54 protein-coding genes, 1 tRNA gene, 3 rRNA genes, 1 pseudogene and 1 riboswitch (2 of these 60 running past the window's edge) are annotated in these 57,671 nt (G+C 60.5%); of the genes and pseudogenes, 48 read left to right on the top strand and 11 right to left on the bottom strand.

Features of this window, described 5'->3' with window-relative positions; translation table 11 throughout:
• The 5 genes from QM007_RS09695 to QM007_RS09675 form a co-directional block, all read left to right on the top strand.
• On the top strand, nt 1-366 hold the end of the coding sequence (locus tag QM007_RS09695) for a hypothetical protein (protein WP_283489766.1). 870 nt of this gene lie to the left of the window's left edge; only the last 366 of its 1,236 coding nucleotides appear in the window; its start codon lies off the left edge, out of view; it ends in the stop codon at nt 364-366.
• 45 nt (nt 367-411) lie between these two features.
• Nucleotides 412-951, top strand: coding sequence for a hypothetical protein (locus tag QM007_RS09690; RefSeq protein WP_283489765.1), 540 nt, complete (start codon nt 412-414; stop codon nt 949-951).
• A 96-nt stretch (nt 952-1,047) separates the two neighbouring features.
• The gene (locus QM007_RS09685; protein ID WP_283489764.1) at nt 1,048-2,229 is read left to right on the top strand and encodes a trans-sulfuration enzyme family protein; all 1,182 of its coding nucleotides are present in this window, start codon (nt 1,048-1,050) and stop codon (nt 2,227-2,229) included.
• A gap of 12 nt (nt 2,230-2,241) precedes the next feature.
• The gene (locus QM007_RS09680) at nt 2,242-2,556 is read left to right on the top strand and encodes a DUF2516 family protein (protein WP_283489763.1); all 315 of its coding nucleotides are present in this window, start codon (nt 2,242-2,244) and stop codon (nt 2,554-2,556) included.
• A gap of 129 nt (nt 2,557-2,685) precedes the next feature.
• Entirely contained in the window at nt 2,686-3,426 is a 741-nt protein-coding gene (locus QM007_RS09675; protein WP_135013359.1) for a phosphoglyceromutase, read from the top strand.
• Between the two features lie 204 nt (nt 3,427-3,630).
• Here QM007_RS09675 and phoU read toward each other — a convergent pair whose 3' ends face one another.
• The gene (gene phoU / locus QM007_RS09670) at nt 3,631-4,287 is read right to left on the bottom strand and encodes a phosphate signaling complex protein PhoU (RefSeq protein WP_283489762.1); all 657 of its coding nucleotides are present in this window, start codon (nt 4,285-4,287) and stop codon (nt 3,631-3,633) included.
• Between the two features lie 188 nt (nt 4,288-4,475).
• Here phoU and QM007_RS09665 point away from each other — a divergent pair, with 188 nt between their 5' ends.
• Entirely contained in the window at nt 4,476-5,723 is a 1,248-nt protein-coding gene (locus QM007_RS09665; protein ID WP_283489761.1) for a sensor histidine kinase, read from the top strand.
• The gene (locus QM007_RS09660) at nt 5,724-6,404 is read left to right on the top strand and encodes a winged helix-turn-helix domain-containing protein (protein WP_135013364.1); all 681 of its coding nucleotides are present in this window, start codon (nt 5,724-5,726) and stop codon (nt 6,402-6,404) included.
• Nucleotides 6,405-6,489: 85 nt separating this feature from the next.
• On the opposite strand, the gene QM007_RS09655 is transcribed toward QM007_RS09660, so the two are convergent.
• Nucleotides 6,490-7,035 (bottom strand): hypothetical protein, encoded by a 546-nt coding sequence (locus QM007_RS09655; protein WP_283489760.1) that lies wholly within the window; start codon nt 7,033-7,035, stop codon nt 6,490-6,492.
• 259 nt (nt 7,036-7,294) lie between these two features.
• Here QM007_RS09655 and QM007_RS09650 point away from each other — a divergent pair, with 259 nt between their 5' ends.
• From QM007_RS09650 to QM007_RS09505, 30 genes are all read left to right on the top strand, one after another.
• Complete coding sequence (locus QM007_RS09650) at nt 7,295-7,780, top strand: CarD family transcriptional regulator (protein ID WP_185173529.1); 486 nt, start codon at nt 7,295-7,297, stop codon at nt 7,778-7,780.
• 23 nt (nt 7,781-7,803) lie between these two features.
• The gene (ispD, locus tag QM007_RS09645) at nt 7,804-8,580 is read left to right on the top strand and encodes a 2-C-methyl-D-erythritol 4-phosphate cytidylyltransferase (protein WP_283489759.1); all 777 of its coding nucleotides are present in this window, start codon (nt 7,804-7,806) and stop codon (nt 8,578-8,580) included.
• Nucleotides 8,577-9,056 (top strand): 2-C-methyl-D-erythritol 2,4-cyclodiphosphate synthase, encoded by a 480-nt coding sequence (gene ispF, locus QM007_RS09640; RefSeq protein WP_283489758.1) that lies wholly within the window; start codon nt 8,577-8,579, stop codon nt 9,054-9,056. Before ispD ends, ispF begins: the two co-directional genes overlap by 4 nt.
• A gap of 98 nt (nt 9,057-9,154) precedes the next feature.
• A complete protein-coding gene (locus QM007_RS09635) occupies nt 9,155-10,045 on the top strand; it encodes an alpha/beta hydrolase (RefSeq protein WP_283489757.1) in 891 nt (296 codons plus the stop codon).
• A 2-nt stretch (nt 10,046-10,047) separates the two neighbouring features.
• Complete coding sequence (gene cysS, locus QM007_RS09630; protein ID WP_283489756.1) at nt 10,048-11,472, top strand: cysteine--tRNA ligase; 1,425 nt, start codon at nt 10,048-10,050, stop codon at nt 11,470-11,472.
• A 105-nt stretch (nt 11,473-11,577) separates the two neighbouring features.
• The gene (rlmB, locus tag QM007_RS09625) at nt 11,578-12,558 is read left to right on the top strand and encodes a 23S rRNA (guanosine(2251)-2'-O)-methyltransferase RlmB (protein ID WP_283489755.1); all 981 of its coding nucleotides are present in this window, start codon (nt 11,578-11,580) and stop codon (nt 12,556-12,558) included.
• A gap of 854 nt (nt 12,559-13,412) precedes the next feature.
• Nucleotides 13,413-14,941 (top strand): 16S ribosomal RNA (locus QM007_RS09620).
• Nucleotides 14,942-15,316: 375 nt separating this feature from the next.
• Nucleotides 15,317-18,412, top strand: a 23S ribosomal RNA gene (locus QM007_RS09615).
• A 117-nt stretch (nt 18,413-18,529) separates the two neighbouring features.
• Nucleotides 18,530-18,646: ribosomal RNA gene (gene rrf, locus QM007_RS09610) — 5S ribosomal RNA — on the top strand.
• Together the 16S, 23S and 5S rRNA genes form the textbook arrangement of a ribosomal RNA operon.
• A gap of 247 nt (nt 18,647-18,893) precedes the next feature.
• Complete coding sequence (locus QM007_RS09605) at nt 18,894-19,772, top strand: DsbA family protein (protein WP_283489754.1); 879 nt, start codon at nt 18,894-18,896, stop codon at nt 19,770-19,772.
• 170 nt (nt 19,773-19,942) lie between these two features.
• Nucleotides 19,943-20,956: a nucleoside hydrolase gene (locus QM007_RS09600; protein WP_283489753.1), complete on the top strand. Its 1,014-nt coding sequence runs from the start codon at nt 19,943-19,945 to the stop codon at nt 20,954-20,956.
• A 153-nt stretch (nt 20,957-21,109) separates the two neighbouring features.
• Complete coding sequence (locus QM007_RS09595) at nt 21,110-21,865, top strand: ECF transporter S component (RefSeq protein ID WP_283489752.1); 756 nt, start codon at nt 21,110-21,112, stop codon at nt 21,863-21,865.
• A 3-nt stretch (nt 21,866-21,868) separates the two neighbouring features.
• Nucleotides 21,869-22,639 (top strand): CbiQ family ECF transporter T component, encoded by a 771-nt coding sequence (locus tag QM007_RS09590; RefSeq protein WP_283489751.1) that lies wholly within the window; start codon nt 21,869-21,871, stop codon nt 22,637-22,639.
• On the top strand, nt 22,636-23,871 hold the full coding sequence (locus QM007_RS09585; RefSeq protein WP_283489750.1) for an ATP-binding cassette domain-containing protein: 1,236 nt from the start codon (nt 22,636-22,638) through the stop codon (nt 23,869-23,871). The genes QM007_RS09590 and QM007_RS09585 overlap by 4 nt, the downstream gene beginning before the upstream one ends.
• A 41-nt stretch (nt 23,872-23,912) precedes the next feature.
• Nucleotides 23,913-23,986 (top strand) — tRNA-Thr (locus tag QM007_RS09580).
• Between the two features lie 333 nt (nt 23,987-24,319).
• Nucleotides 24,320-25,372, top strand: coding sequence for an ABC transporter substrate-binding protein (locus QM007_RS09575; protein ID WP_283489749.1), 1,053 nt, complete (start codon nt 24,320-24,322; stop codon nt 25,370-25,372).
• A 3-nt stretch (nt 25,373-25,375) separates the two neighbouring features.
• A complete protein-coding gene (locus QM007_RS09570) occupies nt 25,376-26,425 on the top strand; it encodes a FecCD family ABC transporter permease (RefSeq protein ID WP_283489748.1) in 1,050 nt (349 codons plus the stop codon).
• The gene (locus QM007_RS09565; protein ID WP_283489747.1) at nt 26,425-27,483 is read left to right on the top strand and encodes a FecCD family ABC transporter permease; all 1,059 of its coding nucleotides are present in this window, start codon (nt 26,425-26,427) and stop codon (nt 27,481-27,483) included. The genes QM007_RS09570 and QM007_RS09565 overlap by 1 nt, the downstream gene beginning before the upstream one ends.
• A 4-nt stretch (nt 27,484-27,487) precedes the next feature.
• Nucleotides 27,488-28,327: an ABC transporter ATP-binding protein gene (locus QM007_RS09560; protein ID WP_283489746.1), complete on the top strand. Its 840-nt coding sequence runs from the start codon at nt 27,488-27,490 to the stop codon at nt 28,325-28,327.
• Nucleotides 28,320-29,393, top strand: coding sequence for a siderophore-interacting protein (locus QM007_RS09555; protein ID WP_283489745.1), 1,074 nt, complete (start codon nt 28,320-28,322; stop codon nt 29,391-29,393). The genes QM007_RS09560 and QM007_RS09555 overlap by 8 nt, the downstream gene beginning before the upstream one ends.
• A 41-nt stretch (nt 29,394-29,434) precedes the next feature.
• Complete coding sequence (locus QM007_RS09550; protein ID WP_283489744.1) at nt 29,435-30,250, top strand: SGNH/GDSL hydrolase family protein; 816 nt, start codon at nt 29,435-29,437, stop codon at nt 30,248-30,250.
• Between the two features lie 547 nt (nt 30,251-30,797).
• Nucleotides 30,798-31,034, top strand: coding sequence for a 50S ribosomal protein L28 (gene rpmB, locus QM007_RS09545; protein ID WP_083090534.1), 237 nt, complete (start codon nt 30,798-30,800; stop codon nt 31,032-31,034).
• 2 nt (nt 31,035-31,036) lie between these two features.
• Nucleotides 31,037-31,207, top strand: coding sequence for a 50S ribosomal protein L33 (gene rpmG, locus QM007_RS09540; RefSeq protein WP_185173514.1), 171 nt, complete (start codon nt 31,037-31,039; stop codon nt 31,205-31,207).
• Between the two features lie 3 nt (nt 31,208-31,210).
• Nucleotides 31,211-31,516, top strand: coding sequence for a 30S ribosomal protein S14 (gene rpsN, locus QM007_RS09535; protein WP_135011231.1), 306 nt, complete (start codon nt 31,211-31,213; stop codon nt 31,514-31,516).
• A gap of 79 nt (nt 31,517-31,595) precedes the next feature.
• Nucleotides 31,596-31,883 (top strand): HU family DNA-binding protein, encoded by a 288-nt coding sequence (locus QM007_RS09530; protein WP_237197087.1) that lies wholly within the window; start codon nt 31,596-31,598, stop codon nt 31,881-31,883.
• A 133-nt stretch (nt 31,884-32,016) separates the two neighbouring features.
• Nucleotides 32,017-32,592 carry a hypothetical protein gene (locus QM007_RS09525; RefSeq protein WP_283489743.1) on the top strand — a complete coding sequence of 192 codons (576 nt, stop codon included), beginning with the start codon at nt 32,017-32,019 and terminating at the stop codon, nt 32,590-32,592.
• Nucleotides 32,593-32,636: 44 nt separating this feature from the next.
• Nucleotides 32,637-33,245 (top strand): copper resistance CopC family protein, encoded by a 609-nt coding sequence (locus tag QM007_RS09520; RefSeq protein ID WP_283489742.1) that lies wholly within the window; start codon nt 32,637-32,639, stop codon nt 33,243-33,245.
• A 34-nt stretch (nt 33,246-33,279) separates the two neighbouring features.
• Nucleotides 33,280-33,936, top strand: coding sequence for a copper chaperone PCu(A)C (locus QM007_RS09515; RefSeq protein ID WP_283489741.1), 657 nt, complete (start codon nt 33,280-33,282; stop codon nt 33,934-33,936).
• Between the two features lie 107 nt (nt 33,937-34,043).
• Nucleotides 34,044-35,396, top strand: a complete 1,353-nt coding sequence (locus QM007_RS09510) for a Dyp-type peroxidase (protein ID WP_283489740.1) — start codon at nt 34,044-34,046, stop codon at nt 35,394-35,396.
• A 30-nt stretch (nt 35,397-35,426) separates the two neighbouring features.
• Nucleotides 35,427-37,574 carry a bifunctional copper resistance protein CopD/cytochrome c oxidase assembly protein gene (locus QM007_RS09505; RefSeq protein ID WP_283489739.1) on the top strand — a complete coding sequence of 716 codons (2,148 nt, stop codon included), beginning with the start codon at nt 35,427-35,429 and terminating at the stop codon, nt 37,572-37,574.
• 97 nt (nt 37,575-37,671) lie between these two features.
• Here QM007_RS09505 and QM007_RS09500 read toward each other — a convergent pair whose 3' ends face one another.
• Nucleotides 37,672-37,881, bottom strand: coding sequence for a hypothetical protein (locus QM007_RS09500; RefSeq protein WP_283489738.1), 210 nt, complete (start codon nt 37,879-37,881; stop codon nt 37,672-37,674).
• 237 nt (nt 37,882-38,118) lie between these two features.
• Nucleotides 38,119-39,483, bottom strand: coding sequence for an amino acid permease (locus QM007_RS09495; RefSeq protein ID WP_283489737.1), 1,365 nt, complete (start codon nt 39,481-39,483; stop codon nt 38,119-38,121).
• 399 nt (nt 39,484-39,882) lie between these two features.
• On the opposite strand from QM007_RS09495, the gene QM007_RS09490 reads away from it, so the two are divergent.
• Nucleotides 39,883-41,814, top strand: a complete 1,932-nt coding sequence (locus QM007_RS09490; protein WP_283489736.1) for an NHL domain-containing thioredoxin family protein — start codon at nt 39,883-39,885, stop codon at nt 41,812-41,814.
• Nucleotides 41,815-41,828: 14 nt separating this feature from the next.
• Here the strand turns inward: QM007_RS09490 and QM007_RS09485 are convergent, their stop codons facing one another.
• The gene (locus QM007_RS09485; RefSeq protein WP_283489735.1) at nt 41,829-42,812 is read right to left on the bottom strand and encodes a lipocalin/fatty acid-binding family protein; all 984 of its coding nucleotides are present in this window, start codon (nt 42,810-42,812) and stop codon (nt 41,829-41,831) included.
• Nucleotides 42,813-42,876: 64 nt separating this feature from the next.
• Here QM007_RS09485 and QM007_RS09480 point away from each other — a divergent pair, with 64 nt between their 5' ends.
• A complete protein-coding gene (locus QM007_RS09480) occupies nt 42,877-43,572 on the top strand; it encodes a hypothetical protein (protein WP_283489734.1) in 696 nt (231 codons plus the stop codon).
• Between the two features lie 116 nt (nt 43,573-43,688).
• Here QM007_RS09480 and QM007_RS09475 read toward each other — a convergent pair whose 3' ends face one another.
• The gene (locus QM007_RS09475; RefSeq protein ID WP_283489733.1) at nt 43,689-44,768 is read right to left on the bottom strand and encodes a MauE/DoxX family redox-associated membrane protein; all 1,080 of its coding nucleotides are present in this window, start codon (nt 44,766-44,768) and stop codon (nt 43,689-43,691) included.
• Nucleotides 44,769-45,159: 391 nt separating this feature from the next.
• Between QM007_RS09475 and dcd the strand changes: the two genes are divergently transcribed.
• Together dcd and QM007_RS09465 are read left to right on the top strand one after the other, a co-directional pair.
• On the top strand, nt 45,160-45,756 hold the full coding sequence (dcd, locus tag QM007_RS09470; RefSeq protein ID WP_237197066.1) for a dCTP deaminase: 597 nt from the start codon (nt 45,160-45,162) through the stop codon (nt 45,754-45,756).
• A 9-nt stretch (nt 45,757-45,765) separates the two neighbouring features.
• Complete coding sequence (locus tag QM007_RS09465) at nt 45,766-46,968, top strand: hypothetical protein (protein WP_283489732.1); 1,203 nt, start codon at nt 45,766-45,768, stop codon at nt 46,966-46,968.
• A 12-nt stretch (nt 46,969-46,980) separates the two neighbouring features.
• Here QM007_RS09465 and QM007_RS09460 read toward each other — a convergent pair.
• Both QM007_RS09460 and QM007_RS09455 read right to left on the bottom strand, forming a co-directional pair.
• Nucleotides 46,981-48,075 (bottom strand): annotated as a pseudogene (locus QM007_RS09460) (MFS transporter).
• Between the two features lie 146 nt (nt 48,076-48,221).
• Nucleotides 48,222-48,485: a DUF4235 domain-containing protein gene (locus QM007_RS09455; protein ID WP_283489731.1), complete on the bottom strand. Its 264-nt coding sequence runs from the start codon at nt 48,483-48,485 to the stop codon at nt 48,222-48,224.
• A gap of 178 nt (nt 48,486-48,663) precedes the next feature.
• A riboswitch (TPP riboswitch) is annotated at nt 48,664-48,767 on the top strand.
• 54 nt (nt 48,768-48,821) lie between these two features.
• Here QM007_RS09455 and QM007_RS09450 point away from each other — a divergent pair.
• The 4 genes from QM007_RS09450 to QM007_RS09435 all read left to right on the top strand — a co-directional run bounded on the left by QM007_RS09450 (nt 48,822) and on the right by QM007_RS09435 (nt 52,989).
• Nucleotides 48,822-49,442, top strand: coding sequence for an ECF transporter S component (locus QM007_RS09450; RefSeq protein WP_283489730.1), 621 nt, complete (start codon nt 48,822-48,824; stop codon nt 49,440-49,442).
• Nucleotides 49,443-49,457: 15 nt separating this feature from the next.
• On the top strand, nt 49,458-51,074 hold the full coding sequence (locus QM007_RS09445; RefSeq protein ID WP_283489729.1) for an ABC transporter ATP-binding protein: 1,617 nt from the start codon (nt 49,458-49,460) through the stop codon (nt 51,072-51,074).
• Nucleotides 51,064-51,864: an energy-coupling factor transporter transmembrane component T family protein gene (locus QM007_RS09440; protein WP_283489728.1), complete on the top strand. Its 801-nt coding sequence runs from the start codon at nt 51,064-51,066 to the stop codon at nt 51,862-51,864. Before QM007_RS09445 ends, QM007_RS09440 begins: the two co-directional genes overlap by 11 nt.
• A gap of 243 nt (nt 51,865-52,107) precedes the next feature.
• On the top strand, nt 52,108-52,989 hold the full coding sequence (locus QM007_RS09435) for an aminotransferase class IV (protein WP_283489727.1): 882 nt from the start codon (nt 52,108-52,110) through the stop codon (nt 52,987-52,989).
• A gap of 13 nt (nt 52,990-53,002) precedes the next feature.
• Here the strand turns inward: QM007_RS09435 and QM007_RS09430 are convergent, their stop codons facing one another.
• Both QM007_RS09430 and QM007_RS09425 read right to left on the bottom strand, forming a co-directional pair.
• Nucleotides 53,003-54,241, bottom strand: coding sequence for a multidrug effflux MFS transporter (locus tag QM007_RS09430; protein WP_283489726.1), 1,239 nt, complete (start codon nt 54,239-54,241; stop codon nt 53,003-53,005).
• A gap of 123 nt (nt 54,242-54,364) precedes the next feature.
• A complete protein-coding gene (locus QM007_RS09425; RefSeq protein ID WP_283489725.1) occupies nt 54,365-54,955 on the bottom strand; it encodes a nucleoside/nucleotide kinase family protein in 591 nt (196 codons plus the stop codon).
• Nucleotides 54,956-55,077: 122 nt separating this feature from the next.
• Between QM007_RS09425 and QM007_RS09420 the strand changes: the two genes are divergently transcribed.
• Nucleotides 55,078-55,548, top strand: coding sequence for a hypothetical protein (locus QM007_RS09420; protein ID WP_283489724.1), 471 nt, complete (start codon nt 55,078-55,080; stop codon nt 55,546-55,548).
• A 242-nt stretch (nt 55,549-55,790) separates the two neighbouring features.
• Here the strand turns inward: QM007_RS09420 and QM007_RS09415 are convergent, their stop codons facing one another.
• Nucleotides 55,791-56,267, bottom strand: coding sequence for a low molecular weight protein-tyrosine-phosphatase (locus QM007_RS09415; protein WP_283489723.1), 477 nt, complete (start codon nt 56,265-56,267; stop codon nt 55,791-55,793).
• A gap of 321 nt (nt 56,268-56,588) precedes the next feature.
• On the opposite strand from QM007_RS09415, the gene QM007_RS09410 reads away from it, so the two are divergent.
• Nucleotides 56,589-57,014, top strand: coding sequence for a hypothetical protein (locus tag QM007_RS09410; protein WP_283489722.1), 426 nt, complete (start codon nt 56,589-56,591; stop codon nt 57,012-57,014).
• Nucleotides 57,014-57,671 carry the 5' portion of a hypothetical protein gene (locus QM007_RS09405; RefSeq protein WP_283489721.1) on the top strand. Its footprint extends 203 nt past the window's final position, so only the first 658 of its 861 coding nucleotides appear in the window; the start codon lies at nt 57,014-57,016; the stop codon falls past the right edge of the window. The genes QM007_RS09410 and QM007_RS09405 overlap by 1 nt, the downstream gene beginning before the upstream one ends.

Raw genomic sequence — 57,671 nt, 5'->3', positions numbered from 1 at the left:
TTTAAGAAACTACAGGGTATAGGGCTACCCCAGGTGAGGCGGGCAGTCATCTACCGGGGTGAGAATATTCCGGCCCTGTACGAGGGAACGGCCTACATTGCCTACCCTCCAACCCTGACAGTAGATGAAGCCCATCGAATGGTTGCCTCTATCTACACTTCACCTTTAGACCGGTGTACCGGTGCCTTGCTGGCAGAAGATAATCTTGAAGGTTTCAAACGGTATAGCGATTCCGCTGACCTTCTACAGGATCGACTCACGGACTATCTTAGCGAGGACTCCTTTACCTTAGACCGTACGCAAGAAGAAGAAATCCGGGAACTCTATGCAGCTCTGAGCATCTGCTCCCTACCCGAGGGAACCTAGATGCGCTATTTTCTCAAATCCCGGTACGTGGTGCAGGTAGTTCTAGTGCTCTTATTTGTTTCAGGGCTGCTGGGCCTATGGCAGGGAACCCTCCTCTATCTTCCTCTACCTGATTTCATTCCGACCCTGGCTCGGTCTATACCTGCTGATGCTGTACTGGTAGCCTGCGCGGTCACAGCAATCGCTCTTGCCGCCTACCCCACGACCCGCATCTGGGAACAGGTAGCGCCGCGCGGAGTCCTCACCTACTCCCACCTGTTGGCAGTTAGCCTGGGCCTCTTCGCCTGCCTGACCTTTAGTGCAGTCTGCCTCTGGGGGCCAGCAAGCGGGCCGGTACTGGTGAAACTGCTAGGGCTACTAGGTTTAGTTTCGATACTCTACCGGCCCCTTGGGCCCTATGTGAGCCTTCTTCCTCCTAGCTTTCTTCTGCTGACCACTGTTTTTGCCCGCCGCCCAGGTGGAGATTTTGCCCCCTGGGCCTGGCTACTTGATGCTCACCCTAACCCTACCCAGGTTCTTTTAACCTGCGCCTTGGCCGGTCTTGTGGCGCTCGCGTTTCAGTGGTGGGGCCCTAAAGGCCGGTAGCGCTAAGAGCCAGCTGCTCACTGGCGTCCGCCCCCATGTGTCACCCTGTGACCTGCCCCTGGCACCGGCTGCGCCTGGGCGCGTATCGTTGAACCTATGACTGAACAGAACCTCTCACCTGAAACCCGCCTGGTGGCCGGTGGCCGCCCCGCCCACGATGATCTGGCTCCCGTGAACCCGCCGATTGCTATGTCGTCCACCTTCCGCCAGACCGGCCCCTCAGACCTCAACACCTATGCCCGCTTCTCCAACCAGAGCTGGGACGGCATCGAAGAGGTCGTCGCTGACCTTGAAGGGGCAGAGCTGCCCGGCCTGGTCTTTGCCTCCGGCATGGCAGCCGTTGCCGCGGTGCAGGATCTGGTGCCCGTTGGCTCTATTATTCTGCTGCCCGAGCATACCTACATGGCATCTGTGTCTATGGCTAAGCGTCTCGAAGCCCGCGGTATCACCACCGTGGTGCGCCTCGACATTGAAAACACCGAGTCCGTCATTGCCGAACTCGAAAAGGCCGCCGCTACTGCCGGTACCACCCCCGAGAACATCAACTACGCTGCTCCCAAGGTGTTGCTCTGGATGGAGTCCCCCACCAATCCCATGATGGAGGTCGCCGACCTGCCCGCTATCCTCGCGGCAACTCAGCGCCTGGGTATCGTCTCTGCTGTTGACAACACCTTCGCCACCCCGCTGGGGCAGAACCCCCTGGCCCTGGGTGCCGATGTGGTCGTCCATTCCGCCACCAAGTCCATCGCCGGTCACTCCGATGTGCTGCTGGGCATCACCGTCACCTCTAAACCGACCCTGCGCGAAGCCATGGCCGCCCACCGCACCACCAACGGCGCTATCGCCGGCCCCTTCGAAGCCTGGCTGGGTCTGCGCGGCGTCCGCACCCTGGGTGTGCGCGTTGAACGCGCCGCCGCTAACGCCATCGAACTGGCCCAGCGCCTGCAGGCCCACCCCGCCGTCAAGGCCGTGCGCTACCCCGGACTGCCTACCGACCCCGGCTTTGAGCGGGCGTCCGCACAGATGCGCACCTTCGGCTCGATCCTCTCCATCACCCTGGACGCCACTGCCGAAGAAACCGACCGCGTGGTCAAAGCCCTGAACATCTGGACACCCGCAACTAGCCTCGGTGGCGTAGAATCACTGATTGAACGCCGCCGCCGTCACGGTTCGGAGCCCCACTCAATCCCCGAGTCGCTACTGCGCCTGTCGGTAGGTATCGAGAACGTCGATGACCTCTACAATGACCTGGCCGCGGCCCTCGACAACCTCAAGTAACGAACGGACGCCATGACCCCCATTGCCCTGATTCTGATGGTCACCTACTACGTGGGCCTTGCCCTGGCCCTGGTAGTTGCCGCCCTGTCGATTTTCGCCCTGGTTGAGGCCGCCCGCGCCTCAAGCTACGCCTACCAGAGCGCCTTCAAGCGCACCAAGGGCTTCTGGGTGGGCGTAACCGCGGCAGCGGCTGTATTCTCTGTGCTGATGGTCTGGCAGTCACTGACTATCGGCGGCGGCTCTATTTTCTTGCAGCTCATTGCCGCAACCGCCGTGGGGGTCTTCCTCGCGGACGTCCGCCCCGCTGTTGCGGTACGCCGCCGTTAGTCGCAGCTTGCGTTAAAGTCTGAAAAACCCACACATATTCACGAAGAACCCGCCGGAAAAGACCGGGTTTTCCGTGAATATGTGTGGGTTTATCTTTGCTTTGGAGGGTGTGAGTGGGATAATGGGGGTATGACTTACAAATTGGTACTGCTCCGTCACGGGCAATCAGAATGGAACGAAAAGAACCTCTTCACCGGCTGGGTAGACGTTGCCCTGACCGAGAAGGGTCGCGCCGAAGCTACCCGCGGTGGTGAACTGCTGAAGGAACGCGGCATCCTCCCCGATGTCGTCCACACCTCCCTGCAGCGCCGCGCCATCAACACCGCTAACCTGGCTCTCGATGCCGCCGACCGCCACTGGATCCCCGTTAAGCGCAACTGGCGCCTGAACGAGCGTCACTACGGTGCCCTCCAGGGTAAGGACAAGACTCAGACCCTCGAAACCTACGGCGAAGAGCAGTTCATGACCTGGCGTCGCTCCTACGATGTTCCGCCTCCGGCCCTCGACGACAACGACGAGTTCTCACAGGCTAACGACCCCCGCTATGCAGACATTGAGAACGCTCCCCGCACCGAGTGTCTCAAGGACGTCCTCGAGCGCATGCTGCCCTACTGGGAATCAGACATCAAGGAAGACCTGAAGGCTGGCAAGACCGTTCTGGTTGCTGCCCACGGTAACTCCCTGCGCGCCCTGGTTAAGAACCTCGAAGGCATCTCAGATGAGGACATCGCCGGTCTGAACATCCCCACCGGTATCCCCCTTTACTACGAGCTCGACGAGAACTTCAAGCCCGTCGGTCCCGGCGAGTACCTGGACCCCGAGGCCGCTAAGGACGCCATTAAGGCTGTTGCTAACCAGGGTAAGAAGTAAGGTCTAGCCCGGGTTTATTAACCACTGAGTGCCCCGCCTTCCTCGTTGAGGAGGGCGGGGCACTGTGGTTTCCTACGAGATAGGGCAGGTGTGGGTTCTTTCCCGCCAGCACCCTTAACGCCAGCCCCGAGCCAGCTGGCGGTCAAGAACCCACCCTGCCCGGGCGTCCGCTCTTCTCTCAGGGGAGGGGAGATGCCTACCAGCCTAGATGCTGGGGACGGCGTTCCAGTCGCCGGTGACCAGATAGGTGACCTTGCGGGCTACCGAGACGCCGTGATCGCCAAAGCGCTCCAGGTAGCGGGATGCCAGGGTGACGTCGACGGTGACCTGGGCGTTCTGGCCCCAGTCGGCAGCTGCCATGCGGTTGAAGACCTCAACGTGCAGCTCGTTGATGCGTATCTTGTGCTTGATGATGTCCTGGGTGTGGGAGAGCTCGCGGGTTTCCAACAGGCTAATGACGCTGGCAATGATTTTCTGATCCAGCTCGATAATTTCGCGGAAGACCGGCACGATAGACTCGGGTAGGACGTGCTCGGGGTAGCGCATGCGGGCCACCTGGGCGATGTGGCGGGCAAGGTCACCCATACGCTCCAGGGACGAGCTCATGCGCAGGGCACCCACGATCATGCGCAGGTCGGAAGCTACCGGGCCTTGCAGGGCCAGAATATCGATAGCGCGCTCATCGAGTTCGTTTTGCATGAAGTCGATGCGGGCATCGTTGGTAATGACCTCTTCGGCTTCTTGAATATCGGCCTGCAAGAAGGCATCCGAAGCGCGGCCGAGAGCCTCCTGGATCAGGGTAGCGATATGAATCAGCTCTTCGCCGACGTGCTGTAGTTCGGCTTGGAAGACTTTGCGCACGTGCGCGTCCTTTCCATCTGGGGAAGTGTGTGTGGGGGGCCGGGCAGACTCCTGCCTACGGCTACCCTTTTAGAGTGCCAAGGGCACATGAACACAAGCACATGGTTGGGTAAACGTTAGTTGAACCCCGGGATATTTGGGGGTCTGTGGGGCGCGGGGTGGGGTCGGTAGGCTCTAAGCTGGTAGATGTGAACCCTACTGTGATTGCTTTGTCTGCCGCTGTGCTGGGGCTCTTGATCGGCGTCGTGAGCATGCTCGCCGTGCAACGAAGCGAGCGTCAGCGCGCCCGCTGGGCCGATGTTGAGGAGCCGACCATTAGCGACGGCGCCGCCGAGGTGCTGGCCGTCATCGGCCGCGCCTACCTGGTGGTCGACGCCGTGGACGGCGTCGTGCAGGCTTCCCCAGGCGCTTACGCCTTGGGGCTGGTACGCGGGCATACAGTGGTCTCTGACGAGCTGTTAGAGATGATTGGTGCGGTGCGTTCTAAGGGCATCATTGCCGAGAAAGAAATTATCCTTACCCGTGGCTTTTACGACCAGAGCCGCCTGGTGATTGACCTGCGTGTGGCCCCGGTAGGCGATGAATATATCTTGGTTCTGGCCGATGACCGCACCGAAATTACCCGTGCCCAAACAATTCGCACAGATTTTGTTGCCAACATATCGCACGAACTAAAAACCCCGGTGGGGGCGGTTGGACTTATGGCTGAAGCCATCGAGTCGTCTGCTGATGACCCCGAGTCGGTACTCTATTTCTCGGGCAAGCTAAAGAAAGAATCCCAGCGGCTGGCAGCCCTGGTGCAGGACGTCATCGAGCTCTCCCGCCTACAGTCAGCCGATATGGTGCTGAGCTCCACCCTGGTCGACGTTGAGCAGGTGGTTGCTGAATCAGTCGACCGTAACCGTCTTACAGCTGAGGGTAAAAACATTGAACTCCTGGTGGGCGGAAAGGCCCCCCGCCCGGTCCACGGTGACCCCGAGCTGCTGGGTACCGCCCTGCGCAACCTGATTGAGAACGCCATTCGTTACTCGCCAGAGAATACCAAGGTGGGCATCGGTATGGCTGTGAAGAGTGACACTGTTAGAATTTCTGTGAAAGACCAGGGATCGGGTATTCCCGAGGACGAGCAGGACCGCATCTTTGAGCGGTTCTACCGGGTTGACCCAGCGCGTTCCCGCCAAACCGGGGGCACAGGCCTGGGCTTGAGCATTGTGAAGCACATTGTGGGCCAGCACGGCGGCGAGGTAACCCTCTGGTCCCAGCCCGGCTCCGGCTCGACCTTCACGATTGCCCTGCCCATCGTCGATGAAGAAACCGAACAAGACCTGCTGGGGGAGCACCCACCGACGGGCTCGCTTACCCATATAACAGACCACAACACCAACGCTGCTCCGCGCCCCGCGGGGTCGGCTCAAACTGTGAAGGAAGCAAAGTAAGTGACCCGTATTTTAGTGGTTGAGGACGAAGAGGCGCTGAGCGAGCCCCTGGCCTTTTTGCTGGGTCGTGAGGGCTTTGAGGTGCAGGTGGTCGATAACGGCCTGGACGCCGTGGTTGAGTTCGAGCGGAACGGCGCAGACCTGGTGCTCCTCGACATCATGCTCCCCGGCCAGTCCGGCACCGAGGTCTGCAAGCAGATTCGCGCCACCAGCGCGGTTCCTATCATTATGCTGACCGCTAAAGACTCAGAAATCGATAAGGTGCTCGGCCTTGAATTGGGTGCGGACGACTACGTCACCAAGCCCTATTCCTCCCGCGAGCTTATCGCCCGCATCCGCGCCGTCCTGCGCCGCCAGGGCGAACCAGAAGAGCACGATGCCGGGGCGATTGAAGGCGGCCCGGTACGCATGGACGTTGAGCGCCACGTAGTGACCGTATCCGGCGAAACCGTAGCTATGCCCCTCAAAGAGTTTGAGCTGCTTGAGATGCTGCTGCGGAACGCAGGGCGCGTAATGACGCGCTCGCAGCTGATCGACCGGGTCTGGGGCGCTGACTACGTGGGCGATACCAAGACCCTGGATGTGCACATTAAGCGCCTGCGCTCAAAGGTTGAGCCTGACCCCTCGTCCCCCCGCTACGTGGTCACCGTGCGCGGCCTAGGTTACAAGTTTGAACCCTAAACCGGCACCCTAGGCTGGGCAAAGCAGTGGGGGGGGCCCTTCAGGTACCTGAAGGGCCCGCCCCACTCTTTAAAGTGAAAGGGTCCTAGCCGTTGTTGCTAGCGGTTTCGGTAGCGCTGGGAGTAGCCGCTGCGGTGGGCAGGTAGGGGGCGTACTCTTCCAGGGCGCCGTCAAGAACCGGAACGTTGAAGGTGGTGGTGCTGGAGGTGACGTTGGAGGAGACCTCGACGTCCTTCAACAGCAGACCGGGGTTAGCGCCAGCCTCAGCCAGGAGAAGTTCGTTCTCATCGTTTTCCAGGCGGACTTCCTGGCCAGCGGGAACCTCAACGGTGAGAGTTTCGGTGGGGAAGGCCAGGGTAACGGTGGCGTCTTCCTCGGTCTGGTTCAGAATGGTGCCCAGCACGCGGCCCTGTGAGGCATCATCGGCTGCGATAACCATGATGTTGCGGAGCTGGATGTCCTGCTGGTTGTTCTCGCCTAGCAGGTTAGCCATCTGGCCGTCGGAGGCGGAGTAGACGATGGTGGTGGCGGGCTGGTTGGTGTAGGTGCAACCGGTGGTGGCCAGCAGGGCACCGGCGATAGCGACGAGGGCGCTGGCGCGCTTGACGGTCACAGAAGCGGTGGTCTTCACAGCTCTAGCTCCTTGTATAGGGTCGTGATCTGCCGAAGGGCAGCGAAAGTGTGTGTGCTCCGCGCCGAGGTACGGAATATTTTGGTCTTTTCAGGTCACATTCTATCTGGTTTAACGACGATACGTCTGTATCAACGAGGCAAAAGGGCATAAATGAAGCGGTCAGGTTCGCTGAGAGCGCTGGTATCTATTTTGAGACTTTAAGGGTGCCGTCTTTCGTTGCATGGTAGAATAGGTAGGCTGAAAGGGGTTTATCCATATGGTTTTTGAGGTTGGCGAAACAGTCGTTTACCCTCACCACGGTGCCGCAACGATCGAAGAGATCAAGATGCGCAAGATTCGTGGCGAAGAGAAGATGTACCTGAAACTCAAGGTCGCTAACGGTGACCTGGTCATTGAGGTGCCCGCTGAGAACGTCGATATGGTGGGCGTGCGCGACGTCGTTGACGAGCGCGGTCTGCAGGAAGTCATCGACGTGCTCCAGGCTACCGATACCGAAGAAGCAGCAAACTGGTCCCGCCGTTACAAGGCTAACGTTGAGAAGCTGGCATCTGGCGATGTGCTGAAGGTTGCCGAGGTCGTGCGTGACCTATGGCGCCGTGAGAATGACCGGGGCCTGTCGGCTGGCGAGAAGCGTATGCTGGCTAAGGCCCGTCAGATTCTGTCATCCGAGGTTGCCCTGGCTAAGGACATCGACGAAGAGGCTGCCGAGGTTGAACTCGATAAGATTCTCGAGGGCGTCTAAACTTTCGGGTATGCTCACTAGCTGTGAGCACTCTAGATTTTTCTGATACAGCGGGCACCGCAACCACATCTGATGGTTCGGTGCTCGCTGTTGTTATCGTGGCGGCCGGTTCTGGGTTGCGTCTGGGCGCAGGTATGCCAAAGGCAGCGGTGCAGGTTGCCGGGCGCACCCTGCTGGAATGGGCCTTGGCCGGTGCCCTAGCGTCGGGCGTGGTGGCTCGGCTGGTGGTAACGGTACCCCCGCAGGATGTTGAGCTGCGACAGGTCTGTGCCCGGCACGGTGCCCTGGCGGTGCCCGGCGGCGCAACGCGCGCCGAATCGGTGACGGCTGCCCTGACTGCGATTGCGGACGCCGCCCCCCTGCCGGGTGCCCCCGGGCAGCTACCCACCGGCGTCCTGGTGCATGATGCTGCCCGCTGCTTTACCCCTGCCGGGGTTTACCACCGGGTAGCTGCGGCTCTAGCTGCGGGGGAGAGGGCCGTCATCCCCGTGTTGCCGGTGGTGGATACCATCAAAACAGTAGATGCTCGGGGGTATGTGAGCGGCACTCCGGCTCGCGCGCAGCTGCGGGCTGTGCAGACTCCCCAAGGCTTTGACCTGGCCACCTTGCTCCAGGCTCACCGCGATGTCGCCTCCCTGGCTCCTGAGGTCGCTGAAAGTATCACCGATGATGCCATGCTGGCTGAGACCTTGGGGCTACCCGTGGCGACCGTTGAGGGAGCTGCCGAGGCCTTCAAGATTACAACCCCCCTTGACCTGACCCTGGCAACAGCCCTCTACGACGAAAAGAGAGAATCATGATTCCCCGTATCGGTACCGGTACTGATGTTCACGCTTTTGGTGAGGAGGGCACCGAGCTATGGGTGGCAGGTCTGCACTGGCCGGACCAGCGTGGTCTATCGGGCCATTCGGACGGCGACGTAGTCGCCCACGCTGCTGCCGATGCCCTCTTCTCGGCCAGCGGCACCGGCGATTTAGGCTCCAATTTCGGGGTGGATCGGCCCGATATGGCAGGTGCTTCCGGTGTGCGGATTCTCTCTGAAGCTGCTGCCATTGTGCGGGCGGCCGGGTTTGAGATTGGCAACATTGCGGTGCAGCTCATCGGCAACAAGCCCAAGTTCTCCCCGCGCCGGGATGAGGCTAACCGTGTCCTGTCTGAGGCTGCCGGTGCCCCGGTGACGGTCACCGCTACAACCACCGACGGCCTGGGCCTGACTGGCCGAGGCGAGGGTGTGGCAGCTAGCGCTGTTGCCCTGGTTTACCGTAAGGTCGCTTGAGCCAGGGCCCAGCGTCGGGTGCGCCCAGAGACGGGGTCAGTCAGCGCTACAATAAGCCTGTCCCTGTTAACACCACCCCAAGCTGTAAAGAAGTACCTGTGAACGCCGACCCCCTTGAACCCCGCCCTCACCTGCTGAGCCAGGACGGGGGACGCGTCATTGCCTGGCACGAATTTGGGCAGACAGAAGCACCCACAGCTACCGTCATCTACTGCCACGGCACTCCCGGTACCGGCTATGAGGCTCTCTTCCTTGATGAGGCGGCCAGAGAACTGGGTATCCGCATCATCGCCCCGGACCGCCCGGGGCTGGGAGCATCGGATGCCGTCCCCTACCGGCTGGTTGGCACCTGGGCAGAGCGGGACGTCGCAGCCATCATCGACCATCTAGAGCTTGACTGTTTCAGCGTGATGGGCTTCTCCGGCGGCGGGCCCCACGCTATGAGCCTAGCTGCCCTGCACTCCGAGAAGATAGACCAGCTCATCCTGCTAGCCCCCTTCACCCACCACCCCCTCTGGGAAACCCGGCTGGGCCTTAACCTCACTCCGCTGCGCGTCCACATGTCGCACCTGACTCTGTCCTGGTTCCCCAAACCCCTGATAGACCTGACCGCCCGCGCCGTCAGTCGCCCGCTGGCGTCCGCCTCGACCCTGGCGTCAGCCTTGGGCCGAGACGTGCAGGGGCACACCGCTGCCTACCGCATGGCGGTCTCCCACGATTACGCCCTGCAGTTCTCCATCAAAGGCGGGGTGCAAGACGAGTACGCGATTCAGGACGACTGGGGGTTCGCAGAGTCCACCGTTAAAGCCCCGGTGCACCTCTGGGTCGCCGGGCGAGATTTGGCCATCAAACCCGCCCGAGCCCGCAACCTGGGGCTCCGCCTGGGAGCTAAAATCCACGAGCTGCCACGCGATGGCCACTTTTCCCTGCTGATTAACCACGCAGCCAGCGTCCTCGCACCGGTTCTACAGCGCACGGTAAACTGTTAGGCGTGACTCTACGTTTTTATGATTCAGCAACAGCAAGCGTCCGTGATTTCACCCCGGTTCACCCCGGCGAGGCCCGCATCTACTACTGTGGTGCCACCGTGCAAGGTGCCCCGCACATTGGGCACGTACGTTCGGGTCTGGTCTTTGACCAGCTCTCCCGCTGGCTGACTTACCGCGGTTACAAGGTGACCACGGTTCGTAACGTCACCGACATCGACGACAAGATTCTGGTGAACTCGGCCGCCTCTTTTGAGCCCGGCTACGCCGGCGAACACCCGGCTGAAGAGTGGTGGGCCCTAGCCTACCGCTTCGAGCGGGTCTTTGGTCAGGCCTATGCCTCCCTCAACATCGCACCCCCCACCTACGAACCGCGCGCTACCGGGCATATCCCCGAGATGTTCGCCCTCATCCAGCGCCTCATCGACCGTGGCCATGCCTACCCTGCAACCGACGGCTGCGGCGACGTCTACTTCGACGTGCGCTCCTGGGAAAACTACGGTGCCCTGACCCGCCAGAAGATTGACGACATGCAAGACGCCCCGGACGCCGACCCCCGCGGCAAGCGCGACCCCCGCGACTTTGCCCTGTGGAAGGCCCACAAGGAGGGCGAGCCCGTTACCGCCTCCTGGGATTCCCCCTGGGGTAAGGGCCGCCCCGGCTGGCACCTGGAATGCTCGGCTATGGCGGGTAAGTACCTGGGCGAGACTTTCGATATTCACGGTGGCGGCCTCGACCTACGCTTCCCCCACCACGAAAACGAGATGGCCCAGTCCCAGGCAGCAGGCTACGGCTTTGCCAACTTCTGGATGCACAACGGCCTGGTCAACTACGAGGGCGAGAAGATGTCCAAGTCCATTGGTAACATCATCACCCCCGCCCAGATGCTTGAAGCTGCCCGCCCCCTGGTCGTCCGCTATTACCTAGGCCAGGCCCACTACCGCTCCGTGCTCGACTACCACCCCACGTCCCTCGAAGAGGCTCGTGTAGCCGTTGAACGCGTTGAAGCCTTTCTGGCTGCAACCCGCGACTATCACCGCGAAGACGCTGCGGTACCCGAGGCCTTTGCCGAGGCCATGGACGACGACCTCAACATCCCCAAGGCCCTCGCCGCCCTGCACACGGGCGTCCGCGCCGGTAACGCGGCGCTCGCCGCCGGTGAATCTGCCAAGGACGCCGCAGAGCAGGTCTACGCCATGGCCAAGGTACTGGGGCTGGTAGAGCTCATGTCCTTCAACCAGGCAGGGGCTGCCGCCAACGAAGCCGGCGAACACGCAGCGCTTGACTCCCTGATCCAGACCATGCTCACCCAGCGCGCCGAAGCCCGCGAGGCTAAAGACTGGGCCCGTGCCGACCAGATTCGTGACGCCCTGGCAGCAGCCGGTATCACCGTCAAGGACGGCGCATCCGGCTCCACCTGGTCCATCTAGGCCTCATAGCCCTCCCGCTACCGTGCTCCATCTCTCGCCCCGTAAGGGGCAGGGGGTCGGTAAGCTAGAAAACAATTCATAGACATCTATCAAAGGACACACCCCATGGCGAAGGCAGGCTCACGCCCCGGCGCAACCAATAAGAAGAAGGGCCCCACCAAGGGCACCGGTGGCCACGGCCGTAAGGCCCTCGAAGGTCGCGGCAACACCCCCAAGGCAGAAGACCGCGTCTACCACAAGGCCTACAAGATGAAGAAGGCCGCCGAAAACCGCAAGGCAACAAACACCCTGCGCTCCCGCCAGCCCCGCCTGGGCGGCAAGCGGGCCTCCGACGAACTGGTCACCGGCCGCAACTCCGTGCTTGAGGCCCTGCAGACCGAGATTCCCGCCAAGACCCTCTTCGTCATGTCCCGCATCGAGGTCGATGACCGCGTCCGCGACATCATGACCGAAGCCAACAAGCAGGGCCTGCCCATGCTCGAAATTGGCCGTAACGAGCTGGATCGTCTGACCGACCACGCCGTCCACCAGGGTGTTGCTCTGCAGATTCCCCCCTACAAGTACCCGGACGCCGGCAACCTGGTGCTCGACACTATGAACCGCTGGTACGACAAGCAGATGAGCACCCCACCCCTCTTCGTTGCCCTGGACGGCATCACCGACCCCCGCAACCTGGGCGCCATCATCCGCTCCGTTTCAGCCTTCTCCGGTAACGGCGTCGTCATTCCCGAGCGCCGCTCGGCAGCTATGACTGCTTCGGCCTGGAAGACCTCATCCGGTGCTGCTGCCCGTATCCCCGTAGCTAAGGCCACTAACCTGACCCGCGTGATCCAGCAGGCCAAGGACGCCGGTATCTTCGTCGTCGGTCTGGACGGCGGCGGCGACATAGACCTGCCCAACCTTGAACTAGCCTCTGAACCGCTCATGATTGTTGTTGGTTCAGAAGGCAAGGGGTTGTCACGACTGGTCACCGAGAACTGCGACCAAATCGTTTCGATTCCCATTAGCTCAGCGATGGAATCGCTCAACGCTTCCATGGCAGTGGGTATTGCCCTCTACGAGGTATCCCGCCGCCGAGCTGCCTAAGCTCTATATAAGAACGAAGTGCTCTCCCGCGATAGCGGGGGAGCACTTCTTGTTTATCTAGTTTGAGGGCAGGACGCAGACTCACGAGGGGTTATGTGAGCCAGAATAAGGGTCTAGCTCACAAAAAATTTCTGAAATCAAGCCTTCTGCGGATTTTCAGAAAAACTTTAAAAAATCTTTTTTTCTGTCAATTATGGTGTTGGCTAGGTGATTTACTGTTTTTGGTGGTGGCCCTTGGGTTGAAAATGCCCCAAAAGTGTCTCTTTTGGGTTGCGCGGTCTGAAAAACCTGCGTAGAGTATTACGAGTCGCCACGGCACAGGGGAAACCCGCCAAGCGACAAAACACCTAGTCACATAGCGAATTCAGGCCAAAGCAGGCAGCTGATCATCAGGGCTCACACGAGTCAGGTTGTGAAGTAACAAACCAGCCAAAAGCCACTGTGAAACACAACACGGAACACCGAGTTGACACACAGAAAAGAAACGCGATAGACTAGACGAGTTGCCCAAACGGGGTGACACAAAACTTGAGAATGACCGATACGAAACACCGGCCAGGTTCAACTGGCTAGGGTTGAGAATGCGGTTTGTTGCTTGAAAACTCAATAGCGTACCAATGTTATAAATAACATTCTTATCGTCCACACTACACACTAGTGTTCACACATGAACACACTGGTAGTGCGGAAATTGAACTGATACCAAATATTTATACAAGATGTGAGAAACCCCTTTGGTTTCTCACAGAATTTGATAATCATATGGTTTCAGATTCGTCAGCTCGAACCACACCACCCCGTGGTGAATGGTTCGCTAACAATCAGAGACCAGGATCATCAACTACTTCATTTTTTCAACGGAGAGTTTGATTCTGGCTCAGGACGAACGCTGGCGGCGTGCTTAACACATGCAAGTCGAACGATGAAGCCCAGCTTGCTGGGTGGATTAGTGGCGAACGGGTGAGTAATACGTGAGTAACCTGCCTTTAACTCTGGGATAAGCCTTGGAAACGAGGTCTAATACCGGATACGACTAGTTCCCGCATGGGATGCTGGTGGAAAGGGATATGTACTGGTTTTAGATGGGCTCACGGCCTATCAGCTTGTTGGTGAGGTAACGGCTCACCAAGGCGACGACGGGTAGCCGGCCTGAGAGGGTGACCGGCCACACTGGGACTGAGACACGGCCCAGACTCCTACGGGAGGCAGCAGTGGGGAATATTGCACAATGGGCGCAAGCCTGATGCAGCGACGCCGCGTGAGGGATGACGGCCTTCGGGTTGTAAACCTCTTTCAGCAGGGAAGAAGCGAAAGTGACGGTACCTGCAGAAGAAGCGCCGGCTAACTACGTGCCAGCAGCCGCGGTAATACGTAGGGCGCGAGCGTTGTCCGGAATTATTGGGCGTAAAGAGCTTGTAGGCGGTTTGTCGCGTCTGCTGTGAAAGCCCGGGGCTTAACCCCGGGTTTGCAGTGGGTACGGGCTAACTAGAGTGCAGTAGGGGAGACTGGAATTCCTGGTGTAGCGGTGAAATGCGCAGATATCAGGAGGAACACCAATGGCGAAGGCAGGTCTCTGGGCTGTAACTGACGCTGAGAAGCGAAAGCATGGGGAGCAAACAGGATTAGATACCCTGGTAGTCCATGCCGTAAACGTTGGGCACTAGGTGTGGGGGGCATTCCACGTTTTCCGCGCCGTAGCTAACGCATTAAGTGCCCCGCCTGGGGAGTACGGCCGCAAGGCTAAAACTCAAAGAAATTGACGGGGGCCCGCACAAGCGGCGGAGCATGCGGATTAATTCGATGCAACGCGAAGAACCTTACCAAGGCTTGACATATACCGGACCGCTCTAGAGATAGAGTTTCCCTTCGGGGCTGGTATACAGGTGGTGCATGGTTGTCGTCAGCTCGTGTCGTGAGATGTTGGGTTAAGTCCCGCAACGAGCGCAACCCTCGTTCTATGTTGCCAGCACGTAATGGTGGGGACTCATAGGAGACTGCCGGGGTCAACTCGGAGGAAGGTGGGGATGACGTCAAATCATCATGCCCCTTATGTCTTGGGCTTCACGCATGCTACAATGGCCGGTACAAAGGGTTGCGATACTGTGAGGTTGAGCTAATCCCAAAAAGCCGGTCTCAGTTCGGATTGGGGTCTGCAACTCGACCCCATGAAGTCGGAGTCGCTAGTAATCGCAGATCAGCAACGCTGCGGTGAATACGTTCCCGGGCCTTGTACACACCGCCCGTCAAGTCACGAAAGTTGGTAACACCCGAAGCCGATGGCCTAACCCCTTGTGGGAGGGAGTCGTCGAAGGTGGGATTGGCGATTGGGACTAAGTCGTAACAAGGTAGCCGTACCGGAAGGTGCGGCTGGATCACCTCCTTTCTAAGGAGCTTCAACGTATTGGTTGAGCCACGCTGAACGCGAGTGTCGTTTGGGTGGTTTGCTCATGGGTGGAATGTTAGTTCAGGTGCCCTTGTGGTGCTGATGAGAATGTGTGTAATGTTGGTGCGCTTTTGGGTTTTGAGGTAACAAGCCATATGTGGTTTGTTGCTCTCAGGTTCCCGGCACGAGAGTAGTGACTGAGCTTTGTCTTTGGTTGCCTCGAGTGGTATCGGGTTGTTGTTTGAGAACTGTATAGTGGACGCGAGCATCTTCGAATGTAATGAAGATTTCTCAATCTCTTATGATTGGGTTTCTTTGATACTTTTGATTTTGTACTTAGTTAGTCAAGGTTTTATTATCTTTGATTTTATCTGTGTGTAAGTTATTAAGGGCACACGGTGGATGCCTTGGCACTAGAAGCCGATGAAGGACGTGTGAATCTGCGAAAAGCCTGGGGAAGCCGATAACAGGGCGTTGATCCCAGGATGTCCGAATGGGGAAACCCAGCAAGCCATCATGGTTTGTTACCACCAGTTGAATGTATAGGCTGGTTGGAGGGAACGAGGGGAAGTGAAACATCTCAGTACCCTCAGGAAGAGAAAATAACTAATGATTCTGTGAGTAGTGGCGAGCGAAAGCGGAAGAGACTAAACCTGTGGTGTGTGATACCGGTTGAGGGTTGCATCATGGGGGTTGTGGGAGTACGCATAACAGTTTCAACCGGCTGTTGACGTGATGTTCTAGCATGTAGGTGAACGCCTTGGGATGGGCGACCGGAGAGGGTGAGAGTCCTGTAATCGTAATGTGTTAGACCGCGTGTGTGCCACCCGAGTAGCACGGGGCTCGTGGAATCTCGTGTGAATCTGCCAGGACCACCTGGTAAGTCTAAATACTTTCTAGTGACCGATAGTGAATCAGTACCGTGAGGGAATGGTGAAAAGTACCCCGGGAGGGGAGTGAAATAGTACCTGAAACCGTGTGCTTACAAGCCGTTGGAGCCTTGTGGGGTGACAGCGTGCCTTTTGAAGAATGAGCCTGCGAGTTAGTGTTCTGTCGCGAGGTTAACCCGTGTGGGGAAGCCGTAGCGAAAGCGAGTCTGAATAGGGCGAGTGAGTGGCAGGATCTAGACCCGAAGCGGAGTGATCTATCCATGGCCAGGTTGAAGCGACGGTAAGACGTCGTGGAGGACCGAACCCACTTCAGTTGAAAATGGAGGGGATGAGCTGTGGATAGGGGTGAAAGGCCAATCAAACTCTGTGATAGCTGGTTCTCCCCGAAATGCATTTAGGTGCAGCGTTGCGTGTTTCTTGCCGGAGGTAGAGCTACTGGATGGCCGATGGGCCCCACAGGGTTACTGACGTCAGCTAAACTCCGAATGCCGGTAAGTGAGAGCGTAGCAGTGAGACAGTGGGGGATAAGCTTCATTGTCGAGAGGGAAACAGCCCAGACCATCAACTAAGGTCCCTAAGCGTGTACTAAGTGGGAAAGGATGTGGAGTTGCTTAGACAACCAGGAGGTTGGCTTAGAAGCAGCCACCCTTGAAAGAGTGCGTAATAGCTCACTGGTCAAGTGATTCTGCGCCGATAATGTAGCGGGGCTCAAGTACACCACCGAAGTTATGGCAATCAAGCGTTGTGCTTGGTTGGGTAGGGGAGCGTCGTGTATCCGGTGAAGCTGCGGTGTAAACCAGTGGTGGAGGGTATGCGAGTGAGAATGCAGGCATGAGTAGCGAATCACGGGTGAGAAACCCGTGCGCCGGATGATCAAGGGTTCCAGGGTCAAGCTAATCTGCCCTGGGTTAGTCGGGGCCTAAGGCGAGGCCGACAGGCGTAGTCGATGGATAACGGGTTGATATTCCCGTACCGGTGAAAAACCGCCCATACTGATATTTTGATGCTAACTGTGAGAAGCCGTTTGTAACCCCTTCACTTGTGTTGGGGAGCTTGTGGTGGACTGCAGGACCCGATTTTTGGAGGTAAACGTATTAACAGGTGTGACGCAGGAAGGTAGCCAAGCCACGCGATGGTTGTCGTGGTCTAAGCGTGTAGGGTATCCGGTTGTTAAATGCGCCGGTGTTGGCCTGAGACGTGATGGGACCCCGTTATTGGGGGATTTGGTGATCCTATGCTGCCGAGAAAAGCATCGACGTGAGGTTTTAGCCGCCCGTACCCGAAACCGACACAGGTGATCAGGTAGAGAATACTAAGGCGATCGAGAGAATCATGGTTAAGGAACTCGGCAAAATGTCCCCGTAACTTCGGGAGAAGGGGAGCCTTGAGCGTGACCGGTCCGTGCGACCGTGAGCGTGTATGGGTCGCAGAGAATTGGGGGAAGCGACTGTTTATCAAAAACACAGGTCCGTGCGAAGTCGTAAGACGATGTATACGGACTGACTCCTGCCCGGTGCTGGAAGGTTAAGAGGATTGGTTAGCCCCTTGTGGGCGAAGCTGAGAATTTAAGCCCCAGTAAACGGCGGTGGTAACTATAACCATCCTAAGGTAGCGAAATTCCTTGTCGGGTAAGTTCCGACCTGCACGAATGGAGTAACGACTTCCCTACTGTCTCAACCATGAACTCGGCGAAATTGCAGTACGAGTAAAGATGCTCGTTTCGCGCAGCAGGACGGAAAGACCCCGTGACCTTTACTATAGTTTGGTATTGGTGTTCGGTGCGGCTTGTGTAGGATAGGTGGGAGACTGTGAAGCATGGACGCTAGTTCGTGTGGAGTCGTTGTTGAAATACCACTCTGGTCGCTCTGGATGTCTAACTTCGGCCCGTGATCCGGGTCAGGGACAGTGCCTGATGGGTAGTTTAACTGGGGCGGTTGCCTCCCAAAAAGTAACGGAGGCGCCCAAAGGTTCCCTCAGCCTGGTTGGCAATCAGGTGTTGAGTGTAAGTGCACAAGGGAGCTTGACTGTGAGACTGGCAGGTCGAGCAGGGACGAAAGTCGGGACTAGTGATCCGGCGGTACGTTGTGGAACGGCCGTCGCTCAACGGATAAAAGGTACCTCGGGGATAACAGGCTGATCTTGCCCAAGAGTCCATATCGACGGCATGGTTTGGCACCTCGATGTCGGCTCGTCGCATCCTGGGGCTGGAGTTGGTCCCAAGGGTTGGGCTGTTCGCCCATTAAAGCGGTACGCGAGCTGGGTTCAGAACGTCGTGAGACAGTTCGGTCCCTATCCGCTGCGCGCGTTGGAAATTTGAGAAAGGCTGTCCTTAGTACGAGAGGACCGGGACGGACGAACCTCTGGTATGTCAGTTGTACCGCCAGGTGCATGGCTGATTGGCTACGTTCGGGAGGGATAACCGCTGAAAGCATCTAAGCGGGAAGCCTGTTTCGAGATGAGATTTCCTGGCAGCTTTGGGCTGTGTGAGGATCCCTATAGATGATGGGGTTGATAGGCTAGGTATGGACGCGGGGAATGCCCGTGGAGTTGACTGGTACTAATAGTCCGAAGGCTTACACTTTATAACTAGTGTGCTTGTGTTGTTTGTGTCCACTGTATGGTTTTGAGGTAACAACCCTGTTGGGTTTGTTATTGCTGCCTCCTCCTTTGTTGTGGGTGGGGTGGTGCATCGTTGGTTTACGGTGGTTATAGCGAGAGGGAAACACCCGGTTCCATCCCGAACCCGGAAGTTAAGGCTCTTTGCGCCGATGGTACTGCACTGGTGACGGTGTGGGAGAGTAGGTTACTGCCGGTTTTTGATTGGGATATTGGAAGGTCCTGGGCTGTTTGTCCAGGACCTTTTTGTTTTAAGTATCGAAAAATATCACCGGTCTTTTGCGCCCTACCGGGCACAAAGACCTGGGCTTTCCATGCTGCCCCTCACCTAAACTAATTATTTCCTGGGAAACTAGTTTGAGCTTCTGTAGAAGGGCAGATATCCCCGTCAAATCACGGTAGGCTTGAACCTATCAAGAACGCACGTACGAAAGTGAGGCACACCTGTGTCTAAGGGCAACCCCTCCACTAACGCCCGCGAGCGTGCCCGCCAGCTGGCGGCACAGCAGGCCAAGAAAACCTCAAAATCATCCACCCGTTGGATTCAGTTCACCGTCCTCGGTGTCATCGCCCTCATCGTAGCAATCGTTGCAGTCGTGGTCATCAACGGCAACCGCAACCAGATTGCCGACGCAGGCCCGGTGCCTTCTTCAGCTAACCAGTACGGCGGCATCGTCCTGACCGCTGACGGTATCAAACAGGACACCAGCACCGAAGCCAGCCGCGACAGCAATGACCTGGGCACCTCAGAAGCAACCTACACCGCAGCTGACGGCTCCGAAGCCAAGATGCCCCTGGGTGTTGCCCTGCCCGAAGAAGCAGACAATAACGGTGAGCCCGTCCGTCTCACTATCTTCCAGGACTACGACTGTGTGCACTGCGCCCAGTTCGAAACCGAAAACGCAGACACCATCGCAGCCCTGGTTGCCAGTGGTGACATTACCCTGGAGATCCGTAACCTGACCTTCCGGGACGCCTCCAGCCCCACCTTCTACTCGGCCCGCGCCAACAATGTAACCTACTCCGTAGCTAACCAGGTCCCTACCGAAGACTTCCTGAACTTCCAGAAGGAAATCTTCACCCACCAGGGCACCGGCGGGCTCTCCAATGAAGAGCTCGTTGCTATCGCTGAGAAGTACGGCGCAGATGTGAAGGACGACGTTGCTAACAACACCTGGCGTCCTTTCGTCCAGACTGTAACCCTGGAGTCAGCCTCCAACGGTGTCAGCGGCACCCCCACCATCTTTGCTGACGGTGAGGTCTTCAACTCCAACGACTTCAACGCCTGGATCAACCAGAAGATTGAAGCCAAGAAGAACGCCTAAAGTTCACCCAGTAAACAGGCTGTAGAAGAGCCTGGTCGCAGTGTACTAAACTGGTACCCAGCGTGTAGGGGCAGCTGCACGCCTTCACCTATGCCCGGTGCATAGACGAAGGTGGGTAGCTGCCCCTTTTTCTATGCCCCTAACCCAATGCGCTAGCACCATAAGGACCCATGACCCTGCATTTTCTGATTGACTGCGATCCCGGTATTGATGATGCCCTGGCTCTCACCTACGCCTTTGCCCACCCGCAGGTTGCGGTTGAAGGTCTTGTGGCCACTGGTGGCAATGTGAGCACCGAGCAGGTAGGACGCAACGTGCGGGGTTTGCTGGACCTGCTCGGCGGGCAGGGCACCCCTTGGACTCTAGGGGCTGAGAATCCATTAGCGCAGCCACTCACCACCACTGAAGAAACCCACGGCCCGCTGGGTACGGGATACGGCCTGCTCCCCGGGCAGAAGGAACCAACCGGTAGAGCCTACGGTGAGGGCGCCGCCCTCTGGATAGAAACAGCCCGCCACTTCCCCGGGAAGTTGCACGGGCTCATCCTGGGGCCCTCCACTAACCTGGCTCTGGCCCTGCGCCGTGACCCAGAGCTGCCCCAGTACCTGGCCAGCCTGACGATTATGGGTGGGGCGCTCAACCACCGGGGCAACACCATGCCCACCACCGAGTGGAACGTCCACTCTGACCCCGAGGGCCTGCACGAGGTCTTGGCAGCCTACAGCCACCCCGGTCTCGACTTGCCCTATGCGCCGCTGCTCTGCCCGCTGGATACCACCGAGCAGGCTGTCATGACCCCGCAGCTACGAGAGCGCCTCCTGGCCGGTGGGGGAGAACTCTTTACTGCTTTAGACGGCGCCCTGCAGTTTTACATGGAATTTCATGAATGGGACAAGCTGGGTTTCATTGCCCACGTGCACGACCCCTTCGTGACAGCCCTGGCTGTTAACCGTGCCCTTGCTGCGAACGGCCAGCCCCACATCCCGCTGGGGGAGGGGACACCGGTGACGCTCGATGTTGAGCTGGCCGGGACCCTCACCCGCGGCCAGGTAGTGGCCGACTGGTTAGGACGCTGGGGGAGGGATCCGAACGCCCAGGCCCTGACCAGCGCCCTGGCTCCTGAATTTTTTGAGCACTTTATCCAGACCGTTCGGGCAGCTTACGCCCCGAAAGGGTATGCCTAAGGCAAGCTCAAAGAAATAAAAAGAACGATTATTCTACAGAAAGGGGTGGGCATGGCCCCCTCATCACATGCACCTGCACAGTCTTCAACGTCTGGGCAGAGGAGCTCAGTAGCCGCTGGTCTCCTCGGTAAAAACCTGGAACACAACACACCCTTGACCACCTCCCAGAAGGTGCTCAACCTGCTCGCCGCTCTGGTGATCGCAGGAACCTACACCTGGGCCGTCCTCACCGCAGGCGGTGCCACCAACTATGCTGCCTACCTGGAGGGCGCCAGCGATGCCCAGGCCGCTATTTCCCTGCCCCTGATGCTGGGCTACACCGCGGGCGTCCTGCTCCTGCTAGCAGCTAACCTGACCCGCCTGCCCCTGACGACCATCGCCCTCATTCCTTTTGCGGCTGCCTTCAACATCATCGTGGGTCAGCTGATCGGCTTCTCGGGCATCCCCCTCTACCTCGACTCCGTTGCCACCGTGCTGATCGGTGTGCTGGCTGGCCCGGCCGCCGGAGCTATGACCGGTATTATCACCAACCTGGCCTGGGGCCTGACCATCAACCCCACCACCATTCCCTTTGCCGCCGGTGCTGCCCTCATCGGCTTCCTGGCCGGCTGCGCTGGCCGGGCCGGTCTTTTCCGTAAACTCTGGGGTGCGCTACTTGCAGGTTTCAATACAGGAATCCTGGCAGGTTTCGTCGGTGCCCCCATTGCAGCCTTCATCTTTGGCGGCGGCCAGGGCGTGGGTACCGGCTCCGTGGTCGCTGCCCTGCAGGCAGCTGGCCAGTCCCTGCTGGGGGCAACTACCCTACAGTCCCTGCTCTCTGACCCTCTTGATAAGACCATTGCTTTCGCCCTGGTCTGGTTTATCATCAAGGGTCTGCCTGCTCGCGTGCGCGGACAGTTCAACCGCTAACCGATGGCCCCCTCGGTCCTGAGCCCCTCAGCTCTCAACCCCCGCACCTGGGTCACCCTGGGCTGTGCCGGGCTTCTGCTGGCCTTCGCCCCGTTGCCTATCACCTGGCAGGCGGGGCTGCTAGCGGTGCTGCTTGCCCTGCATATCGCGGGGCGGACGCTGGGGCCCTGGCTGCGCCTGGTCCTGGCAGGGCTGGCTCCGGTGGCTGCCATGGCTTTTATCATCCAGCTGGTATCGCGCGGGGGAGAGACCGTGTGGGCCACCTGGGCGCCTGTGCCTTGGATGGTTTTTCACGTAACCGCTGAGGGAGCCCGGGCAGGTGTAGGGCTGGCCCTGCAGATTCTGACCTTCGGGTCAGCCTGCGCCCTGCTGATCCTGCCCACCGGGGTTACTGGCCTGCGCTATGCCCTGAGCACCTGGGGTCTGCCGCCTCGGCTCATCTACCTACTGGTAGCCTCACTCAACGCCCCGGCCCAGCTGGCCCACTACTCCCGGCTGGTTCAGCGGGCCGCCCGCGCCCGGGGAATGGCCGACGGGTCGAAACCCGCCCGGGCCTGGCTGGGGGTGCGGACGGCGTCCGCCCTCTTTGCCCTGCTGCTGTTAGATCACGAGGTGCGCGGGGCAACCCTGGCGGCGCGCGGAATCGACCGGGGCGGGCCACGAGTCTTCTGGCAGGACTATGCCGATGACTGCCTCCAGCGCTACCTGCGCTGGGCGCTGCTACCGGTGGTCTGTCTGCTGGTGCTTGCCGCTTATACGGGGGTGTTGCCATGACCTATGTGCGGACGCTGATTACTGGGTCGCGAGGGGCAGGCAAGTCAGCCCGGCTTGCCACCTGGGCACAGGAACGTCAGGGGCTCTTTGTGCCCTCCAACCCCCAGGCCCTCATGACGGGGCTGGTGCCCACTGTAGCTGAAGAAATCGCCCTGGGGGTAGAGCAGACGGTGACCAGTCGGGAAGAGCTCCACCGGGCTGTGCATGCGGTTGCTGCTGACCTTGGAATAACCGACCTGCTATACGCCCACCCGCTACAGCTCTCCGGCGGCCAAACCCAACTGGTAGCCCTAGCCGCCTACCTGGTGCTGGATCGGGCGCGCGGGCAAATAGATGGCTTGGACGCACCTGCCCTAGCTTTCGACGAACCCCTGCTCGGCCTCGACGATGCCATGCGGACCCGGGTGCTAGCCGCCTTCTCCCGCTACCCGGCAGACCTAGCCTGGGCCTCAGCCAGGCCCCAGGGCGATGAAGAGAACCTAGCGACCGAACTCCAAGACCTGGGGCAAGGCGCAGCGCAGCCTGTCGAGGCACCCCTAGTTGCCCTACCCACCCGAGTAACGGCAGACGTCCTGGCCCGTGACCTCGCAATATCCCCCGTTACACCTGCCCGTCGTCGCTGGAAAAAGCAAGCGGTTGCACCCGTTGCTACTGGTATAAACATGGGTCTTGCCCCCGGTGACTGCTTGATTCTCACCGGTCCCAACGGCGCCGGAAAATCTACCCTGCTCCGCACCATCGCCGGGCTCCTACCCCCGGTTTCCGGGCAGTTGACCATCGGTGCAGTCCCGCCTCATCAGCAGGACGCCCCTGCACGCGTCGCTCTCACCCAACTGGTCGCGCAAACCCCAGCCCACCACTTTCTGGCCCCCACTGTAGATGCCGACATGCAACTAGGAAGCGGCAACCGGGCAGAACCTGCCCTCCGCTCATCCCTGCGCGATACCGTCCTACCCGAGGGATCCGGGCAAACCCACCCCCTGGACCTACTCCCCACCGAACAGCACCTCCTTGCGCTGGCAGAAGCGCTCGCCGCCGGGGCGCCCTGCCTGCTGCTCGATGAACCCACCGCCGGACTAGACACCCCCGGCTTACAACAGGTCGCAGCTTTGATCGCCGCCCACTGCACCGCACAAGGCAGCGCCATCGTCGCCACCCACGACCCAGAACTCACCGACGCCCTCGCCCAACACCTGCCCCTGCGCCACTACCGGCTAGATAGCTCCGGATAACATGCGCCCGCCCGCAATATCGGGTACACTTGAAAAGTCTTGCCTCCTTAGCTCAGCTGGCCAGAGCACCTGTCTTGTAAACAGGGGGTCACCGGTTCGAATCCGGTAGGGGGCTCTCTTTGTGCCCAAAAATAGGGCAATACCCACTATATAGATGCGGGGCATCCGAGCTCGCTCTTGCTGTGTAGGGTTCTTGGGCTGTGTGCAGAGAAAAGTCTGCACACAGCCCAAGAACCCTGTGCAAGCTCGGCAAGCGGCAAATTCGCTGCGAGCCTGGGGTGCACACGAAAAGCACAACTTGCCTCTATTTCACCATGCGCACCTGACTACCCAGCGTTTGCGCAAATACGCAAGCAAAAGATAGTGTTATTCCTGGCTTAGGCTCACCTAAGCAGTTCTATAGATAGTCCTATAGAATCGAACACCCTTCCCCGGAGAACACAAGACCATGGTCGCCATCACTCGTAGCGCCTTCCTCAAGGCCACCGCAGCTACCGCCCTCACCGGCCTACTCGCAGCCTGCACCACCGGCTCCAACGGCACCTCAAGTAGCACCACTAGCTCAGCCGCCTCGGGCGAGAGCTACACCGTCAAGCACGCCTTCGGCGAGACCACCTTCACCGCCGTTCCCCAGAAAATTGCTGTCGTGAACTTCTGGAAGAACCCCGACGTCCTCCTGGCCCTCGGCGTCGTACCCGCCGGCACCCCCGTCGTCACCTACGGCGCCAACGCCAACGGCTCTACCGACTGGTTCGACGCCAAACTAGCCGAACTGGGCGGCACTGCCCCTGTCACCTACGACGAAACCGACGGCCCCGACTACGAGGCCCTTGCCAACCTCGCCCCCGACGCCATCTTCTCGGTCTACGGCGACATGACCCAGGAAGTCTACGACAAGCTCACCGCCATCGCCCCCGTGGTCGCCATGCCCGAGGGTGTAGGCGCCTACGCCGCATCATGGGAGGACGTCGTCAACCAGGCCGCCGCTATGCTACAGAAGGACGACGAAGGCGCCGCCCTCATCGAGGCCACCAACAAGACCATCGACGACGCCGCAGCCAAGTACTTCAACCTAGCAGGTAAGACCTTCGTGGCCGGCATGTTCGATCTCGAAGCTCAGACCCTCTCAGCCTATGTAGCGAGCGACTCCCGCTCCCTCTTCCTCACCTCCCTGGGCATGGAACTAGCCCCCTATATCGAGCAGAACGCCACCGAAGCCGACGCCTTCTTCATGACCATCTCAGGTGAGGTGCTACCCGAGGTTCAGTCAGACGTGGTCTGGGCCTGGGGCACCAGTGACTCCGACGAAGAAGCAATCAAGAGCAACACCCTCTTCTCCCAGATGCCCGCCGTAGCTAACGGTGGCCTGGTCGTAGAAACCGACGCCGCTATCTCCCTGGCTCTCTCAGCGGCTTCACCGCTGTCTTTGGACTGGGCAATTAACCAGACCGAAACCCTGGCCAAGATTTCTGCCGCCGTAGATGCAAGTCAGGCGTCCTAACAAGTGAAGGTCGCCCCCCTCCGGCCCTCTAGCAGCCGCCGTGCCACCCCCGCCGGGGGCGCGCGGCGGCTGGTCGTGCTCAGCCTCGCCCTGGGACTGATTCTTGCTCTAGCTGCCCTCGCCAGCTTTGCCCTGGGCGCCCGCTCCATCAGCCCGGGCACCCTGCTGGACTACCTGGCAGGCGGGCAGGTTGCAGAAGCGGACGCAGCGGTGCTGACCCAGCGGGCGGTGCGGACACTAACCGCCGGGGTTGTGGGGGCAGCACTAGGTTTAGCCGGGGCTGGGCTCCAGGGCATCACCAGGAACCCCCTGGGCGACCCCGGGATTCTCGGCATTAACGCCGGGGCAGCCTGCGCGGTAGTCGCCGGTATTACCTTTTTCTCTGCCGGTTCCACCGCGGCTTTTGCCCTCTGGGCCTTCGCCGGGGCAGTTGCCTCAGCCCTTGCCGTCTACGCCCTGGCCTCGCTCGGCACCGGGGGAGCGACCCCTATCAAACTAGCCCTCATGGGCGCAGCCCTCACCGCCGGTTTAGGGGCGGTCACCAGCGCCCTGATCCTGACCAACCAGAACACCCTCGATAACCTGCGCCGCTGGCAGATTGGAACTGTCGCCGGGGCTGATCTCTCCGATCTGGCCGTGGCTAGCCCGCTTCTCGTACTCGGGGCCCTGATTGTGCTCACCGGAGCGAAAACCATCAACAGCTTTGCCCTTGGCGATGACATGGCAGCCTCACTGGGGGAGAATGTGGCTGTGCGCCGCCTTATCATTACCGGCGGCATTACCCTGCTGGTGGGCACTGCCCTGGCTCTAACCGGCCCCATTGCCTTCCTCGGGCTCATGGCCCCGCACGCCATGCGAGCCCTGGCTGGAGCAGACTACCGGGCTCTGCTGCCCCTCTCTGCCCTCTTTGGCGCTGCCCTGCTCATTTTGGCGGATACCGCCGGGCGCATTATCGCCCCGCCCCAGGAAATCCAGGTGGGCGTGATGATGGTAGCTTTGGGCGTGCCCGTCTTTATCTACCTGGTCCGGTGCGGGAAGGCGGTCAATCTCTAATGTCGGCCCTACCCCGCCCCCAGTCCCAGGAGGCCGCCCACGCGGTAGCTGGCGTCCGCACCCGTGCCCGCCGCCGCCCGGTCCTCGCTATCGTCGGCCTTACTCTGACCCTGATTGCGGTGTGCGCGGTGCGCGTGCTGCTGGGCTCTTACACGGTCACTATCCCTGACTTCTTCACGATTCTCGGTGGCGGAACTGTCGAGAGTGCCAAGGGTGCCCGCTACATCGTCATGGAAGAAAAACTACCCCGCGCCGTCCTCGGTGCCCTAGCCGGGGCAGCCTTCGGTCTGGGCGGGGCTATCTTCCAGCTACTCCTGCGTAACCCCATTGCCAGCCCCGATATCATCGGCGTATCCAATGGGGCTGCCCTCGGCGCCGTCATTGGCATTGTCTTTCTGGGGCTGGGTGGGCTGCCGCTGACCCTGCTGGCTATCGCCGTAGCCCTGGCTGTTGCCCTGCTGATTATGGCTCTCTCTGCGGGGGACAGCAGCGCAGGTAACCGCTTCATTCTGGTAGGCCTGGGTATCTCAGCCCTGGGATCAGCCTTCATCCAGTACCTGCTCTCCCGCACCTCAACCACCAGCGCCCAAACCCTCACTCACTGGCTGGCAGGCTCCCTCTCTAGCGCCAACTGGGACCGCATCAGCCTACTGGCTCTGCTCCTGCTACCCCTGCTGCTGCCTCTTATCCTTTTCCACCGGCCCCTGCACGCCACCGCCGTTGGCGAAGAGCTCGCCTTCGGCCTGGGGGTGCCCACCCGCGCCGTCCGCACCGGCTTCATCGCCCTGGGAGTGCTCCTGGTAGCCGTAGCAACCGCCGCCACTGGCCCCCTTGCCTTCATCGCTTTTATGTCAGGGCCTATCGCCCGGTCCTTGACCGGCGGACGCCACAACCTCACCGCTGCCGCCTTAGTCGGCGCCATCCTGGTGGTGCTCGCCGACTTTATCGGCTCCAACCTGATACCGGGCGGTGTCAACCTGCCCGCCGGCGTCCTCACCGGTGCCTTTGGGGCTCCCGCCCTCATCTGGCTGCTGACCCGTTCACCCGAAAGAAGCTAAGCCCATGAAAACCGTAACTTCCCGCGACCTGACAGTCTCCCGCGTGCGCCTGGGCTACGGGGACCGCACTATCGTGCCGGACCTCTCGTTGAGCATACCCGCTGGAAAAATTACAGCCATCATCGGGCCCAACGGCTGCGGCAAGTCCACCCTGCTGCGCGGCATCTCACGCCTGCTCAAGCCCACCGACGGCGAGATTACCCTGGACGGCAAGCCCGTCGCCTCCTACGGCGGTAAGGAATTTGCCCGCATGGTCGGCCTGCTGCCGCAGAGCCCCATCGCCCCCGAAGGTATCACCGTTGCCGACCTGGTCTCCCGCGGCCGCTACCCCTACCAGGGGCTCTTTCGGGGCAACAGTAAGGAAGACGACGCCGCGGTCGCCTGGGCCCTAGAAGCTACCAACACCCTAGAACTGGCCGAGCGGCAGGTCACTGAGCTCTCCGGCGGCCAGCGCCAGCGTGTCTGGATCGCCATGGCCCTGGCCCAAGACACCGATATTTTGCTTCTGGATGAACCCACCACCTACCTGGACCTTGCCCACCAGGTAGAACTCCTTGACCTGCTGGCCGACATCAACGAGCGCCGCGGCACCACCATGGTTATGGTGCTGCACGAACTCAACCTGGCTGCCCGCGTCGCCCACCACCTGGTCGCTATGAGGGGCGGGGAAATCGCCGCAACCGGCACCGCCGCCGAGGTCATGACGGGGGAGAACATGCACCGAATCTTTGGCCTGCGGGCCTCGGTCGCCGACCCCCTGGGGGACGGCTCTACCGTCGTGGTGCCCCATGCCCGTGCCGCACGCCACCCGGCAGAAAACCTAGAAAGCCAGAGCCTTGTCTAAGCCCCGCTCGTCTGCACCTCGCTCTTCTGTCCGCCGCGAGGTCAAGCGCTCCATCAACCAGTACGGGGTCTTCCCCGTCACCGTCTCGCGGGTTGAGAAGCTGACCGATTCCTTTGTGCGTGTCTCACTGACCGGCCGTTCCCTGCTGCACGCTGCCGCCCCTATCTCTGACGGCACCGGGCAGGTCTATGACGCCTACATCAAACTCTTGATTCCCCCGGCGGGAGCCAGTGGACCCACCATGATTGAGCTCGATACCTCCTGGCGCTCTCGTTGGCTGGCCGCCCCCGAAAGCGAGCGGGGATACATGCGCACCTACACAGTCAGCAACTCCCGGTTGGTGCCCTCAGTTGGACCGGACGAAACACCCCTGCTGGGCATGCTCCCGGCAGCTGAAGCGGACCTTGAACCTCTGGAGCGTGAGCTGCCTGAGGGGCAGCAGCCCGAAATTGACGTGGACTTTGTACTGCACACCGATAGTGAGGGAAAGAGCGGGCCCGGCTCAGCTTGGGCCGAACAGGCAAGGGTAGGTCAGCAGATTTCCCTTCTAGCTCCCCTGCGCGGTTCTACCCTCTGGGCCTCTTACAACCCGGGTGAGGCCCGTTCGCTCCTGCTTTTGGGGGACGAAACCGCAGCTCCGGCCATTCTCTCTATCCTGCGCTCCCTGCCCACCGAGGCTACCGGAGCGGTGTTTCTTGAGGTGCCCGGTGCTGAGGACGCCCTCGACCGCCTTCCCGAGGTACGGCGGGCTTCTCAGCGGGTGCCGGGCATCCGCCTCACCGTGCTGAGTCGAACCGGCCAGCACTCGCGCGGGCAGCAACTGGCCGACTCCCTGCGCCAGGCCTGCGGGGTTGGGCCCTTAGCGTCTCACCAGACGAGGGAAGAAGTCGCCCCCGACGAAATCGTCTGGCACCTGGCGGAGAACCCGGTCGATACCTATGTGCTCCTTGCAGGTGAGTCATCGGTGGTCAAAACCCTGCGCCGAATCTGCATGAACGAAGCCGGGCTACCCAAGGAAAGCATCTCTTTCATGGGGTACTGGAAGGCAGGGCAGGCCGAGGGGTAGAGTGGCCTGGTACCCACCTCATAGAGAAAGGCCTAGTCCGCATGATATCGATCCTCGGAAAAGACGAATCTATCCGCTACGTGGCTCTGGGGGATTCCTTCAGTGAAGGAGTGGGCGATGACGCTCCGGACCGCCCCAACGGGGTGCGCGGCTGGACTGACCGAGTAGCCGAGCAGTTCATGCTGGCAGACCCGCAAGCCCAGTACGCCAACCTGGCAATTCGCGGGCGCCTGCTTGTGCCCATCATCGAGGAGCAGCTAGAACCTGCCCTGAAACTTAAGCCCAACCTGGTCTCGCTGGTTGGCGGTGGCAATGACTCTTTGCGCCCCGGCTTCGATGTGGACGCCCTGATGGTGCGCTACGACGAGGCCTTTAAAATCCTGCGCGATGAGGGTATTGAGGTCTTTACCATGACCGGTTTTGATCCCGGCCCCAAGGGTTTCTTTAGCGGTAACCGTGCCCGGGTGGCCCTCTTCAACGAGCTTCTGCGTGAGGTAGCCGATGACCGCGGCGTGACCGTGGTGGACTACTGGCGCATGCACGAGCTGCTTGACCTTCGATTTTGGGCCCCTGACCGTTTGCATATGAACGCAGCAGGGCATACCCTAACTGCCCGTCGGGCACTGGAAACTCTGAGTGCCGAGAACATCCGTATCGGGGATCCTATCGTCCCTGCGCCCCTGCATAAAACCCGTGTGCAAGAGGCCCTGGATAATGCTAAATGGGCCCGGGAGTTTGTGGTTCCGTGGATTGGTCGACGTCTGCGCGGCACCAGTTCCGGTGACAACATCAGCCCCAAGTACCCCACCTGGACGCGGTTTGATGCCCTCCCTGAAGAATCCGGCTCAGCCCTTTAACAGCTAGGCTCCTGAATTAAAAGACTTAAGCTGTTAACATCACACTTAAGATTACACGCGTGTAATTTACCCGATTGGCAGGGGTGGACGCCGGTGGCAGCTAACGCCTGGTAAGGGTGAAAAACCGCGGATTAAAGCCTGAGATGACTTGCGAAAAGTTAAAAGCCCGGTAGAATTGATAGAGGTTCAAACGCACCCTTGAGACCATGAAAAGCAGCTTGCGCACACCGGAGCAGGTAGCACCAGCACCGGCTGACGCAAGCTTTTTATTGGCCTCATAGGTTGCGTGGTATCCCGTAATTACCTAGACTTTAAGGCTGTTCGTAGTGGTGGCAACACCTCTCGTACACCTAAGCTTCACCGTTTTTCCCGCGGCGGGGATTCTCATCGGCCTCTCACCCGGTGGCGAATCTCAAACACTCTAGCCTTGGAGAATAACCCGGTGCTCTACCTATAGGTGACGGGACGCCCATTGCTGATCGTCAGAAAATATCTGACGAACGCCAACTGCGTACCGTCATTTCGTCAACATTTGGAGGAGAAAACTATGGCAGCTGTCTGCCAGGTGACCGGAGCTGTTCCCGGCTTTGGACACAGCATTTCGCACTCGCATCGCCGCAACAAGCGTCGTTTCGATCCTAACGTACAGAAGAAGAAGTACTACGTACCCTCACTTCGTCGCAACGTAACCCTGAACGTCTCTGCAAAGGGCATCAAGGTTATCGACGCACGTGGTATCGACGCAGTAGTTGCTGACATCCTTGCACGCGGAGAGAAGATCTAAACATGGCATCAAAGGCTAAGGACGTACGTCCTATCATCAAACTTAAGTCCACTGCGGGCACCGGCTTCACTTACGTTACCCGTAAGAACCGCCGTAACAACCCCGATCGTATGGTTCTCAAGAAGTACGATCCCGTTGTCCGCAAGCACGTTGACTTCCGAGAGGAGCGCTAAACAATGGCGAAGAAGTCCAAGATTGCTCGCAACGAGCAGCGCAAGGTCATCGTTGCACGCTACGCTGAAAAGCGCCTGGAACTGAAGAAGACCCTGGTTGACGAGAACGCAACCCCCGAAGAGCGCGAAGCGGCCCGCCTGGGTCTCCAGAAGCTGCCCCGCAACGCTTCACCCGTTCGCGTCCGCAACCGCGACCAGATTGACGGCCGCCCCCGCGGTACCTTCCAGAAGTTTGGTATCTCCCGCGTACGCTTCCGCGAGATGGCACACCGTGGCGAGCTGCCCGGTGTTACCAAGTCAAGCTGGTAATTTGTAGCTGATACGGTTAGCCTTGTGAACAGGGCTAACCCAGCCACTCACTTTTTGAAAGTCTCAGGAGGAGCATTCAATGGCTAAGAACCGTAGCGAACTCGTTGCAGAGGTTGCAGAGAAGGCCGGCACCAGCCAGGCAGCAGTGAACGGTGTGCTCGACGCACTGTTCCAGGTCTTCGAAGCATCTGTTGCACAGGGCGAGAAGATCACCATCCCCGGCTGGATGGCAATTGAGCGCACTGACCGTGCAGCTCGTACCGGTCGCAACCCGCAGACCGGCGAAACCATTCAGATTCCCGCAGGTCACGGTGTTAAGCTGACCGCAGGTTCAAAGCTGAAGGCAGCAGTCTCCACCAAGAAGTAAATTCTTGAACAGACTTTGAAAAGGGCCACCCCGATGAGGGGTGGCCCTTTTGCTACACCCCACAGAAATAAAGTAGCCCGGCTGTGAGATAATGGGCAGGCAAGACACCAACACGCATAGTAGGGGAGGAAACATGCACCGAGGGCAGCAGGTAGCCCGCTCCTGGCTGATCGCCAGCAGCGCCACCGGCCTAGGCGCCACCTCGCACCTACTTGCCGGTGGGCACCTGCCCCAACCGCTCGTCCTGGCCCTTGCCACCTCACTGGCAGCCCTGCTGACCCTTGGTGTCACGAGACTCAAACTACCCCGCACCAGCCTAGCCCTTGGCGTCCTGGCAGGTCAGGGGATTCTGCATGCCCTCTACAGCCACGGTCAGCCTCTGACCCCTGTAGCGGGCGGGCACGCCCACCACGGCGTTGAGCTGTTCCCGGGTGCTATACCCCTTGAACCTCTGCCCCACGCCGGACCCGCTATGTGGGTCGGGCATACTCTAGCGGCAGCTATTACCTTTGCCCTGCTCGCCTACGGCGAGAGCCTGCTACTGGCCCTCCATGCCCTGCTGGGTTATGTACGAGCACGTTTAGAACCTGTGCGGGTGCGTCCGCTCCTAGGAGCGCTCACCCTGCCAGTCGCCTCTACCGTAACCCACCTCGTCAGCCTGCTCGCCAGAGCTCGCCGCGCCCCCCGCGGCCCACCCGTCCTTGCCTAACTCCGAAACACCACCTACCTGTTCGACAAGCAAGGACTATCCTTATGTTTAAGGCTCAGACAGCCTCACCCTTTAGCCGTACCCTCATCGCAACTGCGGCCCTAGCTGCTGCTAGCCTGCTGGGTATAAACCCGGCAGCCGCCCACGATGAGCTGGTCTTCACCAACCCCGCTGACGGGGCAACCCTCACCGAAGCGCCCGCCAGCCTAGAACTCACCTACAGTGGCGACATCATGGACGTGGACGGGGCCAACCAGGTGCGCGTCACCAACGCCGCCGGTGAAAGCGTCACCGATGGCACCCCCGACATCGATGGCAAGGTCGTCACCCAGGACCTGGCTACCGCCGCTGCCGATGACACCTACACCGTCACCTGGCGGGTTGTCTCATCGGACGGCCACCCCATCCAGGGCACCTTCACCTACACCGTGGGCCAAGGCAGTAGCTCAGCGAGCTCAACCGCAGCTGCAACGACCGGAGCAGCCGAACCCTCAGCAGAAAACACCGGCACCGGTACCCCTGCTGCCAGCGACCCCGTGAGTCAGGCATCAGAGGGGCTATCCACCCCCCTCAAGGTCGTCTTAGCCCTCGTGGCAGTAGCAGCTCTAGGTTCAGCCCTGACCGTCGTGCTGGCCAAGACCAAGCGCAAGTAAGCCGTCCACCCCTCGCATTCGAAGAAGAAGCACCATGTCATCACAGAAATTTTTACCTGCCCTCACCCTGCCCGCTATCGCCCTGCTGGTCCTGACCGGCTGCAGCAGCACCGACACCTCAGCAGCTAGCACCGCAAGCGCGAGCACCGGCGCTACCGCTAGCGCCTCTACAAGCGAGGGCAGCGCCCCGCTGACCGTCGAGGAAGCCTGGATCAAGGCCAACAGCGGCGATATGACCGCAGCCTTTGCCACCCTCACCAACACCGGGGACACCCCTATCACCATCGAAGGTGCCAGCAATGCAACCGCCAGCATGGTCGAGCTACATACCACCGTCATCGACCCGAACACCGGTACGAGCATGATGAAGGCCGTAGAAGGTAGCTTCACCATTGAGCCCGGTGCCACCCTCGAGCTGGCCCCCGGTGGAGACCACATCATGCTTATGGGTATGAACTGTGCCCTCGCCGCAGGTACCAGCGATATCATCACCCTGCAGACCTCAGCGGGCGAGGTCAGCTTTGAAGCTACCGTGCGCGACTACGCCGGTGCCCAGGAAGAATATGCCCCCGGTGACGCCGCGAGCACCGCAGCGGACGCTGCTGCAAGCGAGTCCAGCGACCACTCCATGCACCTCGGCCACGCTAGCGCCAGCGAATCAGCAGCCGCTGTGCTGCCCCAGTGCAATTAGGGCACCGGCTACCTCACCCACCCCTAGCTACCGCTAGGTAGCAACCGGCCTGCGCTGCCGTCCGCCCCTGTAAGAGGAGGACGGCAGCGCAGGCCACAAGGAACACCATGACTAGCTCATTTGACGAAGACCTCAACCGGGCCCTGAGCGGGGCAGAAACTGGCCCCCAGCCAGAATACAAGCCGGGTGACCAAGAACAAGCTGCAAGCCCTCGCGGGACCAACCGGCGTGCAGCTCTTGCTGGTGCCCTGGGCCTGGGCACCGGTGTGGCTGCCACTCTGGCAGGCCAATATGCTGCGACAGCTATGAATAAAGAGGGGGAACAAGAGCCTACCAGCCCGCCCCTGCAAGAAGCCGTCGTTCCCTTCTATGGCCCCCGCCAGGCGGGCATCGACACCCCGGCCCCCAGCTACGGCGTCTTTATAGCCCTGACCCTCAACACGGAACTCGACCGCGACGGCGTCCGCCGCCTGCTCACCGTGCTCACTGATGACGCCGCCCGCCTCACCTCAGGGCGGGCCCCCATCACCGACCAAGAACCGGAACTCGCGACCGTACCGGCTAACCTCACCATCACCTTTGGCTTTGGCGAGCGGATCTTCGATATCGTAGCCCCCGAGAAGAAACCCTCCTGGCTGCGCCCCCTGCCTGCCTTCGAACAGATTGACCAGCTCCAAGACCAGTGGAACGACGGGGATTTGCTCCTGCAAATCTGCTGCTCTGACCGTTTCACCCTGGCCCACGCCCAGCGCGTCCTGCTCAAAAGCACCCGCAGCTTCGCCTCGGTGCGCTGGGTGCAAGAAGGCTTCCGCCGCGCCTACGGCAGCGAGCCGGACGGCATGACCATGCGCAACCTCTTCGGCCAGGTCGATGGAACCATCAACCCTTCCACCGGGGATGGAACCATGGAATCCTACGTCTGGGGCAACCACGAGGAACTTACCCCCTGGGAAGAGGGCGGCACCTCCCTGGTCATCCGCCGTATCCACATGAACCTCGATACCTGGGACCAGGCTGACCGCCCCGCCCGCGAAGACGCCGTGGGCCGCAACCTCACCAACGGAGCCCCGCTCACCGGCACCGAAGAACGCGACCCCGCAGACCTTTCGGCAACGAATGACCTGGGATTTACCGTCATCGCCCCCTACGCCCACATCCGCCGGGCCGCCGCCCAAAACCGGGTGGAGCAAATCCTGCGCCGGGGCTACAACTACGACCTGCCGGTGCAGAACGCCTCGGGCTTCTCAGAGCACCAGCAGGTCAGCGGGGGAGTGAGCTCTACCGGCCTGATTTTCTGCTCCTACCAGGCAGACCCCGTCAAGCAGTTCCTCCCCATCCAGCAGCGCCTGGCCGAGCTCGATATGCTCAACACCTGGACGGTGCCCATCGGCTCAGCGGTCTTCGCCCTGCCCGCCGGCGCTCGCGAAGGCGGCTTCGTGGGTGAGGGCCTCTTCAACTAAATCACCATCGACAGGAATCAAGGTATAGATATGGCAGCACACGAGATGGATCGCGGGCTCAAGCCCAGCTGGATATGGGCCTTCCCCGCAGCCTCCCTTGTCGCTCTGGTTTTGAGCCTGCTAGTGACAGGCTCGAACGCCGGTACCGACCTAGCGGACGCCGGCGCCCTGGTACGCTGGGGCCTGCCGGTAGCTGAGAGCCTGCAAAACTTCTCGATGGCAGCGACCATGGGCTCCCTTGTCTTTGCATTAGGGATAGTGCCCCGCTTCCTTGATGCGGCGCGGGGTCGGGCCAAGGTCAATATGGCTCACCCAACCGATGCGGCCCAGCGGCAGAAGAACCTGCACCGCACCGAACACCCGGCCTTTACCCGCACCCTGACACTGGCGTCCGCTGCCGCTATCACCTGGACTATCGCCGCCATCGCGGTGCTCATTTTCAGCTACGCCGATATCTCGGGCCGGTCGCCATCGGGCGGGGCCGACTACACCTCGGAACTCATCAGCTACATCACCACCATCGACTCGGGTAAGCAGGAGGCCACCAGCATTATCGTGGCTGCCACTGTGGCCACCTTGGTCTTTGCGGTGCGCTCACTCACCGGCCTGCTGCTGACCCTGGGCCTGTCGCTGGTCGGCATCGTGGCTATGGCCCTGGGCGGCCACTCATCGGGCGGCGATGACCACATGGGTGCGGTCAACTCCCTGGGCCTGCACCTGCTCGGTGTGGTGCTCTGGTGCGGTGGGCTCATGGTGCTGGCTTTTATCTCCCGCGACATTACCGGCGAGGACGCGGGCACCGGCACCTTGGCTGAGGGGCAGCGGGGTGCGGCATCGGCGTCCGCCCGTCGTGTGCCCCTGGCTGTGGCGGTTCTGCGCCGCTATTCCGTGCTGGCCCTTTTCGGGTTCGTGCTGGTGGTGCTCTCAGGCGTGGTCAATGCCCTGGTGCGAATGAACAGCCTGGGGGATCTTTTTACGACCACCTACGGGGCGCTGGTACTGGCCAAGCTCATGCTCACCCTGGTGCTGGGTGCCTTCGGCGTGGTGCACCGCCTGCGCCTGATACCCATGATGCAATCGGGGCTTACCAGCGCCGCCCGGGGCCTCTGGTACGCCATCGCCTGTGAACTGGTGCTCATGGGCGCAACCAGCGGCCTGGCGGTCTCGCTCTCCCGCACCCCGCCCCCGGCTCCCGAAACCCTGGATGCCGGTGCCGAGCCCGTCCGTATCATCACCCTCTACGACATGCCGCCAGAACCGCACGTTGCCGAGTGGTTTACCCAGTGGCGTTTTGACTGGTTTTGGGTGGCCTTCATCAGCTTCGCCGCCTTCGCCTACTTCTGGGCGCTGATTAAGGTGCGGCGTGCAGGCGGACACTGGCCTCTTGCCCGTGCCCTTTCCTGGTTCCTGGGCCTCTTCGTTCTGCTCTACATCACCTGCGGGGCTCTTGCCGTCTACTCCATGGTGCTTTTCTCGGTGCACATGGTGGAGCACATGCTCCTGACCATGGTCTGCCCCATCTTCCTGGTACTGGGCGCCCCTGTCACCCTGCTTCTGCGAGCCCTCGAACCCCGCCAGGACGGCACCCGCGGGCCCCGCGAATGGATTCTGCGCCTGGTGCACTCGGGCTGGTCTAAGGTGATTACCCACCCCATCTTCGCAGCCGTCAACTTCGCTGGGTCGATTGTGATTGTCTACTTCACCCCTCTCTTCGGGGTGATGCTGCGCTACCATGTGGGCCACGAGTTCATGCTGATTCACTTTTTGATTACCGGCTACATCTTTAGTCTGGTGCTGATCGGCATCGACCCCATTCCCAACCGCCCCACCTACCCCATGCGCCTGATCATGATTATCGCGACCCTGGGCTACCACGCCTTTGTGGGTATCTCGATCATGCAGATGGACACCCTGCTACAGGCCTCCTGGTTCGGCAACCTGGGCCGCCCCTGGGGCCTATCTGCCATTGACGACCAGAAGCTGGGCGGCTCTCTCATGTGGGCAATCGGCGAGATACCTACCATGATTATTGCCGTTGCAGTGGCAGTGCAGTGGTCCATGAACGATAAGAAGGTGCAAAAGCGCATCGACCGCCAGGCTGACCGCGACGGGGATGCCGAACTCAATGCCTATAACGATATGTTTGCGCAGCTGGCAGAAAAGGACGCCCGCCGCTAGATCCCTGCGAGGGGGAGGGCGTATCTGAGTAGACGAAGGCCCGGGCAGGTACCTGCCCGGGCCTTCGTCTGTCTTTTTTCCCCGATGAGGTTTTGCGCTAGGAGGCCTGGCTCCAGGGCTGAACAGGCTGGTCGCTTGACTCAGCCGGTTCGGCAAAGCGGGTGCCGCCGGAGGCCGACTGGCTGCTTACCGACGGGACGGTGGGAATCGGGCCGCTCAGCGGGCTGACCTGCTCTAGTCGGGCAGAAATCTGAGAGATTTTCTCAAACAGGGGCGATGACGAGGGCGCTGCAGTGTGCTGGGTCATCAGAAGCCTCCAAACATCGTAAAGGTGGGGTTAGATTGGGGCGGGGTAGAGCGGGAAAACTCTGGTGCCGGCCCGAAGGTCTCTTTAATCTAACCACCCTAAGACAGGCTTTTTCTTTCGTTTACCTGGGAGAATCCTTGAAAAAAGACCGCTTGGGGGACAAGTTACGCCGGTCTCTGCCGATAGACCCGCCTTTAGCCAGAAGGCGTAGCTCTGACTTGTCCCCCAAAAAAATATTTAGGGATGTGATGAAACAGTCGTACTACGACGGTGGGTGAAGGCACCCAGGGCAGCAAGCACCACAGCAACCGTGACCGATATGAGCACCTCTAGGCGATGGGCCTCGGTGATGCCCATATAGACCAGCAGGGCTAACAGACCCCCAATGAGGATGTAGTTGATGACGCCGCTTCCCCCTTCCCCATCTAACCTGCGGCTCCGCAGGTGGGAGACCGCCACAATCAGCCAGACAAAGATGCCAACCCCGCCTGTAGAGTTCACCAATAGGGAGAAGACCTGCTCGGGCATGAAATAGTTGAGGGCCACCGACACCACCCCGATAAGAGACGAGAGCACAATGGCGTTGCGGGGCGCCCGGGTGCTAGAGACCCGAGAGAAGGCGCGCGGGGCGTCCCCCTGCTCTGCCAGGGCAAAGACCATGCGCGAGGCAGCATAAAGACTAGCGTTCAAGCACGACAGCAGGGCCGTGAGCACCACAATATTCATGGCCAACCCGGCATAGGGAATACCCAGAGCCTCAAACATAGTCACAAAGGGAGAAGAACCCGCCGTCACCATCGTCCAAGGAATCACCAGCAGAGTCACCGCAATAGACCCCACATAGAAGAAGAGCACCCGGAAAATCACCGACCGCACCGCCTTAGCCACAGCAACCGCAGGGTTACTAGACTCACCGGCTGCCACCGTGGCGATCTCAGCCCCAAACATCGAAAAAATCACTGCTAGCAAGGCGGTAAAAATCGCGCCCACGCCGTTAGCAAAGAAGCCGCCCCCCGCCGTGTAGTTAGCAAAGGACGCCGTGGAGTGAGGAATCAGCCCCAGCACAGCCAGCAGACCCACCACAATGATTACGGCAATCGCCCCAATCTTGATGGAGGAAAACCAGAACTCCGCCTCACCGTAAGAGCGCACCGACAGTAGATTCAGACCCATAAAAGCCAGAACCAGCACCAGGGCCACCAGCCACTGAGGCGCCGCCGGCCACCAGCCACTCACAATAGTGGCGGATGCTGTAGCCTCAATCGCCACCGTCACCGACCAGAACCACCAGTACAACCAGCCCACCGAGAACCCAGCCCACCGGCCAATATAGCGACGGGCATAGACAGAGAAAGACCCCGTCTCAGGAGTCCGGGCAGCCATCTCACCCAGCATCCGCATCACCAGCACCAACACCGTGCCAGCCAGCAGATAGGTCACAATAACAGCCGGGCCCGCCGTCACAATAGCCGTCGACGAAGCCACCAACAGGCCAGCACCAATCGCCCCGCCCATAGCAATCATCGACAGATGCCGCGGCTGCAAAGACCGGGCCAAGCGGGTATCAGATACCGGCTGCTTTATCTCGCGTGTAAGCGTCACACACACCTTCTTGAGCTACAGCGCACCCACATGTGCGCACCTGCTTTAACCACCGGCGTCCGCAAAAACTTCCCGCCCGCGCACCCGGTGGCAGATGCAGATAATCCTAACCGTTACGCAAGTGTTACGCACAGTTGTGTTCTGTGACGCCGCTACCTACACACAGCGCAACAAATGACCCCACCCCCATCAGCCCACTAGGCTGTTGCATGAGGTTTATTCAAAAGGTTTCGCAGACTCACGCTCGCTGCCGACCCTCTCGCTGGTTCGCTGACGCTCACAAGCGATTCACGCCAGCCGCCGAGCCAGCAGCTTCGCTGCAAGTCTGCTCCACCTTCCACATCAGTAAGACTCGATAACTTATTCTGCGCCTGAGCCGCGCAGCACAGAAGGAGAACCATGGCAGAGAATGTAGCCGAACGCCAGACCAAAGTCCGCGCCTCAGAACTCGTCGGCCGAGGCTGGCTCAACACCGGCGACAAGCAGCTTTCCCTCGAAAGCCTGCGCGGAAAAATTGTCATCCTCGACTTCTGGACCTTCTGCTGCATGAATTGCCTGCACGTGCTCGACGAACTACGCCCTCTTGAAGAAGAGTTCTCCGACGTTCTCGTGACCGTCGGCGTACACTCACCCAAGTTCGAACACGAAGCCGACCCGGTGGCGCTCGCCGCCGCCGTCGACCGCTACGACATCACCCACCCCGTGCTCGACGACCCCAACCTGGACACCTGGAACGCCTACACCGCTCGCGCCTGGCCCACCCTGGTCGTCGTCGACCCCGAGGGCTACATCGTCGCCCACCTTTCCGGCGAGGGCCACGTCAAGGGCCTGACCTCCCTGGTGCGGGAACTCGTTGATGAGCACGACGCCAAGGGCACCCTGCACCGCGGCGACGGCCCCTACGTGCCCCGCCCCAAGCCCCAGGGCAGCTTTGCCTTCCCCGGCAAGGCCCTGGCCCTACCCGAGGACCTCGCTGGCCGCCCCGGCACCTACCTGGTCACCGACACCGCCCGCCACCGTCTGGTGCAGGTCGAGAACGACCTTGAAACCCCCCTAGCCAGCTTTGGCGGCCCCGAGAAGGGCTACGCGGACGGCGACGCTGCTACTGCCCGCTTCAATGAACCGCAGGGCCTGGCCCTGGTGCCTGCTGACCTGCGTGAGAAGCTGGGTGTGGACGTCCTCATCGCCGATTCCGTCAACCACCGGGTGCGCGGCCTGCGCCTGGCCGACGGAACCGTCACCACCCTGGCAGGTTCCGGCGCCCAGCGCCTGATCGACGGCGACACCGCCCGCACCGACCCTAACTTCATTGCCGAGGGCGCGGCCCCCCTCACCGTCGCCCTATCCTCCCCCTGGGACCTGGTCTACTCCCGTGAGGCGTCCGCCTTCCTGATTGCCATGGCAGGCACCCACCAGATCTTTAGCTTCGACCCCGTAACCGGCCAGCTGGCTGTTTTCGCGGGTACCGGCGCTGAGGGGCTTAAGGACGGCGCAGCCGCCGACTCCTGGTTCGCCCAGTCCTCCGGCATTATCGAAGCCCGCGACGGCTCCATCTGGGTTGCCGACTCTGAAACCTCCGCCCTGCGCCACATCACCTTTGATAAGGGCGCAGCGACCGTTAGCTCCGCCGTCGGAATCGGCCTCTTCGACTTCGGCTTTGTGGACGGTACCCGTGAGGACGCCCGCATGCAGCACTGCCTGGGACTCACCGAACTGCCCGACGGCTCCATCGCCATCGCCGACACCTACAACGGTGCTATCCGCCGCTTCGACCCGGCCACCCGCGCTCTCGGCACCCTGGACCGAGGCTTCGCTGAGCCGTCTGACCTGCTGGTCGAAGAGACCGAGGACGGCGGCGCTCGCCTCATCGTCGTAGAAGCTAACGCCCACCAGCTAGTGCGCGTCGCTATTCCCGAGGCCATGCAGCACGTGGACGAGGGGGCTTCCCAGGTCACCCGTAAATCCACCCAACTGACCGGCGGAACTCTGGACTTCACTGCCCGCTTCAGCGCCCCCACCGGCCAGAAGCTCGATACCCGCTGGGGCGACCCCACCCAGCTCAAGATTTCATCCACCCCCGAGAACTTCATTCTCGAAGGTGCTGGCACCTCCCAGGGACTGACCCGCCACTTGGTGCTCAACCCCGACATCACCGAGGCCGTCCTGCACATCACTGCCCGCGCCGCTGCCTGCGACGGTGAACCCGGCGGGGAAATCCCCGACCACGCTGCCTGCCACCTTTACCAGCAGGACTGGGGCCTGCCCGTCATCGTCACCGGTGACGATACAGACGAGACCCACCTAGTGCTTGATTTGCGCGGGGTGAACTAGGTAAAAGGGGACATTTAGCCAGCGGGGGTAAAGGTGAGAGTCTCCCCGCTGGCAGAGAGCGAACCAGCCAGGATAAAAGGAACCGTCTTGGTGACCTGCTGGGTCTTGCCCGTATAGAGGTCAAGCTCAGTAAAGGAAATCTCCGCCTCACCACTGCTCTTACCCAGGGCCCACTTGCCCCCGGCCAAAGTCACCTCTGGCTGGGGGTACTCGGTGACAAGCCATGTCACATCGCCGTACACTCGACCTGAAAAGTCGTACTCAAAGGGGCAGCCGGTGGGGTAGAGGGAGCTCTGCGCGGCGCAAGTATCAAGGTAGGTCTTGATCTGTTGCTGAACCGAGGTCACCGCGGTCTCTGACGGTGTGAGGCTGAGAGAAAGAGTAGCTGGTTCGCTACTGGGGGCTGTTACCTCAACCGTCTGCGACCCAGCGGTATAAAGGGCCGACTCATAGGTGACCGTATAAGAGCCGGGGTAGAGCACCGCAAACTTACGAGATCCCCCCTCGACCGCCACCTTAGTGTTATTGAGGGTAGCGGCCTCCACCGAATTCGAGGTAATTTCCACGGTCGGCAGTTCACCGGCATCAATCTGCCACTGGTCAAAAACACCCCAGTGGGAGCCCACTTTGTGAAGGTGGAAATCCGTGCTTCCGGGCTGCCCCTCAAGCGTGTAGGTGACGGTGACGGTAGCGCGTTCCCCACCGTCGGTTACGGTCACTGCCCCCGTTGAGAGGTCTTTGAGACCGGCGAAGGACGACCGCAAGGCGTCCCTGTCGAGCATAGCGGCGCTGGCGTCAGGCACCTGGGCACCCAAGATACCCAGGGCTTTAGACCCGTCCCCCTCTCGCACCGCAGCGAAGTAGGCCCGCACCTGCCCCTGCGGCCCGTAGACCAGGCGGTTAATGAGGGCTAAAGAAGCAAGAGCGATAAGAAGCGCGGCAAGGACGCCCAACAACCACCAGGCTAAGACACGGTCTACTGAAGATCTAAAATGCACCCTTTAAATGTAGCTCACACCCGCTTGAGCCCCGTTTGGGCGGTACTGCCGATAGAGTAGAGCCATGGCAGAACACGCTCACCAGGTACCCGATAAGTACGGGGCCGTCACGAAGATCTTTCACCCCCGTATCAACTCCTACCACCGCCGCCTCATCGCGGGCGTGCCCGCGGGTATTCTGGCTTTAGCCTGCATCTGGTTCATGGTGGCCAAGCGCCCCACCCCGGTCTTCATGGTGCTTCTGGGCCTAATCATCCTGGCTGCCCTCTTTGCTATCTACTCCACCCTGCGGCCTCAGATTGTGGTTAAGACTGAAACACATGTGTTGAGCGGGCGACTGCTCGGCTGGCAGGCCGCTGAGCTCAGCGAGATCTCCCAGACCATCTTCGCTGAGCGTCTGACCCCCCGCCAGGCAGCCGGCAAGGAGCTAACCGGCATGGCAGCTTTGCGCTACAAGGGCGTTCCTGCCCTCTGGGCTGTGAATGCCAAGGGCAAGCGCGCCTTCCGTCTGGACGGGCGCATCTGGGACGCTAAAACCCTGCGCGCCATCGCCACCGCTATCGCTCCTCAGACCACCGTCTACCAGGTCATTAACGTAACCCAAATGAATAAGCAGCACCCCGGTTTGGTGACCTTCAACGAGCTGCACCCGGGCTGGAAGTCCACCACCGTGGGCGTTATCTCCCTGCTCTTCCTGCTGGCCCTGGCCGTTGCCGCCGTTCTCCCCGAAGAGACCCTGCAGCATTTCAATATTCTGTAGCGCGGCGCTGGCCCGTTTAAAATTAAGGCCCGGAGCCCCTGAATCAGGGAACCTCCGGGCTTTTGTATACCTGCTAGGAAGAGAACCTAGAACTGCTGGCGTTCATCCGCGATGATTTAGTGGTCTGAGGTGAGCTGGCTGTCGTCCTCATCAGCACCTGCCGCTACATGATTCTCGTAGTCAGCGTTAATTTCAGCAATGATGTCTTCGACGAAGCTCATGACCCTGCCGCCCCCAAAGACCGGGCCACCGGCCAGAAGGCCGTCCGCGCCCAGGGCGACAGCCCCAGGAGTACCCCTGCCAAAGAGGCTCTGAGTCTTAAAGCCTGGGTCAACAAAGGCCTGGATATCGCCGGTGAAATTGAAGTGGTCGATATCGGAGTCGTTTGATACGACCGGGTGAATGCCAAGCATGGGCAGCTGCTGCTGCCATTCGTCAATCTTGCCGATGACCTGGTGGCAGTGACCGCAACCGGGGGAGACGAAGAAGAGCACACGGGCCTGCTGCAGGGCCAGGTCACGCAGGCTGGTTTGTTCGCCTGAACCGGCAGGTAGGGAGCGGTCCTCGTGGGGGTAGTATAGGGGCGCGAAGGGGACAGGGGTGCGGATGTACTCGCCCTCCTCATTAACTGGGGATTCCAGAGTGGGTGCGGGCTTCTCATCCTCGGTAGCAGGAACCAGCTCAGAGCGGTAAATCGCCCAGAGGGTTAGCGAGGCTAGGGCCGCACCGATCGCCCAGAGCCAACCGTTGGCGTCGAGGGCCAGGAGCATGGCCAGGGCCGAGCCGCCGGTGGTCAGGGCCCCGATAAGGGCACCGCAGGCAGCCAGCAGCAGGGCAGTATTGCGTACCAGGGTGTAGACCGAGACAGGGGCGGTTGATGCTGACCCGAAACAGTTACAGCTGGCGGTATTGCCCTGGACCACAGCCCGGGCGATAACGGCCCAGTAACCAATAAAGAGCAGCAGGGCGGCTAGAGAGGCAAGAATCTGGATAATGCCGGGGGCAAAGAAAAGGACGGCTGCCAGGGCCAGTTCTGCCCAGGGCAGGATACGAGCAATCGGCTTAACCGGCAGCCACTGGTCGAGCTTGAGATTGACGATAGCGGTAACCGTGCTGGAGGGCTCTTTGGCCTTAGCGTAACCGCTTACAGCCAGCGTCACGATAATGGTGAGCGTGCATAGCACTAGGGGAGTCATAGTCTGCTTTCATGCGAGTGAAATAAGATACTTATCTTTTTAAGGGTACGCTTCTTCAGCACGATGCAGGGGGTGTACTACGCTACGGGCCCAAGAGAAAGAAAAAACGGGCCTAACAAGGAGTGCTGGGTAGTAGTTACCGGCCGGTAACGTACCGAACGTTAAGCTTGCCCTCAACTTTTAGTCAGCGCTCGGCATCGGTGCTCTTGCTCTGACCGTCCAGCGTAAGAAGCGCTCTAGCTAATACCCTCACCGAGCACCTTTGTAGTGCCCCTTTCTGGCCCTCCGGCAGCCTTTCACTGCCGGAGGGCCAGCCGTCTTGCTTCTGGTTTCTTGAAGATCTGCGGTAGGGTGTCTGCACGGGACTAGGGGAGTACGGTATTTTTGAAGTGTGCTATTTTCTGATCAGGATATCCGCAAAGAAATTGATGCCGGGCGAATTGCCCTAGAGCCCTACGACCCGTCAATGATTCAGCCCGCCTCGGTGGACGTGCGTATTGACCGCTTTTTCAGGCTCTTTGACAACCACAAATACCCCTACATCGACCCATCCCAGGAGCAGGAGGACCTCACCCGCCTGGTAGAGGTGGCACCCGATGAGCCCTTCATTCTGCACCCTGGCGAATTCGTGCTGGGTGCAACCTACGAGAAGGTGACCCTGCCCGATAATATTGCTGCCCGACTTGAGGGCAAGTCCTCCCTGGGGCGTCTGGGCCTGCTTACCCACTCCACCGCCGGTTTTATCGACCCCGGGTTCTCGGGCCACGTGACCCTGGAACTGTCGAATATGGCGACTCTGCCGATTATGCTCTGGCCCGGCTCTAAGGTCGGCCAGCTCTGCTTCTTCCAGCTGACGAGCGCAACCGAGCACCCCTACGGATCAGGAGCCTATGGTAACCGTTACCAGGGCCAGCGCGGCCCCACCGCCTCGCGCAGCTACCTGAACTTCCATAAAACTCTTATCCCCACGGATACCCCGACCAGCTAAAGGAGCCCCATGCGCGGCCTGTTGCTTCACCCCGCAGACGTTCCGGTGCTGGTGGTCTTTGAGGATACGTCGGATCGGCTCTGGGAGGACTCCCTGCGTGCCTGGGGCTCCCTAACCCCGCAGGTTATTGACCCCCTCACGGAGGCCCATGCGGAAGACGTCCGCCTGGTCGTACTGACCCGGCGGTCAGCCGCCGACGTGGTAGCTGCCTACCCCAAGGGCCTTGAAACTACCACTATTGATAGCTCTGACGAGGGGCTTGCAGCCGAGCGCCTCACGGTGCACGTCACCATACACCTGCTCAAAGCCCATGCGGGGAACAAACATCTCTTGCACGCTGCTGTCTTAGGCGACGCTAAGAGCGGGCAAGCTGTGGGCCTGGTGGCAGCTTCTGGTACCGGTAAAACCACCGCTGCCAGTGTGCTGGGGGCTTCTTTTGCCTACCTCAGTGATGAGACGGCCGTGGTCACTATTGATGACCTGAGCATCATGCCCTACCCCAAGCCCCTTTCAGTGATCGAAGAGGAGAACGCACCTAAGGTCCAGTATGACCCAGCCCAGCGGGGGCTCAAAGTCGCTGCGCCTGACAGCACCTATACCCTCTCGCACCTGGTGATTCTTGACCGGGATAAGACCGGGCAGGCACCGGTGAGCTGGGAACGTCTTCCCCTGGACGAAGCCCTGTTTACGATTGTTTTGCAGTCGTCGGGGGTACAGCAGATGCCGCAGGGGCTGGCAGAACTGGCGGGCCTCTTGAACCGCGTGGGCGGAGCTATCAAGCTCACCTACAGCGAGATTACTGAGACTCTGCCCTTCTTCCGTGATCTGCTGACAGGGCAGCTGGACATTCCGCAGCTCGCACCAGATTTTGACTACCTGCGTGCCCCTGAACCTGCTACCGGTGGTACCAGTGGTGAAAAGCTCTACCAGCGGGCTGCCGGTACCGAGGGATTGGCTATCGGAGATAGCTTCTTACTGACGACCTCAGGGCGGCTCTCACGTATCTCTATCATCGGTTGGGATATCTGGTCTTTCTTAGAGACCCCCCGGCGTGCAGACGATATTTACGAGGCCATGGTTGAGCTCTACGGAGAGATTGCCCGCCTTGATTTCGATACGGTTCTGCGGGCCATGGTTGATGGGCAAATGCTGAAGGTAATTCGTCAGCCAGATAGCCCTGCGGAGACACCACGCCCCGATAACCGAACCTAGAGCAGCAGTAACCTACCTGGCTGTGCTGACCTGCGGGTCCTTAATCGGAATCATCAGAAGCAGGCCGGCTAGGAGCACGATAATGATGCCGACGATGCCCCAAATCTGGCTGCCCATGAGGGTGACGAAGAGGCCGAAGAGGGCGGGAGCCAGGAAGCTGGCTGCGCGGCCGGTGGTGGAATAGAGCCCGTAGATCTCACCTTCCTGGCCTTCCTCGACCAGGCGTCCTAGATAGGAGCGGGCCGCTGACTGGGCTGGTCCAACGAAGGCACACAGGATGAGGCCGCAGACCCAAAACATGGTGGTGGAGGGCCAGAGCAGCAGGGGAACTGCTGCTGCAATGAGGGCTACCAGGGAGAAGATAATGACCCGCTTAGGGCCAAAGCGGTCATCGAAGAACCCGCCCAGCATGGCCCCGGCCCCCGCCACGATATTGCCGAAAATAGCGAAGATGATCACCTGGTTGGCACTAAAGCCGAAGGAGCCTGCCGCGAGCATGCCGCCGAAGGTGAAGATACCGTTGAGGCCGTCGCGGAAAACAGCGGACGAGACCAGGAAGTAGAGGGTCGTGGGAGCCTATCGGTAGAGCCTGACGACGGTGGCGAAAAGCTTTTTGTAGGAGGCAAGAAGGCCGGTGCGGGGGGCGTCCGGACGCACCGCCTGCGGCAGAGAGCGCACCTTGAGAATCAGGGGCAGAGAGAAAGCAAGAGCCCAGGCTGCTGAGAAGAGGGCAACGGCGCGGATATTGAGGGCACTGTCCTCCGTAATGCCCAGCAGGCCGGGGGAAATGAAGCCCACCAGTACGAGAAGCAGGGCTACGATACCGCCGAAGTAGCCGGCTGCCCAGCCGGTCCCGCTCATCTTGCCGATGGTATCGCGGGTGGAGATAGTAGGCAGAATAGCGTTGTAGTTAACCACCGCAAATTCGTTGACCAGGTTACCCAGGGCCAGTAGGGCTACACCCCAGAGCAGGTAATCGGGGGAAGGGGCTACGAAGAAGCACAGGGCCATCAGGAGCACCAGGAGCAGGCTGTTGACGCTTAGCCAGAGGCCACGGCGGCCGGTGACATCTGCCCGCTGGCCCGAGAGCGGGGCGAGGAGGGCAATACAGATACCGGCGGTGGTCAGACCGGCAGAGAGGACGGCCGACCCCCGCTGTGGGCCCGTGAAACGGTCAAGTCAGGGTAAAAGTAAAGGCCGGTTCCCTTCAGTGAAGAAGGGAACCAGCCTTGGGTGAAGGTCTGTCAACTAGGTTAGACCTCAGCCTGGGAGCCGGAGTCAGCCTTTGCCTCAATCTTGTGCTGGGCGCGGGTGATGCTGACCTTGATGATGGTGCCGACCAAGCCGGTAATCAAAGACCAGAGGATGATGTCGCGCCAGCGCTCGTCGTCATCGGGGTTGTTGGCGGGGGGCTCGTTGCCGGTGATCTTGGTCCAGGTGGCGCTCAGAAGCTTGTTGGAGAGGGCCACACCGCCGAGTGAAGCGGCGGTTCCGGCGATTTTGATGAGGGGGTTCATGAGGTTCCCTTTCGGTAGCTGGTGGATGCTCTATAGAGAGCTACTGACACTAACACTATCAGTACTGTGTAAATGTGGGCAGTTGGCAGCTACGTCTGTCATAAAACTTTGTATCTTTTCTTTGCTTATCTGACCTGCCTATACTACAAAGGCGTTCAGAAGGAACGTCCGCCCACGGCGGAAACGACAGGGGAGCGCTCATACGGGCGCTGAGAGTGCACATGCAGACCCTCGAACCTGATCCGGTTAGTACCGGCGCTAGGGAGTCGAACAGAATGGCAGATGTTGTCTGCCGGTGCATGCCCCCTTTGCTGTACCACACCAAAGGAAGGCTTTATGTCTAAGAAAGCTGCGCTGACATGGCGCGTTAACGATATCGTAGTAGCCTCTGTGCTGGCTGTTGCCTGTGCTGTGCTCTTCTGGGCCTGGAATAACGGCGGCTATAACATGGCCCAAACCGCCCTGGCCCTGGCCCCCGAGTACGCCTCGCTGGTTGGCGGCACCTGGCTGATTGCGGGCGTCCTGGGCGGCTATATCATCCGCAAGCCCGGCGCTGCTCTCTATACCGAGCTGCTGGCTGCGGTGATTTCTATGCTGCTGGGCAGTAGCTACTCTGTAGCCATCATCCTTTCCGGCATTATCCAGGGCCTGGGCACCGAGCTGGTCTTCCTGCTCTTTGCCTACCGCGTCTGGAACCTGGGCACCGCCCTGTTGGCCGGTGCTTCTGCCGGTGCCTTTATGAGTATTTCTGAGCTCTTTATCTACTACGCGGGCGTCTTTGAGGGCTCCAAGGCCGTTACTTACGCGGTGTGCGGCATTATTTCCGGCACCCTGCTGGCTGGCCTGGTGTCGTGGCTTCTCACCCGCGCCCTGGCTACCACCGGTGTGCTGGACTCCCTGGCTGCCGGTCGTAACCGTAGCCGCCGGGCTAGTACCTCACCCCGTTCCCACGCCTAGAGCAGGGACAGGCGCGTGCAGGTAGAGCAGGGGGCCCGCTTTGTGGCCCGTGATTTCGGTTGGCATCACCCCGGGCGGGCCAACCCTGCCTTTTCGGGGCTGAACTTTGAGATTGCCCCGGGGCAGAAGGTGCTCCTGGTGGGCCCATCTGGCGCGGGCAAATCGACTCTGCTGCACGCCATGGCGGGCCTGCTTGTTGATGAGGACGACCAAACCCAGCTGGGCGAGCTGACCGTCAACGGGCAGGCTCCCACCGAGGCCCGCGGGGTTTGCGGGCTCATGCAGCAGGACCCCGAAAGCTCGGTGGTGCTAGCCCGGGTGGGCGATGATGTGGCCTTCGGGCCTGAGAACCTGGGGGTGCCCCGCGAGGATATCTGGGGCCGGGTGACCTGGGCCCTGGACGCTGTCGGTCTGGGTTCCTTGCCCCTTGACCGTTCCACCTCGGCTCTCTCTGGCGGGCAGAAGCAGAGGCTGGGCTTAGCCGGTATCTTGGCTATGCACCCCGGTGCCCTGCTCCTGGATGAACCCACCGCCAACCTCGACCCGGCGGGCGTGCTTGAGGTGCGCGACGCCGTCCTTGCTGCCGCCACAGCATCGGGAGCAACCCTGCTCGTGATTGAGCACCGCGTAGGAATCTGGGCTGAATACGTAGACCGCATCCTGGTACTGGACGCCCAGGGGGGAATCAGCCATGATGGGCCCCCTCAACAGGTGCTTGACCAGGCTCGCGAGCAGCTCATTGCCGGTGGGGTCTGGGTGCCCGGCTACCTGCCCCACCCACCTCGTCAGGAGCAGACTCTTGCGAGCCCTCCCAGGGCGGACGCCAGCCCCGGCCCTGGGAGGGATCGCAGGAGTCTGCTCCTTGAGGCCCGTGACCTCAGCATTACCCGCCAGCTACCAACCCGTCGTCAGCGGAAGGAACGCTCCCGCGCTATCGCCGCGGGGCAGGTGCCTTCCCTTGACCTGCGGGCCGTTGCCCAGGGAATCAACCTGACCCTAGCGGCCGGGGAGCATCTGGCCCTGCTGGGGCTCAACGGGGCCGGTAAATCGACTCTGGCCCTAACCCTAGCTGGCCTGCTCTACCCCGCAGGCGGGCAGGTTCTGGCCCATGAGGCTCTAACCGCCTCCCTGCCAGAGCGTCACCGGGTGAGCGACCCTGCGAGCTGGCCCGCTGCCGAGCTGGCCGACCGTATCGGCCTGGTCTTCCAGGAGCCGGAACAACAGTTTCTGGCCCCCACGGTGCGCGCTGAGCTGGAGTTTGGCCCCCGGCACCTGGCCCGTGTGCGCAAGGAGAAGATTGATGAAGACCGGCTGGCTGCCCGCACCGATGAGCTCCTTGCCCGCCTGCGCCTTACCCACCTGGCTGATGCCAACCCCTTTACCCTCTCGGGCGGTGAAAAACGGCGCCTATCGGTAGCCACGGCTCTTGCTACAGAACCTGCCGTGCTGGTGCTCGACGAACCTACCTTCGGGCAGGACGCTACCACCTGGGCCGAGCTCGTCACTCTCATCAAAGAATTGCTCAATCGCGGGCTCACCGTTATTTCGGTAACCCACGACATTGACTATGTCGCTGCCCTCGGCGGTACGCGCCTGACCCTGCAGAAAGCGGAACCCACCCATGGCTCTTGACCTTTTCGCACTAGGCCCTGCCCACCGTAGCCGCGCCGGAAAGCTCAACGCGGGCACCAAACTGCTGGCTACCTTCCTGCTGTCGATAGGGCTGCTGCTCATCAAAGACTGGGGTACCGCCCTGGTGGTATTTGCTCTTGAACTGGCCCTGCTCAAAGCCTGGGGCGTGCAGCCGTTCGCCCTGCTGGCCCGTTTCTGGCCCCTGCTGATTGGCACCCTGCTGACCGGCTGGTCTACCTCTCTGATCGCTGATAAAACGGGGGAGACGGTCCTACAGGTGGGCTTCATCTGGATTACCACCGACTCCCTTGCCATGGGTATCTCCCTGATGGTTCGTGGCCTGGCCCTGATCTTGCCCAGCCTCCTGCTCATTACCACCACCGACCCCACCCACCTGGGTGACTCCCTGGCGCAGACGGCTAAACTCCCGGCTCGCTTCGTCCTTGCTGCTTTGGCCGCCCTGCGCCTGCTAGGCCTCATGTTCAGCGAGTGGCACACCCTGGGGCAGGCGAGGCGGGCTCGTGGGCTGGGGTCAAGTGATTCGCTGCTGCGCCGCGTCCGCACCCTGGCCGGGCAGACCTTTGCCCTGCTGGTGCAGGCTATCCGACGGGGTACCCGGCTGGCTGTCACTATGGAAGCCCGCGGATTCGGTGCTGGGAAGCGCACCTGGGCCCGTGTTCCGGTCTACCGCAGGGCTGACCTCACCTTCCTGCTGTGCTGTCTAGCAATCCTCACCACAGGGTATGTGACATCGGGTCTTGCTGGAACCCTGACCTGGGTCTGGCAGTAAAAATATGAGCTGAAAGATTCCAAAAATCTTTGAGAAAGACCCGTGCACAGAGTTAGAGTAAAGGTGTGTACCCGGTCACCAGACCCCACGGCTGATGGCACCGGGAAAGATTTCGGGCCTCCGGTCGGAAGCCTCGAAGTACGCTCGCACCGTACGCGGTGCTCGCATCAGGTGCTCCCGCCCCGTAACCCTTAACGCCAGGTTACCGCGGGAGCATCAGCGTTAAGGGTTAGGCTTGGACGTATGACTACAACTGTTGTAATGCTCACCCAAGAAAACCCCGCTGGTGAACTGGTCGATGCCACCGCCCCCCTCATCAACATTGAAGATCAGGGGCTGACCCGCGGCGACGGGGTCTTTGAGACTATGCTGGCTGCCAACCGCCGCGTCCGGAAGTTTGAAGCCCACCTGACTCGCCTAGCCGGTTCCGCCCGCTTGCTTGATTTACCCCTTCCTGCTGAAGAAGACCTTCGCGCTGCCGTACAATTTGCCGTTGATTCTGCTGAGCAGGGACCCCAGACCGTACTGGGTGAAGAACACACCGTCAAAATCATCATCTCCCGCGGTACCGTAGAAGCTGGCCCCCACGCCTGGGTGACCGTGGCCCCGTCCTCACCCACGATTCTGCGTCAGCGCGAGCAGGGGGTGCGGGCTATGCTCCTGCCGCGCGGTCACGACCCTGCCGAAGACTCCGCCTACCCCTGGCTCCTGGCCGGAGCCAAGACCCTCTCCTACGCCATCAACATGTCGGTACTGCGCTACGTGGGCAAACACGGTGCGGATGACGCCATCTGGGTGACCGACGACCGCCGCATTCTTGAGGGGGCAACCTCCTCGGTGATTGTAGCTAAGACCGAGGGGCAGAAGAAGGTGCTCTACACCCCCGAACCGGCCCACGGCATTCTGCCCGGCACCACCCAGGGCGCTATCTTTGCGGGCGCTCGCGCCGCCGGGTGGGAGCTCGGCTACGGGCCCCTCTACCCCCAGGACCTGCTGGAGGCGGACGCCGTGTGGCTGGCGTCCTCGGTTCGCCTGCTGGCGCCGGTCACCCATCTCAACGGCACCCCCGTCGCCACCGACAAGGCGCTGACCGAGGAGCTGTTAGGCTACCTGGCCCGCGGCTAGCGCTAGGTAGGGGCTAGGGCTTGGGCCGGTCGGTTACGTAGTCGCTCTCTGCATTAGGTGTTGTGACCAAGCTGAGGCAGGCCAGGGTGGCAAAGCCCACCATGGCTAAGGCCATGGGCATGTAGGCCTGCGGCCCCGCCAGCGATACGAGCGGGGCAGCAAGGCCACCCATGAGGGATTGGACGGTGCCCATGAGGGCAGATGCTGACCCCGCAATATGGCGGGCTTCGCCCATGGCCAGGGCCGAGGCGTTGCCAAACATCAGACCCACCGATGTGGTGAAGGCAAAGAGCAGGGCCAGAGTCGGGATGAGGCTGGGCCCCAAGGCAAAGTGCAGGGTCAGCAGGGCCGATATGGTCACGATAGCAAAAGCTCCGAAGGTGAGCACCGTTCGCTGGGCAACGCGGCCAATTAGCGAGGCGTTCAGGAAAGACGCCAGCACAATCCCCATGGAGTTCAGGCCGAAAGCGTAGGTAAAGTGCACCTCTGAGAGCCCCATGACGTTCTGGAGCAGGTAGGGGGAGCCGGAAATATAGCTAAAGAGGGCACCAAAGCCCAGCACCAGTGTCAGGCTAAACCCGCGGTAGCGGCGGTTGCGAGCGACCTCGATCATGCCCGTATAGACCGAGATGAGGCTGCCGGTGCGGCGGCGCTCTACCGGGAGGGACTCCTTGATGAAGAGCATTACCAGCAGCATGGAGAGGGCAACGAGAACCGCAATCACCCTAAAAATATCGCGCCAGGTGCCGAAGGAGAGCACTAGACCGCCCAGAAGGGGCGCGATGACCGGGGCAAAGCCGTTAATCATCATCATGACGCTCATGAGCCGGGCTGTCTGTAGGCCGGTGGTTGAGTCGGTGATAACAGCACGGGAGAGCACCAGACCGATAGACCCGGTAAAGCCCATGACAAAGCGGGCGGCAATCAGCAGCTCAATGGTGGGTGCAAAGGCACAGGCTAGGGTTGCTACGGCGCAGAGAGCCACTCCGATGAGCAGAGGGACGCGCCGCCCCGTCCTATCCGAGAGGGGCCCCACAATAAACTGGCCAGCCCCCATACCTGCTAGAAAGGCGGTGAGGGTTAGCTGAACGGTGGGGGCTGTCGTGCCCAGGTCGGACGCAATCGTGGGCAGAGCCGCCAGGTACATATCGATGGCCAGGGGCCCCACAGCGGTCAGAGAAGCAAGAGCGAAAACGGCGATGAGGGGAAGGCCCGGCCCGATCTCGGGTGCGGGTGACTCGGTGGTGTGCATGTCTCTCGTCTCTGCGGCTCAGTGGTGGTGATGAGGAGGGCGGGAAAGCCCCTTGTATTCTACGCTCGCGTCTTTCGTGTGTGACAGGGAAACTCATATGACCTTGCAGTAATGAAAAGTAACCTACCGCTGAAGATAGCGGACGCCCGCCCCCGCATAGGCACTCGCGTAGGCTGCCAGCAGGTCAGCTTCTTGCTCCGCCCACATGTCCCAGTAGGGGCGGTAGGTTTCCCCGTCGCGGGCTAGGGCTCGCTGCCTGCGGTGCTCGGTATCAAGCTCTACGAAAACCCCCACATCGTGGGCACCGGTGAGAGCCCCAACTCCTTCGGCGATCAGCACCCCGCCTGCCGCCTGCTGGGCAGCGGTAAAAAGGTACGGGCCGGTTGCCTGCGAGCTCACCCAGTCCCAGCCAAACCAGCGCGGGGCAGTGTCGGGGGAGCTGGCGCGTCCGCTCACTACCGCCTCTGCCAGCTGCTGCCAGACCAGCGCCGCCTGTGCCAGGCCGCTCCAGCCCTGGTAGAGATCTTCAAGGTGGAAGACCTCCGCAGCCAGCCCCCGCCCCCGCAAACAGGCAGCCAGGTCACCGGCCAGAGTGGTCTTCCCCGACCCGCTGCGTCCATCAACCGCCACGAGCAGGGGGCGCTCGCCCTCCTTGCGGCCTCGGGCTTGCTCGATGAGATCGCACAGGGGCTCTAGTTCCCTATAGTCTGGCACCTTGGTCGGCTCCTTTTCAGCCTGTCAACTTCTCTGCCCTCAGGCTACCGCACGGCAGCCGCCCACTAGGTCATAATGAGAAACAGGCCAACTGGCCCCAAGCCAGCACTCCGGGGGAATACATGAGCACCGACCTTACCCAGGGCCAAGTCTTACCTAACGCCAGCCACCAGGCCCTGCTCGCCACTACCTGGGCAAAGAAACCCTGGGCGATGCCTACCTACCGGCTGAAATCTTCGAGCGCATCCACACATACCCCCTCAACCTCACCGGTCTGCCCGGCCTCCCTCGTCATCAACTGGCAACGCGAAACCGAAAAATTCACCGCAATTCCCACCCACCTGGCCCACGGGGACGCCCGCGACGCTGCCCTCGCCGCATGGAAAGCCGACGGCGGCCTGCTGATTACCACCTACGACGGAGCTCGCCTCTACGCTGACGCCACCTGGCGCGCCGACGCCGTCATCCTCACCGAACCCCAGTTCAAACCCACCATCGAAGCCCAGGCCATCGCCCGCGCCCACCCATGGGCCAAACCCACACCGTCGACGTTTACCGCCTGCTCGGCGCCAACACCGTCGATGAACGCATGATTGAGCTACTGGGCATCAAATCCCAGCTCTTTGACGAATACGCCCGCCTTTCAGCCAGCAAGGACGCCGCCGCGCCTGTAGCCGACAGTGAGGGGACGGCTGAGGATTAGGGGATAGGATGAAAAGCGCACAGGGTTCGCGCTCGCTGCCGACCCTCTTGTCTGGTTCGCTAGCGCTCACAAGACAATTCACGCCAGCCCCGAGCCAGCAGCTTCGCTGCGAACCCTGCGCGCCTTGGTCCGTTACGCGTTCCCGCGGACCTCGATATGCTCGATGACTCCGGGCACAGCGTCCCGAATCATCTGGAAAGTCTCGTAGAAGTCGCTCATATCGCCGTACCAGGGGTCGTAGATGCCCAGCTGGTCCAGGGGCTGGTCTGCGACCGCCGGGTCGAACTCGCGCATGAGCCGAACCTTGGCTGCCGCCTCGTCGTTAGGGGCCATACGCTTGAGGGCCCGGTAGTGGTTGGTGTCCATGGCCAAGAGTAGGTCGTAGCGGCCAAAATCGGTGCGGGTGAACTGCTGGGCCCGGTGGGAGCCGGTATTGATATTGAGCTCATCGAGCACTTTCTTGGCCCGGCGGTCGATGGGGTTGCCCTCCTCTTCGTTGGAAATGCCGCTGGAAGCGACCTCTACGGTGATCCTTGCCTGGGCGGCAGCCTGCTTGATCAGGTACTCGCCCATGGGGGAGCGGCAGATGTTTCCGGTGCATACAGTCATAATTCGATACATGCTCACCATGTTCCCACGGAGAACTCGGCAAAAGCTGGGCGGGCATGCACTGAATCTGAATAAACTGAATCTGAATAAAAAGTATAAAAAGTTCGCTCTGAGGCGGAAAAATAAGGGCAACCTGTGTATAGTCTTACAGGTACACACACTTGATGGTGACTCTGAGGTAAAAAGGCTTACCTGGTTCATACAGCAGTGAACTGTAAAGAGTTGCACCAGACACTCAGTTTCTTGAGTTCTTTCGAGATGACAAAAGCCCCGCAGGCCACACACCTGCGGGGCTTTTGCGTACTGCCTATAATGGGTGACATGAGTATCAGCACAACGGTCAACAACGACTGCCATGAGGAACAGACTTCTAAACCTCGCCGCAGCAGAGGTAACCGTCTAGCTCTTGCCACTCTGCCGCTCATTTTCATTCTTGCACCTTGGATTCTAGCGTTGACTGCGCCTGAGCAAGTGGTGATTACTTCGATTCTGGTTGGCACCCCACTCGTTCTTGCAATTCTTGCTGCCTACGATGCGGCAACCTACCGACCTAATCTCACTTTCGGCCTGTTGGCCGCAGCTTGTATGTGGCTGGCATCTAGGCTTTTTTATCCGGACGGAGCAGGCTGGTATGTTTGGGCGGTAATGATCATCTATATCGTGTCAGTCAGCCCCTGGCACAAAAAATTTGCGGACGAGTGGGGCACAAGTTCCGAGGGCGAAGAAGATGCCGGGGGAGAGGGCTAATGCTCCGCTGGGAACTGCACCACCCTGTGGCAGGGCACCTGCTTCTGGAGCGCGGATCTGATGCCGAGTTCATCGAGATTGACCCGGACTGGCCTATCAAAAAACCAGACGAGAAGTCACTCCACGCCTTTAACGAGTCTCCGGTAGGGGCAAAGATCCGTGAACGTATCGCCGAACGCATCGACCGGCCTAAGCAACGGGTACGGGTGCTCGTAGACGGTGAAGTAGTAGGCCGGTACGACCATACTCCTACCAGCATTGCGCTCAAGAAGAACCTTCTAAACGGAAAGTTCTCCCGGGCTAAGACCGCTGTTCCCACAGACCCCCAGCTTAAACTCACCACAAACTTTCTGGATGAGCTGCTGGTCGTGGCCTACAAACATGGGACAGATAAGGAATATGTTGAGCTTGACGTGCCAGCTGGTAGCCGGTCAGAAGCCTACCGCGAGACGCTTGAAAGAAGTCCTTCTCGACGGTTTGTGTTGCCCTTGCTGTTCGGTTTGGGCCGTTCCGCCTGGTTTCTCGCCATGCTGGTGCTTATGCCTGCGCTGGGTAGGGTAGTGCAGTGGCTAGTCGAACGTCTTCCCGATATAAATGCGCCCCAGGTAGCCCTGCCTGTTCCAGAATTTACTCTTTCCCTCCCCGCCCCACCCCAGA

Origin of the sequence: Rothia sp. SD9660Na (genome assembly GCF_030064065.1) — a bacterium.
In the GTDB taxonomy this organism is placed as follows: Bacteria; Actinomycetota; Actinomycetes; order Actinomycetales; family Micrococcaceae; genus Rothia.
This window is presented reverse-complemented; position numbering and strand designations above follow the sequence as displayed.

Bases quoted from the DNA above. Each gene is read 5' to 3' on its own strand.
- rpsN (WP_135011231.1), top strand. From the start codon at position 31,211: ATGGCGAAGAAGTCCAAGATTGCTCGCAACGAGCAGCGCAAGGTCATC.
- rpmB (WP_083090534.1), top strand. From the start codon at position 30,798: ATGGCAGCTGTCTGCCAGGTGACCGGAGCTGTTCCCGGCTTTGGACAC.
- QM007_RS09685 (WP_283489764.1), top strand. From the start codon at position 1,048: ATGACTGAACAGAACCTCTCACCTGAAACCCGCCTGGTGGCCGGTGGC.
- QM007_RS09550 (WP_283489744.1), top strand. From the start codon at position 29,435: ATGATATCGATCCTCGGAAAAGACGAATCTATCCGCTACGTGGCTCTG.
- QM007_RS09675 (WP_135013359.1), top strand. From the start codon at position 2,686: ATGACTTACAAATTGGTACTGCTCCGTCACGGGCAATCAGAATGGAAC.
- ispF (WP_283489758.1), top strand. From the start codon at position 8,577: ATGATTCCCCGTATCGGTACCGGTACTGATGTTCACGCTTTTGGTGAG.
- QM007_RS09560 (WP_283489746.1), top strand. From the start codon at position 27,488: ATGAAAACCGTAACTTCCCGCGACCTGACAGTCTCCCGCGTGCGCCTG.
- rlmB (WP_283489755.1), top strand. From the start codon at position 11,578: ATGGCGAAGGCAGGCTCACGCCCCGGCGCAACCAATAAGAAGAAGGGC.
- QM007_RS09565 (WP_283489747.1), top strand. From the start codon at position 26,425: ATGTCGGCCCTACCCCGCCCCCAGTCCCAGGAGGCCGCCCACGCGGTA.
- QM007_RS09520 (WP_283489742.1), top strand. From the start codon at position 32,637: ATGTTTAAGGCTCAGACAGCCTCACCCTTTAGCCGTACCCTCATCGCA.
- QM007_RS09500 (WP_283489738.1), bottom strand. From the start codon at position 37,881: ATGACCCAGCACACTGCAGCGCCCTCGTCATCGCCCCTGTTTGAGAAA.
- QM007_RS09455 (WP_283489731.1), bottom strand. From the start codon at position 48,485: ATGAACCCCCTCATCAAAATCGCCGGAACCGCCGCTTCACTCGGCGGT.
- QM007_RS09525 (WP_283489743.1), top strand. From the start codon at position 32,017: ATGCACCGAGGGCAGCAGGTAGCCCGCTCCTGGCTGATCGCCAGCAGC.
- QM007_RS09450 (WP_283489730.1), top strand. From the start codon at position 48,822: ATGTCTAAGAAAGCTGCGCTGACATGGCGCGTTAACGATATCGTAGTA.
- QM007_RS09420 (WP_283489724.1), top strand. From the start codon at position 55,078: ATGAGCACCGACCTTACCCAGGGCCAAGTCTTACCTAACGCCAGCCAC.
- QM007_RS09475 (WP_283489733.1), bottom strand. From the start codon at position 44,768: ATGACTCCCCTAGTGCTATGCACGCTCACCATTATCGTGACGCTGGCT.
- QM007_RS09585 (WP_283489750.1), top strand. From the start codon at position 22,636: ATGACCTATGTGCGGACGCTGATTACTGGGTCGCGAGGGGCAGGCAAG.
- rpmG (WP_185173514.1), top strand. From the start codon at position 31,037: ATGGCATCAAAGGCTAAGGACGTACGTCCTATCATCAAACTTAAGTCC.
- QM007_RS09440 (WP_283489728.1), top strand. From the start codon at position 51,064: ATGGCTCTTGACCTTTTCGCACTAGGCCCTGCCCACCGTAGCCGCGCC.
- QM007_RS09410 (WP_283489722.1), top strand. From the start codon at position 56,589: ATGAGTATCAGCACAACGGTCAACAACGACTGCCATGAGGAACAGACT.
- QM007_RS09490 (WP_283489736.1), top strand. From the start codon at position 39,883: ATGGCAGAGAATGTAGCCGAACGCCAGACCAAAGTCCGCGCCTCAGAA.
- QM007_RS09510 (WP_283489740.1), top strand. From the start codon at position 34,044: ATGACTAGCTCATTTGACGAAGACCTCAACCGGGCCCTGAGCGGGGCA.
- QM007_RS09415 (WP_283489723.1), bottom strand. From the start codon at position 56,267: ATGACTGTATGCACCGGAAACATCTGCCGCTCCCCCATGGGCGAGTAC.
- QM007_RS09430 (WP_283489726.1), bottom strand. From the start codon at position 54,241: ATGCACACCACCGAGTCACCCGCACCCGAGATCGGGCCGGGCCTTCCC.
- QM007_RS09480 (WP_283489734.1), top strand. From the start codon at position 42,877: ATGGCAGAACACGCTCACCAGGTACCCGATAAGTACGGGGCCGTCACG.
- QM007_RS09505 (WP_283489739.1), top strand. From the start codon at position 35,427: ATGGCAGCACACGAGATGGATCGCGGGCTCAAGCCCAGCTGGATATGG.
- QM007_RS09435 (WP_283489727.1), top strand. From the start codon at position 52,108: ATGACTACAACTGTTGTAATGCTCACCCAAGAAAACCCCGCTGGTGAA.
- QM007_RS09600 (WP_283489753.1), top strand. From the start codon at position 19,943: ATGACCCTGCATTTTCTGATTGACTGCGATCCCGGTATTGATGATGCC.
- QM007_RS09680 (WP_283489763.1), top strand. From the start codon at position 2,242: ATGACCCCCATTGCCCTGATTCTGATGGTCACCTACTACGTGGGCCTT.
- QM007_RS09575 (WP_283489749.1), top strand. From the start codon at position 24,320: ATGGTCGCCATCACTCGTAGCGCCTTCCTCAAGGCCACCGCAGCTACC.
- QM007_RS09515 (WP_283489741.1), top strand. From the start codon at position 33,280: ATGTCATCACAGAAATTTTTACCTGCCCTCACCCTGCCCGCTATCGCC.
- QM007_RS09590 (WP_283489751.1), top strand. From the start codon at position 21,869: ATGGCCCCCTCGGTCCTGAGCCCCTCAGCTCTCAACCCCCGCACCTGG.
- QM007_RS09650 (WP_185173529.1), top strand. From the start codon at position 7,295: ATGGTTTTTGAGGTTGGCGAAACAGTCGTTTACCCTCACCACGGTGCC.
- QM007_RS09465 (WP_283489732.1), top strand. From the start codon at position 45,766: ATGCGCGGCCTGTTGCTTCACCCCGCAGACGTTCCGGTGCTGGTGGTC.
- QM007_RS09530 (WP_237197087.1), top strand. From the start codon at position 31,596: ATGGCTAAGAACCGTAGCGAACTCGTTGCAGAGGTTGCAGAGAAGGCC.